This window comes from Oricola nitratireducens (assembly GCF_014904745.1).
Taxonomy (GTDB): domain Bacteria; phylum Pseudomonadota; class Alphaproteobacteria; order Rhizobiales; family Rhizobiaceae; genus Oricola; species Oricola nitratireducens.
Genome location: NZ_JACZCS010000010.1, coordinates 1 through 57,671 on the forward strand (window position 1 = coordinate 1; position 57,671 = coordinate 57,671).

General features: G+C 61.2%; 52 protein-coding genes. 21 read left to right on the forward strand and 31 right to left on the reverse strand.

Annotated features, from left to right (window positions below; genetic code table 11):
- Nucleotides 1-720: 720 nt before the first annotated feature.
- Nucleotides 721-2,196, forward strand: a complete 1,476-nt coding sequence (locus IG169_RS06530) for a site-specific integrase (protein WP_193175376.1) — start codon at nucleotides 721-723, stop codon at nucleotides 2,194-2,196.
- A 335-nt stretch (nucleotides 2,197-2,531) separates the two neighbouring features.
- A complete protein-coding gene (locus IG169_RS06535; protein ID WP_193175377.1) occupies nucleotides 2,532-3,404 on the forward strand; it encodes a D-alanyl-D-alanine carboxypeptidase family protein in 873 nt (290 codons plus the stop codon).
- An 88-nt stretch (nucleotides 3,405-3,492) separates the two neighbouring features.
- On the opposite strand, the gene IG169_RS06540 is transcribed toward IG169_RS06535, so the two are convergent.
- The 6 genes from IG169_RS06540 to IG169_RS06565 all read right to left on the reverse strand — a co-directional run bounded on the left by IG169_RS06540 (nucleotide 3,493) and on the right by IG169_RS06565 (nucleotide 10,503).
- Nucleotides 3,493-3,768, reverse strand: coding sequence for an HU family DNA-binding protein (locus tag IG169_RS06540; RefSeq protein WP_193175378.1), 276 nt, complete (start codon nucleotides 3,766-3,768; stop codon nucleotides 3,493-3,495).
- A 185-nt stretch (nucleotides 3,769-3,953) separates the two neighbouring features.
- Nucleotides 3,954-6,383, reverse strand: coding sequence for an endopeptidase La (lon, locus tag IG169_RS06545; RefSeq protein ID WP_193175379.1), 2,430 nt, complete (start codon nucleotides 6,381-6,383; stop codon nucleotides 3,954-3,956).
- Between the two features lie 238 nt (nucleotides 6,384-6,621).
- Nucleotides 6,622-7,911: an ATP-dependent Clp protease ATP-binding subunit ClpX gene (gene clpX / locus IG169_RS06550; protein WP_193175380.1), complete on the reverse strand. Its 1,290-nt coding sequence runs from the start codon at nucleotides 7,909-7,911 to the stop codon at nucleotides 6,622-6,624.
- A 298-nt stretch (nucleotides 7,912-8,209) separates the two neighbouring features.
- Nucleotides 8,210-8,839, reverse strand: a complete 630-nt coding sequence (locus tag IG169_RS06555) for an ATP-dependent Clp protease proteolytic subunit (RefSeq protein ID WP_193175381.1) — start codon at nucleotides 8,837-8,839, stop codon at nucleotides 8,210-8,212.
- 150 nt (nucleotides 8,840-8,989) lie between these two features.
- On the reverse strand, nucleotides 8,990-10,090 hold the full coding sequence (locus tag IG169_RS06560; RefSeq protein WP_193175382.1) for an NAD(P)/FAD-dependent oxidoreductase: 1,101 nt from the start codon (nucleotides 10,088-10,090) through the stop codon (nucleotides 8,990-8,992).
- Nucleotides 10,091-10,155: 65 nt separating this feature from the next.
- Nucleotides 10,156-10,503 carry a cupin domain-containing protein gene (locus IG169_RS06565; protein ID WP_193175383.1) on the reverse strand — a complete coding sequence of 116 codons (348 nt, stop codon included), beginning with the start codon at nucleotides 10,501-10,503 and terminating at the stop codon, nucleotides 10,156-10,158.
- 41 nt (nucleotides 10,504-10,544) lie between these two features.
- On the opposite strand from IG169_RS06565, the gene IG169_RS06570 reads away from it, so the two are divergent.
- Entirely contained in the window at nucleotides 10,545-11,021 is a 477-nt protein-coding gene (locus IG169_RS06570; protein ID WP_193175384.1) for a DUF6653 family protein, read from the forward strand.
- Here the strand turns inward: IG169_RS06570 and IG169_RS06575 are convergent.
- The 5 genes from IG169_RS06575 to IG169_RS06595 form a co-directional block, all read right to left on the reverse strand.
- Nucleotides 11,018-11,311 (reverse strand): hypothetical protein, encoded by a 294-nt coding sequence (locus IG169_RS06575; protein ID WP_193175385.1) that lies wholly within the window; start codon nucleotides 11,309-11,311, stop codon nucleotides 11,018-11,020. The two genes, IG169_RS06570 and IG169_RS06575, sit on opposite strands and share 4 nt — an antisense overlap.
- Before the next feature lie 101 nt (nucleotides 11,312-11,412).
- Nucleotides 11,413-11,952 carry a hypothetical protein gene (locus IG169_RS06580; RefSeq protein WP_193175386.1) on the reverse strand — a complete coding sequence of 180 codons (540 nt, stop codon included), beginning with the start codon at nucleotides 11,950-11,952 and terminating at the stop codon, nucleotides 11,413-11,415.
- Between the two features lie 133 nt (nucleotides 11,953-12,085).
- Entirely contained in the window at nucleotides 12,086-13,372 is a 1,287-nt protein-coding gene (locus IG169_RS06585) for an O-acetylhomoserine aminocarboxypropyltransferase (protein WP_193175387.1), read from the reverse strand.
- A 144-nt stretch (nucleotides 13,373-13,516) separates the two neighbouring features.
- A complete protein-coding gene (locus IG169_RS06590; RefSeq protein ID WP_193175388.1) occupies nucleotides 13,517-14,035 on the reverse strand; it encodes a CoA-binding protein in 519 nt (172 codons plus the stop codon).
- A 56-nt stretch (nucleotides 14,036-14,091) separates the two neighbouring features.
- Nucleotides 14,092-14,523 (reverse strand): VOC family protein, encoded by a 432-nt coding sequence (locus tag IG169_RS06595; RefSeq protein WP_193175389.1) that lies wholly within the window; start codon nucleotides 14,521-14,523, stop codon nucleotides 14,092-14,094.
- A 240-nt stretch (nucleotides 14,524-14,763) separates the two neighbouring features.
- Here IG169_RS06595 and IG169_RS06600 point away from each other — a divergent pair, with 240 nt between their 5' ends.
- Nucleotides 14,764-15,339 (forward strand): hypothetical protein, encoded by a 576-nt coding sequence (locus IG169_RS06600; RefSeq protein WP_193175390.1) that lies wholly within the window; start codon nucleotides 14,764-14,766, stop codon nucleotides 15,337-15,339.
- A gap of 134 nt (nucleotides 15,340-15,473) precedes the next feature.
- Here IG169_RS06600 and IG169_RS06605 read toward each other — a convergent pair whose 3' ends face one another.
- On the reverse strand, nucleotides 15,474-16,286 hold the full coding sequence (locus IG169_RS06605; protein WP_193175391.1) for an enoyl-CoA hydratase: 813 nt from the start codon (nucleotides 16,284-16,286) through the stop codon (nucleotides 15,474-15,476).
- A 97-nt stretch (nucleotides 16,287-16,383) separates the two neighbouring features.
- On the opposite strand from IG169_RS06605, the gene IG169_RS06610 reads away from it, so the two are divergent.
- The 6 genes from IG169_RS06610 to argC all read left to right on the forward strand — a co-directional run bounded on the left by IG169_RS06610 (nucleotide 16,384) and on the right by argC (nucleotide 21,868).
- Nucleotides 16,384-16,821, forward strand: coding sequence for a PaaI family thioesterase (locus IG169_RS06610; protein ID WP_246717192.1), 438 nt, complete (start codon nucleotides 16,384-16,386; stop codon nucleotides 16,819-16,821).
- Between the two features lie 229 nt (nucleotides 16,822-17,050).
- Entirely contained in the window at nucleotides 17,051-17,515 is a 465-nt protein-coding gene (gene rplM / locus IG169_RS06615) for a 50S ribosomal protein L13 (protein ID WP_193175392.1), read from the forward strand.
- A gap of 5 nt (nucleotides 17,516-17,520) precedes the next feature.
- Nucleotides 17,521-18,006, forward strand: a complete 486-nt coding sequence (gene rpsI / locus IG169_RS06620) for a 30S ribosomal protein S9 (protein WP_193175393.1) — start codon at nucleotides 17,521-17,523, stop codon at nucleotides 18,004-18,006.
- A 177-nt stretch (nucleotides 18,007-18,183) separates the two neighbouring features.
- Nucleotides 18,184-19,809, forward strand: a complete 1,626-nt coding sequence (locus IG169_RS06625) for an MFS transporter (RefSeq protein WP_193175394.1) — start codon at nucleotides 18,184-18,186, stop codon at nucleotides 19,807-19,809.
- A 127-nt stretch (nucleotides 19,810-19,936) separates the two neighbouring features.
- A complete protein-coding gene (gene speB, locus IG169_RS06630; protein ID WP_193175395.1) occupies nucleotides 19,937-20,893 on the forward strand; it encodes an agmatinase in 957 nt (318 codons plus the stop codon).
- A 48-nt stretch (nucleotides 20,894-20,941) separates the two neighbouring features.
- Nucleotides 20,942-21,868, forward strand: a complete 927-nt coding sequence (argC, locus tag IG169_RS06635; protein ID WP_193175396.1) for an N-acetyl-gamma-glutamyl-phosphate reductase — start codon at nucleotides 20,942-20,944, stop codon at nucleotides 21,866-21,868.
- 8 nt (nucleotides 21,869-21,876) lie between these two features.
- Here the strand turns inward: argC and IG169_RS06640 are convergent, their stop codons facing one another.
- From IG169_RS06640 to IG169_RS06660, 5 genes are all read right to left on the reverse strand, one after another.
- The gene (locus IG169_RS06640; protein WP_193175397.1) at nucleotides 21,877-22,311 is read right to left on the reverse strand and encodes a CBS domain-containing protein; all 435 of its coding nucleotides are present in this window, start codon (nucleotides 22,309-22,311) and stop codon (nucleotides 21,877-21,879) included.
- Between the two features lie 198 nt (nucleotides 22,312-22,509).
- Nucleotides 22,510-24,276: a PHA/PHB synthase family protein gene (locus tag IG169_RS06645; protein WP_343225609.1), complete on the reverse strand. Its 1,767-nt coding sequence runs from the start codon at nucleotides 24,274-24,276 to the stop codon at nucleotides 22,510-22,512.
- Nucleotides 24,277-24,281: 5 nt separating this feature from the next.
- Nucleotides 24,282-24,575: a hypothetical protein gene (locus IG169_RS06650; protein ID WP_193175399.1), complete on the reverse strand. Its 294-nt coding sequence runs from the start codon at nucleotides 24,573-24,575 to the stop codon at nucleotides 24,282-24,284.
- A 232-nt stretch (nucleotides 24,576-24,807) separates the two neighbouring features.
- Entirely contained in the window at nucleotides 24,808-25,761 is a 954-nt protein-coding gene (locus IG169_RS06655; RefSeq protein WP_193175400.1) for a hypothetical protein, read from the reverse strand.
- Nucleotides 25,758-26,417, reverse strand: a complete 660-nt coding sequence (locus IG169_RS06660; protein WP_193175401.1) for a Fe(II)-2OG oxygenase family protein — start codon at nucleotides 26,415-26,417, stop codon at nucleotides 25,758-25,760. The genes IG169_RS06655 and IG169_RS06660 overlap by 4 nt, the downstream gene beginning before the upstream one ends.
- A 439-nt stretch (nucleotides 26,418-26,856) precedes the next feature.
- On the opposite strand from IG169_RS06660, the gene IG169_RS06665 reads away from it, so the two are divergent.
- Complete coding sequence (locus IG169_RS06665; RefSeq protein WP_193175402.1) at nucleotides 26,857-27,672, forward strand: hypothetical protein; 816 nt, start codon at nucleotides 26,857-26,859, stop codon at nucleotides 27,670-27,672.
- A gap of 254 nt (nucleotides 27,673-27,926) precedes the next feature.
- Here IG169_RS06665 and IG169_RS06670 read toward each other — a convergent pair whose 3' ends face one another.
- Nucleotides 27,927-28,994, reverse strand: a complete 1,068-nt coding sequence (locus IG169_RS06670; RefSeq protein WP_193175522.1) for a COX15/CtaA family protein — start codon at nucleotides 28,992-28,994, stop codon at nucleotides 27,927-27,929.
- Nucleotides 28,995-29,191: 197 nt separating this feature from the next.
- Here IG169_RS06670 and IG169_RS06675 point away from each other — a divergent pair, with 197 nt between their 5' ends.
- The gene (locus IG169_RS06675; protein WP_193175403.1) at nucleotides 29,192-29,422 is read left to right on the forward strand and encodes a DUF2842 domain-containing protein; all 231 of its coding nucleotides are present in this window, start codon (nucleotides 29,192-29,194) and stop codon (nucleotides 29,420-29,422) included.
- Nucleotides 29,423-29,429: 7 nt separating this feature from the next.
- Here IG169_RS06675 and IG169_RS06680 read toward each other — a convergent pair whose 3' ends face one another.
- Nucleotides 29,430-30,485 carry a polysaccharide deacetylase family protein gene (locus tag IG169_RS06680; RefSeq protein WP_193175404.1) on the reverse strand — a complete coding sequence of 352 codons (1,056 nt, stop codon included), beginning with the start codon at nucleotides 30,483-30,485 and terminating at the stop codon, nucleotides 29,430-29,432.
- A 92-nt stretch (nucleotides 30,486-30,577) separates the two neighbouring features.
- Between IG169_RS06680 and IG169_RS06685 the strand changes: the two genes are divergently transcribed.
- A complete protein-coding gene (locus IG169_RS06685) occupies nucleotides 30,578-31,750 on the forward strand; it encodes a GNAT family N-acetyltransferase (RefSeq protein WP_193175405.1) in 1,173 nt (390 codons plus the stop codon).
- Nucleotides 31,751-31,761: 11 nt separating this feature from the next.
- Here the strand turns inward: IG169_RS06685 and IG169_RS06690 are convergent, their stop codons facing one another.
- Nucleotides 31,762-33,996, reverse strand: a complete 2,235-nt coding sequence (locus IG169_RS06690; protein WP_193175406.1) for a GumC family protein — start codon at nucleotides 33,994-33,996, stop codon at nucleotides 31,762-31,764.
- Between the two features lie 216 nt (nucleotides 33,997-34,212).
- Here IG169_RS06690 and IG169_RS06695 point away from each other — a divergent pair, with 216 nt between their 5' ends.
- Genes IG169_RS06695 through IG169_RS06710 form a run of 4 tightly spaced genes read left to right on the forward strand, consistent with a single transcriptional unit; the run spans nucleotide 34,213 to nucleotide 38,799 of the window.
- Nucleotides 34,213-34,752: a polysaccharide biosynthesis/export family protein gene (locus tag IG169_RS06695; protein ID WP_428982238.1), complete on the forward strand. Its 540-nt coding sequence runs from the start codon at nucleotides 34,213-34,215 to the stop codon at nucleotides 34,750-34,752.
- 20 nt (nucleotides 34,753-34,772) lie between these two features.
- On the forward strand, nucleotides 34,773-35,954 hold the full coding sequence (locus IG169_RS06700; RefSeq protein WP_210325901.1) for a glycosyltransferase family 4 protein: 1,182 nt from the start codon (nucleotides 34,773-34,775) through the stop codon (nucleotides 35,952-35,954).
- 44 nt (nucleotides 35,955-35,998) lie between these two features.
- Entirely contained in the window at nucleotides 35,999-37,531 is a 1,533-nt protein-coding gene (locus tag IG169_RS06705; RefSeq protein WP_193175408.1) for an undecaprenyl-phosphate glucose phosphotransferase, read from the forward strand.
- The gene (locus IG169_RS06710) at nucleotides 37,528-38,799 is read left to right on the forward strand and encodes a hypothetical protein (RefSeq protein ID WP_210325902.1); all 1,272 of its coding nucleotides are present in this window, start codon (nucleotides 37,528-37,530) and stop codon (nucleotides 38,797-38,799) included. The genes IG169_RS06705 and IG169_RS06710 overlap by 4 nt, the downstream gene beginning before the upstream one ends.
- A 201-nt stretch (nucleotides 38,800-39,000) precedes the next feature.
- Here IG169_RS06710 and IG169_RS06715 read toward each other — a convergent pair whose 3' ends face one another.
- From IG169_RS06715 to IG169_RS06730, 4 genes are all read right to left on the reverse strand, one after another.
- A complete protein-coding gene (locus IG169_RS06715) occupies nucleotides 39,001-39,498 on the reverse strand; it encodes a hypothetical protein (protein WP_193175409.1) in 498 nt (165 codons plus the stop codon).
- Entirely contained in the window at nucleotides 39,495-41,576 is a 2,082-nt protein-coding gene (locus IG169_RS06720) for a hypothetical protein (RefSeq protein WP_193175410.1), read from the reverse strand. Before IG169_RS06720 ends, IG169_RS06715 begins: the two co-directional genes overlap by 4 nt.
- Nucleotides 41,577-41,590: 14 nt before the next feature.
- Entirely contained in the window at nucleotides 41,591-43,372 is a 1,782-nt protein-coding gene (locus IG169_RS06725; RefSeq protein WP_193175411.1) for a DUF3435 domain-containing protein, read from the reverse strand.
- A gap of 94 nt (nucleotides 43,373-43,466) precedes the next feature.
- Nucleotides 43,467-44,735 (reverse strand): tyrosine-type recombinase/integrase, encoded by a 1,269-nt coding sequence (locus IG169_RS06730; RefSeq protein WP_193175412.1) that lies wholly within the window; start codon nucleotides 44,733-44,735, stop codon nucleotides 43,467-43,469.
- Nucleotides 44,736-45,587: 852 nt separating this feature from the next.
- Here IG169_RS06730 and IG169_RS06735 point away from each other — a divergent pair.
- Nucleotides 45,588-46,687 (forward strand): IS3 family transposase gene (locus IG169_RS06735; protein ID WP_193175413.1). Its coding sequence is split into 2 segments (ribosomal slippage): nucleotides 45,588-45,840 and nucleotides 45,840-46,687, totalling 1,101 coding nucleotides; the frame shifts between segments, so codons are not numbered across the junction.
- 321 nt (nucleotides 46,688-47,008) lie between these two features.
- Here IG169_RS06735 and IG169_RS06740 read toward each other — a convergent pair.
- The 7 genes from IG169_RS06740 to IG169_RS06770 all read right to left on the reverse strand — a co-directional run bounded on the left by IG169_RS06740 (nucleotide 47,009) and on the right by IG169_RS06770 (nucleotide 53,260).
- On the reverse strand, nucleotides 47,009-47,911 hold the full coding sequence (locus tag IG169_RS06740) for a hypothetical protein (RefSeq protein ID WP_193175414.1): 903 nt from the start codon (nucleotides 47,909-47,911) through the stop codon (nucleotides 47,009-47,011).
- Nucleotides 47,908-49,089, reverse strand: coding sequence for a toll/interleukin-1 receptor domain-containing protein (locus tag IG169_RS06745; protein WP_193175415.1), 1,182 nt, complete (start codon nucleotides 49,087-49,089; stop codon nucleotides 47,908-47,910). The genes IG169_RS06740 and IG169_RS06745 overlap by 4 nt, the downstream gene beginning before the upstream one ends.
- A complete protein-coding gene (locus IG169_RS06750) occupies nucleotides 49,086-49,613 on the reverse strand; it encodes a TIR domain-containing protein (RefSeq protein WP_193175416.1) in 528 nt (175 codons plus the stop codon). Before IG169_RS06750 ends, IG169_RS06745 begins: the two co-directional genes overlap by 4 nt.
- 71 nt (nucleotides 49,614-49,684) lie before the next feature.
- Entirely contained in the window at nucleotides 49,685-50,239 is a 555-nt protein-coding gene (locus IG169_RS06755) for a toll/interleukin-1 receptor domain-containing protein (RefSeq protein ID WP_193175417.1), read from the reverse strand.
- Nucleotides 50,240-51,253: 1,014 nt separating this feature from the next.
- Nucleotides 51,254-52,558, reverse strand: coding sequence for an amino acid permease (locus IG169_RS06760; RefSeq protein WP_193175418.1), 1,305 nt, complete (start codon nucleotides 52,556-52,558; stop codon nucleotides 51,254-51,256).
- Between the two features lie 37 nt (nucleotides 52,559-52,595).
- Nucleotides 52,596-52,982, reverse strand: a complete 387-nt coding sequence (locus IG169_RS06765) for a DUF302 domain-containing protein (protein ID WP_193175419.1) — start codon at nucleotides 52,980-52,982, stop codon at nucleotides 52,596-52,598.
- Nucleotides 52,983-53,056: 74 nt separating this feature from the next.
- A complete protein-coding gene (locus IG169_RS06770) occupies nucleotides 53,057-53,260 on the reverse strand; it encodes a heavy-metal-associated domain-containing protein (protein WP_193175420.1) in 204 nt (67 codons plus the stop codon).
- A 163-nt stretch (nucleotides 53,261-53,423) separates the two neighbouring features.
- On the opposite strand from IG169_RS06770, the gene IG169_RS06775 reads away from it, so the two are divergent.
- From IG169_RS06775 to IG169_RS06785, 3 genes are all read left to right on the forward strand, one after another.
- A complete protein-coding gene (locus IG169_RS06775) occupies nucleotides 53,424-55,934 on the forward strand; it encodes a heavy metal translocating P-type ATPase (RefSeq protein ID WP_193175421.1) in 2,511 nt (836 codons plus the stop codon).
- A 14-nt stretch (nucleotides 55,935-55,948) separates the two neighbouring features.
- Nucleotides 55,949-56,362 carry a Cu(I)-responsive transcriptional regulator gene (gene cueR, locus IG169_RS06780; RefSeq protein ID WP_193175422.1) on the forward strand — a complete coding sequence of 138 codons (414 nt, stop codon included), beginning with the start codon at nucleotides 55,949-55,951 and terminating at the stop codon, nucleotides 56,360-56,362.
- Between the two features lie 723 nt (nucleotides 56,363-57,085).
- Nucleotides 57,086-57,562, forward strand: a complete 477-nt coding sequence (locus IG169_RS06785; protein WP_193175423.1) for a c-type cytochrome — start codon at nucleotides 57,086-57,088, stop codon at nucleotides 57,560-57,562.
- The last annotated feature ends 109 nt before the right edge of the window (nucleotides 57,563-57,671 follow it).

A 57,671-nucleotide genomic window follows, 5' to 3' on the forward strand; every position in this document is an offset into this window, starting at 1 on the left:
ACGCACGAGGACGTCATCGCCGCCCTGCTCGAGCTTGCCCGGCTTCTCGCGGAGGACGACGGATGACTTGCAACCGCGTCCCGGTCGTGCAAGAGAGCCTCCGTCTTCCCGCGGTGTCGAGCAGATCGGCAGCCGCCGGAGGCAGCAGATGGTGTCGTCGAGCAAGACTCCGGCAGCCGGTCGCATTTTACGGAACGGATTCACCGTGTCTTTATCGGGCGCGCGTAGATGAACGGCCGGAGCAATCGGGAACATGTACGACCACGAAATCAACGAACTGATCGCGCGAATCGGCAAAGAGATCGAACGCTGCGAGGAGACGATTGCACGCGCGTATCGCGATCCGATCCCGGATGAGGAAACGCTCCAAAGGGAAAAAGAAGCATCCGACGAAAGACGCGCCAGACAGGACGAATTAATCGCTCGTGCGCGGAGAGGGACAGCCTTGCTCTTGGATCTCTCGCGCGGGAACGTGGCTGTAGATCCGCACGATGACGCACCTCTCAAGATCGAGGATGCCCTCTGTCTGCCAGAGCTAGGCGGGAGATATACCAAGAATCCGGGACTGAGGTCGAAGTCAAAATCATTCACCGCGAAGACCTTGCGCGGCGCGATCGAGCGCGGGGAACTGGCGACGGTCAGGCCGAACGCGAAGAACCTGTACGTTACCCGCCGCCTGATCAGGGAGTGGCTCGAGACATGCCGAGACCAAGAAACCAATTGCCGAGCCTCAACCTCCGGAAGGCCCGCTACGACAAGCGGGGCCGCCTCACGCACCGCGCGCAGTACTACATCTACGACGGGCGACAGATCCTGCACGTCCCGGAGTGGGGCATCGATCTCCGCGGACTCGGCGAGGGAGACGCTGAAGCGGCTCAGGCAGCGCTCCGCGCCTACATCGCCCGACAGCACCAGGAAGCCCTAGAGCGCCCATCCAGGCGCACGAGAGGCCGTCCAGCGGCCGAGATGCCACTCGAAGACGTGATCTCGCACTATATGACCGAGACCGTCACGCGGTTCAACGTCGATGCCGAGGCCGAGCCAGCAAAGGCGCGCAACGCAGCGCGTCAGCGCAAGGTGCTCCTCGACCGAATGGAGTGGCTGCTCGACTACTGGACGGGCAAGGTCGTCGATGACGTAGACAAGGGGACGTGCTCCGAGTTCACGGCCATGCACTCGGCCAGCACGGCCCGGCGCTGCCTCGAGGACCTAAGGGCCGCCATCAACCTCGCCGAGGCCGACAGGCTGCTGGCGAAGGGCGGAGAGCACGTCTTCCACATCCCTCCCCCCTCACCGCCGCGGTACGGGTTCTTCACGCGGAGCCAGTTCGCCCGCCTCGTCTGGGCGGCCTACCGGGCCAAGGGAACATACACGCACTCGGACAAGCGGTCGTCCGGAGACAAGGTCGGGGTGACGAAGGAAACCGGCCGCAGGCCCAGGAGGCACCTCGCACGCTTCATGCTCATGGCCGTCTACACGGGCACGAGGACGGACCGCATCGAGCAGGCCTCGTTCTACCCGGAACCGGGGCGCCCGTGGATCGATGTCGAAGGAGGCATCTTCTACCGCAGCTGGGATGGCGAACGCGTCCCGGACAACAAGAGAGCGGACCCCGTCCGCATCCCGGTGAGGCTGCTGTCCCATCTCCGGCGCTGGAAGAGGAACGGAGCTCGGTACGTGGTCGAGTATCAGGGCCGCCCGGTTGGCACCGCGTCAGCGTTCTTCCGGCTCCTGCGCGAGACGCTCTCCGAAGAGGAGCGGAAGGCGCAGCGGCTGAACAGGCACGCCTGCAAGCACACGGCCGCCACATGGCTCATGCAGTCCGGGCAGCCTATCGGAGAGATCGCGGGCTTCCTGTCTACCGACGAGAGGACCATCGTCCGGCACTACGGACACCATCACCCCGACTACCAGTCTGGCATCTCAGAAGCATTCTCGAGCGGGGCCGGGCGAATCCAGTCGCGCCGGGATGCCACTGGACGGGCGGCCCAGCGGCAGACGGCGGCCACCAGCGCGGCCGTCGCGGCCGAGGTCCGTCAGGCGGTGCGCGACCTGATGGAGATCGCGGAGGCCCCGGTGGCGGCGTTCAGCGTCCTCGACAGCACGCCGGACGACGGCCTGGCGGCCCTGCGAGAGGCGGTCAAGCGCAGTGCCCGCTCTGGCGAATGGTCGGACGTCCTCGGGAACGTCGCGTGAACGGAGACTGGCACCGCCACGCTTTGCCACGGAAACAACCGGAACAGAGCAGAACGAACGGGCACCAACGCCGAAAAACATCGATATAAATCGGCTACTTAGGCTTCGACACGCTCGTTTACACCGAAGATGTCGGGAGTTCGAGCCTCTCACCGCCCACCATTCCCCTTCCTTCGAATGCCCTGTCCCGGCGGATATTGCCGTCTGTGCGCACCGGCACAGCGCCGTCGGTCGGCCCGCGCAAGAATCCGTTAATTCTCCACAGCCGTTGGCCTGCATTTTCGAAGAGAACATGCTAATTGCGCATTACGAGCCGTAACAAACCGATATCGTCGATGGAGCCCATCCTGAATTTCCAGCTTCGCCCGCGTGCGCGCTTTTTCATCGTCCTGCTCTCGCTCATTTTCACTGCCGAACTGACGGCGTGCTCCACATCCGACACGCTCGATATCGCGGCGCCGCAGGCCGAGCCGTCGAAATACGCAGCGATCGTCGTCGACGCGAAAGACGGCAAGATCCTCTACGAGGTCGCGGCCGACCAGATTCGCTATCCGGCATCGCTCGCCAAGATGATGACGCTCTACCTGACATTCGAGGCGCTGGAGAACGGCCGGCTGAGCAGGACCACGATGATTCCGCTATCGGCGACCGCAGCCAGACAGCCGGCGACGAAGCTCTACATGAAGGCGGGCGACACGATCGACGTCGATACGGCGATCCGCGCGCTCATCGTCAAGTCCGCCAATGACGTCGCGACGGCGCTCGCCGAGAATCTCGCCGGCAGCGAAAAGGCTTTCGCACGCCAGATGACCGCGAAAGGTCGCTCGCTCGGCATGACGAGGACCGTTTTCACCAATGCGTCCGGCCTGCCCGATCCGAAGATGACGACGACGGCGCGCGACATGGCCGTCCTCGGGATGGCGCTGCGGCGCGACTTCCCGCAATATTATTCCTATTTCGCGCTGCGCAGTTTCCAGTTCCGGGGCAAGACGGTACGCGGACACAACAAGCTGCTCGGAATGGTTGCGGGCGCCGACGGCATCAAGACCGGCTATATCAAGGCGTCGGGATACAATCTGGCCGCCTCGGTGAACCGCAACGGCCGCTCGCTCGTTGCCGTCGTCATGGGCGGCAAGACCGGCAAGGCGCGCGACGCGCACATGGCGCAGCTTCTCACCGCGACCTTCAACCGCTCCCGCCGGAAATAACCTCGGTTGCGCGCCTGGCGCGCAGGCAATGAAAAACCGCGGCTGCCGATGGCAACCGCGGTCCAAGAAGAATCGTCTGTCGACGCTATCAGCTGTTGAGCGCGTCCTTGAGGCCCTTGCCGGCCGAGAACTTCGCGACCTTCTTCGCCGGAATGTCGACCGGAGCGCCCGTGAGGGGGTTACGGCCCGTGGTCGCGGCGCGGTCATTCACACTGAAGTTGCCGAAGCCGAGAATGCGGACATCGCCGCCCGATTTCAGCGTGCTGGTGATCGTGTCGAAAACAGCGTCGACTGCCGACGCGGCATCTCCCTTACCCAGACCGGTCTTCTCCGCAACGGCGGCAGAAAGCTCGTTTTTATTCATTGTCATAATCCTTCTCAATCCATGCGGCAGGCTGCCGGTGTCTTCCCGGCGGGCCAACCGTAAACACGGCGGACCATAAATGGATTCGCCGCCAACCCGAAGGGGAATGGCACCGAAAAGCCCGGAAATCCAAGAAAAAACGCCGCATTTCTGCGGCGTTTACAAGTTTTTGGGATCAGCCGGGCCTAGTGGGCGACGTTAGGGAGGCTATCGTCGTCAATCGGGGCGACTTTGCTGGCTACCGATTCGACCTCTTCGGTCCATTCGATGGGCTCCGGCTTGCGCGTCAGGGCGTGTTCCAGAACCTGACCGATGCGGCCAACGGGGATGATTTCCAGCTCGCTTTTCACGTTTTCCGGAATGTCGGCCAGATCCTTGACGTTGTCCTCGGGAATGAGAACCGTCTTGATGCCGCCACGCAACGCCGCGAGCATCTTTTCCTTCAGGCCTCCGATCGGCAGCACCCGGCCGCGCAACGTGATCTCGCCGGTCATCGCGACGTCCTTGCGCACCGGAATGCCGGTCATCACCGACACGATGGCCGTGGCCATCGCGACGCCCGCGGACGGCCCGTCCTTCGGCGTCGCGCCTTCCGGCACGTGCACGTGGATGTCGCGCTTGTCGAACAGTGGCGGCTTGATGCCGAAATCGATGGCGCGCGAGCGGACATAGGATGCCGCCGCCGAAATCGATTCCTTCATCACGTCACGCAAATTGCCGGTGACCGTCATCTTGCCCTTGCCGGGCATCATGACGCCCTCGATCGTCAGCAACTCGCCGCCAACCTCGGTCCAGGCCAGTCCTGTGACGACACCGATCTGGTCCTCGCCGTCGATCTGACCGAAGCGATACCGCGGAACGCCGAGATAGTCGTCGAGGTTTTCCGGCGTCACTTCGACCGTCTTCTTGTCGGTGCGCAGGATGTCCGTGACCGCCTTGCGGGCGAGCGTCATCAGCTCACGCTCGAGGTTACGAACGCCGGCTTCCCGCGTATAGGTGCGGATGACCTCGCGCAGCGCCTCGTCGGTGATCGCGAACTCGCCTTCCTGGAGGGCGTGGTCACGGATCGCCTTGGGCAGCAGGTGCCGGCGCGCGATTTCAACCTTCTCGTCCTCGGTGTAACCGGCGATGCGGATGATCTCCATGCGGTCCATCAGTGCCGGCGGAATGTTGAGCGTGTTCGCCGTGGTGATGAACATCACGTCGGACAGATTGTACTCAACCTCGAGATAGTGATCCATGAAGGTCGAGTTCTGTTCCGGATCGAGCACCTCGAGCAGGGCCGACGACGGATCGCCGCGGAAATCCATGCCCATCTTGTCGATCTCGTCGAGCAGGAAGAGCGGATTGGATTTCTTCGCCTTCTTCATCGACTGGATGACCTTGCCGGGCATCGAGCCGATATAGGTGCGGCGGTGACCGCGGATCTCGGCCTCGTCACGCACGCCGCCGAGCGCCATGCGCACGAATTCGCGGCCCGTCGCCTTGGCGATGGACTTGCCGAGCGAGGTCTTGCCGACGCCGGGCGGGCCGACGAGGCAGAGGATCGGCCCCTTCAGCTTGTTCTGGCGCTTCTGGACGGCGAGATACTCGACGATCCGGTCCTTGACCTTCTCGAGGCCGTAGTGGTCGGTGTCGAGCACCTCCTGGGCGACGTCGAGATCATATTTGACCTTCGACTTCTTGTTCCACGGAATCGACAGCATCCAGTCGAGATAGTTGCGCACGACGGTGGCTTCGGCCGACATCGGGCTCATCTGCTTGAGCTTCTTCAGCTCGGCGTCGACCTTCTCGCGCGCTTCCTTGGAGAACTTCGTCTTGGAGATGCGCTCTTCCAGTTCGGCAAGCTCGTTATGGCCGTCCTCGCCATCGCCGAGTTCCTTCTGGATCGCCTTCATCTGCTCGTTGAGATAGTACTCGCGCTGGGTCTTCTCCATCTGGCGCTTGACGCGGCTGCGAATGCGCTTCTCGACCTGGAGAACCGAAATCTCGGATTCCATGTGGCCGAGCGACTTCTCCAGCCGGTCCTTGACGCTGGCGGTTTCGAGAATGTCCTGCTTTTCGCTGATCTTGATCGACAGGTGCGAAGCGACCGTATCGGCAAGCTTCGACGGCTCCTCGATCTGGGTGACCGCGGAGACGATATCGGGCGAGATCTTCTTGTTCAGCTTGACGTAGTTCTCGAACTCGGAGACGACCGAGCGGCCGAGAGCGGCCAGTTCGATTTCGTCTTCCTCGGGCTCGGCGACCGGAATCGCATGGGCCTCGAGATGGGTATCGCGGTCCGTATAGTCCTGGATTTCCATGCGAGACACGCCCTCGACCAGCACCTTGACGGTGTTGTCGGGCAGTTTCAGCAACTGGAGAACGTTCGCCACGGTGCCGTGGCTGTAGATCGCGTCGGGCGCCGGATCGTCGTCGCCGGCATCCTTCTGCGTCGCGAGCAGGATCTGACGGTCGTTCTCCATCACATCCTCAAGCGCGCGGATCGATTTTTCACGCCCCACGAAAAGCGGCACGATCATGTGCGGGAAAACAACGATGTCGCGCAACGGCAGGACGGCATAGAGCCCGTCAGCGCCGTCCGCTGCTGTTTTCTTTTCGGCTTCAGCCATTCGTTTTTCCTTTCATGCCTTATCGGCTTAGAAATACCCCTCTCCGTGCCTCATGGCCCCGGATGAAAGGCTCCCCCTGTAAGTGGCGCCGCAGAAACCCGATTTCAACGGTTTAAAACAGACGGAATCGATTTTGATACTCGCGCGGTTGGCCGTGCGCCGCAATGGTCCAAAAGGTTGAACCAACGGAAAAAGGCCGGTTGCCCGGCCTTTTCGCGTTCATGGAACGTTTCGCCCGTCAGGCCGAGGCGTTTTCCTTGTCGTCGGCCCTGTCGGCATAGATATAGAGCGGACGGGCGCTTCCGGACACCACCTCTTCGGAGATGACGACCTCGCGCACGCCTTCCAGCGCCGGCAGCTCGAACATCGTGTCGAGCAGGATCGCTTCCATGATCGAACGAAGGCCGCGTGCGCCGGTCTTGCGCTCGATGGCCTTGCGCGTGATCGCGCGCAGCGCATCCTCGTGGAAGATGAGGCTGACATCCTCCATCTCGAACAGGCGCTGATACTGCTTGACGAGCGCGTTTTTCGGCTCGGTCAGGATCTGCACCAGCGCGTCCTCGTCGAGATCCTCGAGCGTCGCCAGAACCGGCAGCCGGCCGACGAATTCCGGGATCAGGCCGAAGCGCAGCAGATCCTCGGGCTCGACCTTGCGGAAGAGTTCTCCGGTCTTGCGGTCTTCCGCCATGTCGACGGTCGCGCCGAAGCCGATCGAGGTCTTGCGGCCGCGGTCGGAAATGATCTTGTCGAGGCCGGCGAAGGCGCCGCCGCAGATGAACAGGATGTTTGCGGTGTCGACCTGCAGAAATTCCTGCTGCGGGTGCTTGCGGCCGCCCTGCGGCGGAACCGAAGCCACCGTGCCTTCCATGATCTTCAGAAGCGCCTGCTGGACGCCCTCGCCCGACACATCGCGGGTGATCGAGGGATTGTCCGACTTGCGCGAAATCTTGTCGATCTCGTCGATATAGACGATGCCGCGCTGCGCGCGCTCGACATTGTAGTCGGAGGACTGCAGCAGCTTGAGGATGATGTTTTCCACGTCCTCGCCGACATAGCCGGCTTCGGTCAGCGTCGTCGCGTCCGCCATGGTGAACGGAACATCGATGATGCGCGCCAGGGTCTGGGCCAGCAGCGTCTTGCCGCAGCCGGTCGGCCCGATCAGCAGGATGTTGGACTTCGCCAGCTCGACGTCGTCGTTCTTCTCGGCATGGGCGAGGCGCTTGTAGTGGTTGTGCACGGCAACCGAAAGGATGCGCTTGGCGTGGCCCTGGCCGATCACGTAGTCATCGAGAACCGCCATGATTTCCTGCGGGGTCGGCACGCCTTCCTGGCTCTTCACCATCGAGGACTTGTTCTCCTCGCGGATGATGTCCATGCACAGCTCGACGCATTCATCGCAGATGAAGACGGTCGGACCTGCAATCAGCTTGCGGACCTCGTGTTGGCTCTTCCCGCAGAAAGAGCAGTAGAGGGTGTTTTTGGCGTCGCCGCCGCCACTACCACCACCACCATTGCCAACCTTGCTCATGCCCATTCCTTTCAGCGGATTGCAGATTTCGCGCGGCTCATGCGCATCGGCAATCCCGACTATATTTCCGTGACGCGCTTACTCGACAACCACATCGCGTCACAAAGGCTTCAAATCACATTCGTACACATATCCACGTTACGTGCAACGATTCGACATATTCCTTTACCGTTCCCTTAATCGGGACGTCACATTGCAATCTAGACGGCTTTTCCAAGCGCGCAAAGCTTACAATGCCTTGGCTTTCGCGAAGCTTCCCATGCGTCACACGGATGCAACAGCACGCTCCGGCCTGCGACTATTTTTCCTCGGGCTCGATCGCATCGCGGGATTCGATCACGCGGTCGATCAGGCCGAATTCCTTGGCCACATCCGCCGTCATGAAATTGTCGCGCTCGAGCGCATTTTCAATATCATCGTAGGAACGGTCGGTGTGTTTGACGTAAATTTCGTTCAGGCGGCGCTTCAGGGCCTCGACTTCCTTGGCGTGGATCAGGATGTCGGTCACCTGACCCTGGTAGCCGCCGGAAGGCTGGTGAACCATGATGCGCGAATTGGGCAGCGAGAACCGCATGTCCTTGGCGCCGGCGGTCAGGAGCATCGACCCCATCGACGCGGCCTGGCCGATGCACAGCGTCGAGACCGGCGGCTTGATGAACTGCATCGTGTCGTAGATCGCGAGCCCCGACGTCACCACCCCGCCCGGCGAGTTGATGTACATCGCGATTTCCTTCTTCGGGTTCTCCGCTTCCAGCCACAGGAGCTGCGCGCAGACGAGCGACGCCATGCCATCCTCGATCGGACCAGTGATGAAGATGATGCGTTCCTTCAGGAGGCGCGAGAAAATATCGTAGGCGCGCTCGCCCCGATTGCTTTGTTCCACGACCATCGGAACGAGGTTCATTGCGGTGTCGATCGGATTGGCCATGTTTTACCTTTCGGGGATTTCTGTCTGAAAACGCGCAAAGGCCTTTGCGCTTGGGGAATCGGCTACATCTTGCCCTTAAATAGGGCGTGCGGGCGGCACTTCGCAAGACACGCCCTGCCGTAAACCTTAATGCGGCAAAACTGTGAACAATCAGGCTTCGGCGCGCATCCATGATTTGAGCGCCGCAAAATCCCGGTTCTCCACGAACCCGGCCACGCGCCGCCCGACGGCGGCGCCGAACTTGTAGCCATGGCCCGAACAGGCGGAGACGACCAGGCAATTGCCTTCCTCGCGCACGAAAAACCGCTCGTCGGCCGTAAATGTGTAGGCGCAGGTGACGACACCGGTGATCGCATATCGATCGATATCGCGCATCGGGGGCGCGAACAGATCGCGGATCGCCTCCCCCTCGCCCGCGACCGGATCGCGGTTCGCGTTGGCATCGGCGCTGGCGATTTTGTGCAGGCCGGACCCGAATTTCAGGCCGCCCTCGCCCGACGGCGGCAGGATGTAACCGTCCGTCTCGCCGCCGACATCGAGGATGACGGGCGCGCGCGCCCAAGCCTCCTTCAGATGCGCCGGCGGGTCGAGATAGACGACCGCCGTGCGGTAGGTCGTCAGATCGGAAACGAGGTCCGGAAAGAGTTTCGTCACCCAGGCGCCTGCGGTGACGATCACATAGTCGGCCTCGATCGTGCGGCCATCCTCGGTCGTGACGGCGGCCCTGGCCGGATCGACGCCGGTCACCTTCATGGTCTGGCGCAGCAGGACGCCGCGCGCCTGCAGCCAGCCGGCCATGGAAAAGGCGATGCGGCGGCAATGCAGCGCGCCGCCCTCGGGCGAGAAAAAGGCATAGCGGATCGTGTCGGGATCGAGGAAGGGATAGCGTTCGGCCGCCTCGCCCGGCTCAAGCACCTCGCAGGGCCAGCCGCCTTCGCGCAGGCCGTTCAAATAATCCTCGGCCTCGTCGCCGGTCTCGCGGCTGACGGCCATGAAGCCGCGCGCATCGAGATGGCTTTCGCCGAGATCCGCCCACAGCTCGTCCCAGGCGTCATAGGCCTCGGTAATCGCGGCGCCGTAGCCCGACCCGGCGCCATAGGCGCGGCGAATGATGCGATGGTGATCGCCGGACGCCGCCAGCGGATTGGGGATAGGCCCCTGCTCGAAGAGCATGACCTGATGACCCTGCTTGGCGAGCGACCAGGCGGTGGACAGGCCGGCTATGCCCGCCCCGACGACGGATATTTTCATGAATCGACCCCGATATCGCGAACGCGTCGAATTGAGCGGATTGCGGATAGAGTTGCAAGCGGCCGTCAAAGCCGGATGACATATTCCTTGCGGGTCGTCTCCAGCACCTCCCAGGTGCCCGCGAAACCCGGGCGCAGGATGAAGCTGTCGCCCGCCCTGACGGTGCGCGCCGCGCCGCCGTCTTCGGTGATCACCGACACGCCTTCGAGGATGTGGCAGAACTCCCACTCGTCATAGGCGATCCGCCATTTGCCCGGCGTCGATTGCCAGATGCCGCAGTAAAGCTCGTCGCGCTCCTCGAGATTCCATGTGGTGAAGACGGGATCGCCGGAGACGTATTTTTCGGGCGCCGGGCGCTCGGTCTCTTCAATTGCGCCATCCGGCGTAACAGGGAGGAAACGAATTGCAGTCATATCAAGATCCTAACAAAAACAACAAACTGATAGCCGGGCGCATGCAAATCGACAAAGCATTTGAAAGCTCCATAGGCATGAACGAGGCCGACTGGGCACGCCATGCCAATCCCTGGAGCGTTTACACCCGCATTCCGCTTCTCGCGCTGATCGCGCTGTCGATCTTCAGCCGCGCATGGATCGACTGGTGGGCGGTGTTTCCGCTCGTCATCCTGCTCGCGTGGGTCTTCTACAATCCGCGCGCCTTTTCCGCGCCCGCCTCGACCGACAACTGGGCGTCGAAGGTGACGCTTGGCGAGCGGCTCTGGCTGAATCGCAAGACCGTGCCGGTTCCGGCCAGTCACGCCCGCTGGGCACTGGGGCTTTCCATTGCCGGCGGCGTCGCGCTCCTACCGATGATCTACGGGCTTTACGTGCTCGATCCCTTCGCAGCCGGACTCGGCGCGGCGCTTGCCTCCGTGCTCAAGCTGTGGTTCTGCGACCGGATGGTCTGGCTCTACGAAGACATGGCGGGCTAGCACACCTGCACGCCGCATTCCTTGATCGTGAACTCGGTTTCCGGCTCGGTCAGCGCGGCATCGAACTGGCGGCCGTCGCGGCATTGCGCGCGCGCCTCGTAGGTCCGGCGGCCGGCGAGTTCGCCTTCCTTGGTGTTCAGATAATACTCGACCGCGCAGGCATGCTCGATCGCAAGCTGGTTGGACAGCACATCCAGCCAGGCCGGGTCCGCGGATTGGGCGCAAGCGGGCGCGACGGCCGCCGCGAACGACAGCGTTGCGGCAAGGGTCAGCGATTTAAAGCGCGGCATAGAGGTCTCCACCTGTTGATTCCGTCAGGAACCTACAGGATTTCGTCGAAACTTTGATTGCGGAAAATCAATTCCGCCGGACACGAGACAGGCGGTCCGCGTCAAAGCGCGTCGAGCACCTCCCTGGCGAGCGCCATGACGGCCGGTTTCGCCTTGTCCTCGTCGATGCCGGACACTGTCACGGATATGCTGGCGTCGTTCTTGCGCGCCTGCAGGCCGTTCCCGACCCAAATCGCCTCGTCGCCCATCGCCACCGGCTCGGGCTTCGGCAGATCGGGATATTGCTCGGCCGCGTCGCGGAACGACTGGATATAGCTTTGCGCGCCCTTGCCTCCGGCGGGCCACGACCAGACCATCAGCGTCACTGTCGGCAGGCGCGGCGTGTCATCGGGCGCCTGCCAGTTGCAGGTCGACAAAACGCCCTCGTTCTCGCCGCCGCCGGCGCTTCTGCCCTCCGCGCCCGGCTGGACCGGCACGCCGATGGCGGCACCGACCCGGTCGGCATCGAGAAGGCCGCAGGCGTCGATCTTTACGGCCGTTGCCGCCGAGGACGAACTCTCGTCGGAACAGGCCGACAGGACAACGGACGCGATCGCCAGGAAGACCGCCGCGAGACGCAATTTCGGGACTTTCGGCATCATCGTTTTTCTCCCCGGCCGACCGGAATCCGGCCCGGCATCGCCACTGAAGGGAAAGACTGCCGAGATTAGCACCGGCCCGCGGTCCCGTCCAACGATCGTGAACAGAGCCGCGGGCGCGACATGCAAATACGACCTAGCCGGCTTTCGCCAGCGCCTGGTCGATATCGGCGATGATGTCGTCGACGCTCTCGATGCCGATCGACAGCCGCACCACGTCGTTGCCGGCGCCGGCGGCGGCACGCTGCTCGTCGGTCAGCTGGCGGTGGGTGGTCGAGGCCGGATGGATGACCAGCGTGCGGGTGTCGCCGATATTGGCGAGATGCGAGACGATCTCGAGCGATTCCACGAACTTGACGCCCGCCTCATAACCGCCCTTGACGCCGAAGGTGAAGACCGCGCCGGCGCCCTTCGGGCTGTAACGCTGTTGCAGCGCGTGGTTGGCGTGGCCCTCGAGGCCGGAATATTCGACCCAGTCGACCTTCGGATGGTCCTTCAGGTGCTTCGCCACGGCGAGCGCGTTGTCGCAATGGCGCTGCATGCGCAGCCCCAGCGTTTCGATACCGGTCAGGATCAGGAACGCGTTCATCGGCGCGATCGCCGGACCAAGGTCGCGCAGGCCGAGCACGCGGCAGGCGATGGCGAAGGCGAAGTTGCCGAAGGTCTCGTGCAGGACGATGCCGCCATATTCGTCGCGCGGCGTCGACAGCATCGGATACTTGTCGGTCGCCGACCAGTCGAAGGTGCCGCCGTCGACGATCACGCCGCCCATCGAATTGCCGTGGCCGCCGAGGAACTTGGTCAACGAATGGACGACGATGTCGGCGCCGTGCTCGATCGGGCGCAGCAGATAGGGCGACGCCATCGTGTTGTCGACGATCAGCGGAATGCCGGCATCGCGCGCGATTTCCGCCAGCGCCTCGATGTCGGTGACGAAACCGGCCGGGTTGGCGAAGCTCTCGACGAAGATCGCCTTGGTCCTGTCGTCGATCTGCGCGGCGAAGCTCGCCGGATCGGCGGCGTCAGCCCAGCGGACTTCCCAGCCGAAATTCTTGAAGGAATGGCCGAACTGGTTGATCGAACCGCCGTAGAGGCGGCGCGCGGCGACGAAATTGTCGCCGGACGTCATCAGCGTGTGCATGACGACCAGCTGGGCCGCGTGGCCGGATGCGACGGCCAGCGCCGCGGTGCCGCCCTCGAGCGCGGCAAGGCGCTCCTCGAGAACCGCCTGGGTCGGGTTCATGATGCGGGTATAGATGTTGCCGAAGGCCTTCAGGCCGAACAGCGAGGCGGCGTGGTCGGCGTCGTTGAAGACGTAGGCCGTGGTCTGGTAGATCGGCGTGATTCGGGCCCCGGTCGCCGGGTCAGGCTGCGCCCCCGAATGAATTGCCAAAGTATCGAAACCGGGTGTCTTCTGGGCCATGGTCGCCTCCTCCTGAACAAAATCGAATGACGTTGTGGCGGGGATCGGCGGGCGAGTCAAAGACGATTATTGTCCGCCGCGGCGCGAAGTCGAAATGAAATTGCTTAAAACCCGGCGCGCATTCGCGCCGGCAGGCGACGACCGTCAGCGCCTGATGCCGAAACTCTGGAAACCGGTGCGCAATTCGGGGCGGCGCGAGGACAGCACCTTCGAATTGACGCCGTTCCAGCCGATCTCGCGCGACAGGCGGCCATATTCGATCTTCGGGCAGCGGTCCATGACGACCTGGATGCCCTTTTCCTCCAGCCGCGCGGCGCTGTCGTCGTCGCGCACGGTCAGCTGCATCCAGACCACCTTCGGCAGCGGGTCCATCGCCAGGATCTGGCCGGTGATCGCGGGCACGGCCGACGCGGCGCGGAAGATGTCGACCATGTCGACGGGTTCCGGCAGATCGGCGAGCGACGCAAAGGCCGTCTGGCCGAGGATTTCCTTGCCCGCATGGCCGGGATTGACGGGCAAGACCCTGAAGCCCTTGTCGATCATGTATTTCATGACGAAATAGCTCGGTCGCACGTCATTGGCCGACGCGCCGACGACCGCGATCGTCTTCACGGAGGTCAGGATGGAGCGGATGTAATCGTCGGGATAGGAATCGTGGTTCATGGCGAAGCCGTAGCACCGGACGCGCAATTTGTCGCCTGCCGGAAACGACGCATGCCCTATTCCGGCAGTTGCATGAAACCGTCTTCGTCGTTCGCCATGAACGGATTGTAGGCGACTTCCCAGAGATGGCCGTCGGGATCGGCGAAATAGCCGGAATAGCCGCCCCAGAAGACCTTTTCGGGTTTCTTGACCGGTGTCGCGCCGCAGGACAGCGCATGCGCGAAGGCGGCGTCGACCTCCGCCTCGCTCGCAAGATTATGCGCCAGCGTCACGCCCGAGAAGCCGGGTTTCGTATCCTCGACAGTGGCGTCGGCGGCAAGCGCCGCGCGCCCGAACAGGCCGAGCAGCGTACCCTTCAGCCGGAAGAAACTCACCGCCTCCTGCGAGGCCGAGGATTTCACGAAACCGAGCTTCTCGTAGAATGCCGTCGACGCGGCGACATCGGCGACGCCGAGCGTCACCATGGAAATGCGGGGATCGAAACGCATGCTAGTCTCCAACGCTAGAACATAGCGAGAACATTAGGGTGGATCGCTCAATGACACAATCCCCTGCTCGCTCTCAAACGGATGCCCGCCAAAGCATCTTATTGGGCAAGCGAGGGAAACTCCCGGCGGCTCAACTGTATTCCACATCGGGGCAAATCGCTATCATTGGGGGATTCGGTAATCCATTTGTGTGAGCATCCGCCCTAGCGCAAAGAAAGAATATGCTTCGGGAGAGCCAGAATGCAGAAGATTCTGGGATTATTAATCGCTCTACAAGCGAGTGCGGCCATTGGGCAGTCGAGTGATCGACCGAAATTTGAAGACACCGGAAAATACGCCGGGAAGTACTTATGCACGCCTTTGGCAGCCGGAGGCGTGCAGTGGAATGATCCAGTGCACGAATGGCGGGGAACCGCGTTCAAAGTGTCGAATGATGAGCAGTTTATCTTTGAGATTCGAGCCTCAAATGAGAGTGAGGAGTGGAAGTCGTTTGGTTGGTCGGTTGCAGGAACAGCCTACTTTGGGACTGTGCGGCCAATTGAAGGTATTGAGTTGCCATTGCTTGAGAGCACTGCCCGCAGTTGCTGGGGTGAGCGCGAAGGTTACCAGCCTGCAAAGCGAGTCGGCTACGGCGACATCTTCATGTCCCCTGAGGGCAAGTTTCGATGCCGGACCTCTGGCGGCCTCTATTTTTATGACTTCAACTTGAGCGCCCGACGGTATCAGCGAACCTATCACGCGGGTTTCGTTGATGGGGACGACTCTGGCGGAAATACGCCGTCTGTCGAGATCGGGGAATGCACGCACATCGAATGAATCCCGGTGAACGCTCCCATATGGCGAATGCGATCTAGAGATAAATGGCGCCTCTCTGCGCGCAGTTCGAGCGAATAGGAAACAGACAGGACACGAACCGTCCTAGGAGACATCGCGCTTATCTCGCTCTTCCCCTATTCGCCCGTCCACTCCGGCTTGCGCTTCTGCAGGAAGGCGCCGATGCCTTCCTCGGCGTCGCGGAACAGCATGTTCTCCACCATCACATTGGCGCAGTAGTCATAGGCGTCGGACAGGCTCATCCCGGCCTGATGATAGAACGCTTCCTTGCCGGTCTTCAGCGTCAAAGGCGATTTGGAAGCAATGACTTCCGCGTATTTCTGGACAATCTGATTCAAGTATTCCTTCGGCACGATCCGGTTGACGAGGCCGAATTCCTTGGCGCTGGAGGCGTCGATCTGCTCGCCGGTCAGCAGCATCTCCATCGCCTGCTTGCGGTGGACATTGCGGGTCAGCGCGACCATCGGCGTCGAGCAGAACAGGCCGATATTGACGCCCGGCGTGGCGAAGGCGGAGGTGTCGGTGCAGATGGCGAGATCGCAGGAGGCAACCAGCTGGCAGCCGGCCGCCGTCGCAAGCCCGTCGATCTCGGCGATCACCGGCTTGGGGTGGGTGACGATCGCCTGCATCATCTGCGCGCAGAGCCGCATGGTCTTTTCGAAGAAGGCCCTGCCCCGGTCTTCGTCGGGGCGGTGCAGCGTCAGTTCCTTCAGGTCGTGGCCGGCGGAAAACACCTTGCCGGCAGCCGCGATGACGATGACGCGCACCGCGTCGTCGGACCGCGCGTCCTCGAGCGCGGCCATCATCGCCTCCATGGTGGCGATCGACAGCGCGTTGGCCGGCGGGTTGGACAGCGTCAGCCGCAGGACCGGACCGTTCCGGTCGCGGGTGACGAGCGGCGTTTCGACAAGGGCGGGCGCGACGGTCATGCTTGGTCCTCCGGAGGCGTGGGCTTGACGGCGAACCTACCAAACGGGCAAACGCGGCGGCAAGATATTCCGTTCACGCAATTGGTATCGTCCCGCCATGACCAGGATGCCTTCCCCGATCGTTTCCGCCGAAGAGCTCGACCGATTCATGGAGACCGAGTTCGCCCAGGTCTTCATCGACGGGCGCATCTACACGATCACCGACCTCGGTCCGGGCACGCTGACGATGCGGCTCGACCCGGGCGAGCGGCACCTGCGGCCGGGCGGCACCGTGTCGGGCCCGACCCTGTTCACGCTTGCCGACTATGCCGCCTATTGCGTCATCCTCGCCCATATCGGCCTGAAGGGCCTGTCGGTGACGACGAGCTTCCATATCAATTTCATGCGCAAGGCCGAGCCCGGGCCGGTCTTCTGCACCGCGCGGCTGCTGAAACTGGGCAAGCGGCTGGTCGTCGTCGAGATCTCGATTGCGGACGAAAAAGACGACCTGATCGCGCACGGATCGTGCACCTACTCGATCCCGCCGCGGGATTGATGCGTGGTAAAATAATACCGTATTTATAACCAATTGATTTTGTTTGATTTTCGGCAGAACGCCTGCAATTCCGCGCTTGACGCGCCGAAAAATTGCCCCTAAAGCACCCTTGATCGCGCTGGGACCGTCCGGCGCGGTTTGTTTTTGCCGGGCAAACCGGCAATCCAAGCAACAAGAAAAGCCCGTTCCGGCCCCGCCGGTCCGGGATGATGAACCAAGGAACACACCAATGGGAACATTCTCCCAGAAGCCCGCCGACGTGGTGAAAAAGTGGGTGCTGATCGACGCCGAGGGTCTCGTCGTCGGCCGTCTCGCATCCCTCGTCGCTATGCGTCTTCGCGGCAAGCACAAGGCCACCTACACCCCGCACGTCGACGACGGCGACAACGTCATCATCATCAATGCGGACAAGGTCGCCCTGACCGGCAAGAAGCGGTCGGACAAGATCTATTACTGGCACACCGGCCATCCGGGCGGCATCAAGGAGCGCACCGCGGAGCAGCTTCTCGACGGCCGTTTCCCCGAGCGCGTCGTGGAAAAGGCGGTTGAACGCATGATCCCGCGCGGTCCGCTCGGCCGCCGCCAGATGAAGAACCTGCGCGTTTACGCCGGCGCCGAACATCCGCACGAGGCACAGCAGCCGGAAGTGCTGGACGTCGCCGCGCTCAACCCCAAGAACAAGAAAGTGGCCTGATCACCATGGCTGAATTGAACTCTCTCGAAGAACTCGGCGAAGCAACCGGCACGGTGACCGAAGAGGTCCAGGAAGCTCCGGTTCACGTCCAGAAACTCGACGCCCAGGGCCGCGCCTATGCCACCGGCAAGCGCAAGGACGCGGTCGCCCGCGTCTGGATCAAGCCCGGCACCGGCCGCATCACGGTCGGCGGCAAGGACTTCACCGAATATTTCGCACGCCCCGTCCTGCAGATGGTGCTGCAGCAGCCGATCGTCGCGACCAACCGCGCCGGCCAGTACGACATCGACGCCACCGTCGCCGGCGGCGGCCTGTCCGGCCAGGCGGGCGCAGTGCGCCACGGCATCTCCAAGGCGCTGACCTATTACGAGCCGTCGCTGCGCGGCGTGCTCAAAAAGGGCGGCTTCCTGACCCGCGACAGCCGCGTGGTGGAACGCAAGAAATACGGCAAGGCGAAAGCCCGCCGTTCGTTCCAGTTCTCCAAGCGCTAATCCGCAATTCCGGATTTTCCGGTGTTCAAGGGGCGTTCTTCGGAACGCCCCTTTTTCGTTTGTCGCGGCGCGCCCGGAACCCGAATTCCGCTCCCGTCGAATGTCGATTATGTTTTGCGCTTTACTCGCGTAGAACGATACCTGCTTGGAATCGGTAGAAAGCGGCGAAAAGACACCATGCCTAAGCCGGGATCCCTCCTCGGGCTCTTCAACAACCAGACATTCCGCATGCTGTGGATCGCGGCGCTGGCGTCCAATTTCGGCGGATTGGTGCAGTCGGTCGGCGCGGCGTGGATGATGACCGAGCTGACGGCATCCGAGAGCATGGTGGCGCTCGTGCAGACCTCGGTCACGCTGCCGATCATGATCTTCTCGCTCGCCGCCGGCGTCTTCGCCGACAATTTCGACCGCCGCAAGGTCATGCTGGTCGCCCAGGGTTTCATGTTCGTTGTTTCGGTCGCCCTGACCGTTCTGGCGCTGGAGGGCATGCTGTCGCCGTGGCTGCTCCTGTCCTTCACCTTCCTGATCGGATGCGGGACGGCGCTGCACAATCCGTCCTGGCAGGCCTCGATGGGCGATATCGTCACCCGCGAGGAATTGCCCGCCGCCGTCTCGCTCAACTCCATGGGCTTCAACATCATGCGCAGCGTCGGCCCGGCGGCCGGCGGCGCGATCGTCGCCATCGCCGGCGCGGCGGCGGCCTTCGCGGTCAATGCGGCCAGCTATGTCGCGATCATCGCGGCGCTGTTGCGCTGGCATCCGTCGCTGCCCGCGAAGAGCCTGCCGCGGGAGCCTTTCGGCATCGCCTTCCAGGCCGGGCTTCGCTACGTGGCGATGTCGCCCAACCTGATGAAGGTGATCCTGCGCGGCTTCCTGTTCGGCGTTTCGGCCGTCGCCCTGCAGGCGCTTCTGCCGGTTGTCGTTCGCGACAATCTGGGCGGCGACGCCTTCATCTTCGGAACGCTTCTCGGCTGCTTCGGGATCGGCGCGGTGATCGGCGCGATGGCCAATGCGAATTTGCGCGCGCGCTTCCACAACGAGAACATCACGCGGATCGGGTTCACCGGCTTCGCCGTCAGCACCTTCGCGATCGCCGTCAGCAATCTCGTCGTCGTCTCCGCAATCGCCCTCCTCGTCGCGGGCGCGTGCTGGGTGGTCTGCCTGTCGCTGTTCAACGTGACGATGCAAATGTCGACGCCGCGCTGGGTCGTCGGCCGCGCCATGGCGCTCTACCAGACCGGCGTTTTCGGCGGGATGGCCGCCGGCAGCTGGGTGTGGGGGTCCCTCTCCGAAAGTATCGGCACGAACAATGCGCTCATCGGCGCGGCCCTGATCCTGCTGCTCGGCGCCGTCACCGGCCTGCGCGCGCCGCTTCCCGATTTCGGCCTGCTCAATCTCGATCCGCTCAATCGCTTCACCGAACCGCCGCTGCGCCTCGATCTGACCCAGCGAAGCGGGCCGATCATGATCATGGTGGACTACGAGATCGCGCAGGAGGACGTTCAGGAGTTTCTCGCCACGATGAGCCTGCGCCGAAGGATCAGGATACGCGACGGCGCGCAGCAATGGGCCCTGCTGCGCGATCTCGAAAATCCCGATATCTGGACGGAGAGTTATCACGTACCGACATGGGTCGAGTATATCCGGCACAACGAACGGCGAACCAACGCCGATGCCGAGGTCTCCGACCGCCTCCTGGCGCTGCACAAGGGCGCAAAACCGCTTCGCGTTCACCGGATGATCGAACGCCAGACCGTCACGCCGCATGACGACATGCCGCGCCTGCGCGAAGAGCCAAGCTGACGGGAGACCGGCGATCCGCGGCAAAACCGGCGCGCCATGTCGAAAAGCGGGGCTTGCGGGCCGCTTTTTTGTTGCGCGCGGGCCATGCGAGGATATGAACGCAGCAAATGCCACGGGACCATCGATCATGACTTCCAAATCCATCGATCACGCCTTCACCGCGCGCACCCTGACGGGCGCGGCCACCGACCCGACCCATGCAGGCGCCTTGTCCTTCATGCGGCGCAAATACACCAAGACCCTGAAGGGCGCGGACGCGGTCGTCTGGGGCATCCCGTTCGACGCCGCCGTCTCCAACCGGCCGGGCGCGCGCTTCGGCCCGCAGGCGATAAGGCGCGCCTCGGCGATCATGGACAACGATCCGCAATATCCGTTTGCGCGCGACCTGTTCGAAAACCTCGCGGTGATCGACTACGGCGACTGCCTGCTCGACTACGGCAACCACCAGAAGACGCCTGCGACGATCGAGCGCGAGGCGGGCAAGATCCTCAAGTCGGGCGCGTTCCTGGTGACGCTCGGCGGCGACCATTACGTCACCTGGCCGCTGTTGAAGGCGCATGCGGCGCTGCACGGCAAGCTGGCGCTGATCCAGTTCGACGCGCACCAGGACACCTGGTACGACGACGGCAGGCGTATCGACCACGGCTCCTTCGTCGGCCGCGCCGTGCGCGACGGCGTCATCGACCCCGACCATTCGATCCAGATCGGCATCCGGACGCATGCGCCGGAGGATTGCGGCATCGCGATGATCTACGGCGAAGCGGTCGAGGAAATGCGGACCGCCGAGATCGTCGCCGCGATCAGGAAACGCGTCGGCGACATGCCCTGCTACATCACCTTCGATATCGACTGCCTCGATCCGGCCTATGCGCCGGGCACCGGCACGCCGGTCGCGGGCGGCCCGTCCTCGGCCAAGATGCTGTCGGTCTTGCGGCAGCTCGGCGATCTCGACATCCGGGGCGCCGATATCGTCGAGGTGGCGCCGGCCTACGACCATGCCGACATCACGGCGATTGCGGGCGCGGCCGTCGCGCAGCATTATCTCGGGCTTCTCGCCGAGTGGCGCGCCAAGGGGAAACGATGACCCCCCTGCCCCACGCCCCGTCCCTCAACTGACCGACAGAACAAGATCATGAAACCGAAAATCTTCATCGACGGCGAACACGGAACCACCGGGCTGCAGATCCGGCAGCGCCTCGCCAAACGCGACGACATCGAGGTTCTGTCGATCCCCGAGGCCGAGCGGCGCAACCAGGTCATCCGCGAACAGCTGCTGCGGGAAGCCGATTTCGCGATCCTGTGCCTGCCGGACGACGCGTCGCGCGAGGCCGTCGCGATGATCGGCGACCACGGCACCCGCGTCATCGACGCCTCGACGGCGTTCCGGGTGACGGAGGGCTGGACCTACGGCATGCCGGAACTCGACAGGGAACAGGCAGAGAAGATCGCTTCCGCGCAATTCGTCGCCAATCCCGGCTGCTGGCCGCAAGGCCCGATCGCGACGCTGCGGCCGCTGGTCAAGGCCGGGCTGATCCCGGCCGATTTCCCGGTTACCTTCACCGGCATCACCGGCTATTCCGGCGGCGGCAAGGCGATGATCGCCGACTACGAGGCCATGGGCGAGACCGCGCCGGAATATCTGCCCTACGGGCTGACGCTGCAGCACAAGCACCTGCCCGAACTGAAGAAGAACGCCCTGCTCGACCGCGACCCGCTGATGGTCCCGGTCGTCGGCGATTTCGCGCAGGGCATGGTGACGATGGTGCCGCTGCAGCTCGGCGCGCTTGCCACGGTGCCGACCGGCAGAGATCTGCACGCGGCGATCGCCGACCATTACGCATCGCTGACCGAATGCGTCATCGAGGTCGCGCCGTTCGAAAAGCTGGAGCGCAATCCCGACATCCAGCCGGAAGCGCTGAACGGCACCGACGGCATGAGGCTCCATGTCTTCGCAAACGACGACCGCGCGCAGGCGGTGCTGATCGCCGTCTACGACAATCTCGGCAAGGGCGCGTCCGGCGCGGCGGTGCAGAACCTGAACCTGATGATCGGAGCGTAAGGCCCGGTCTAGTGCCGCGCGATCGCGTAGTCGCGCATGACATCGGCCTCGGTCTGCATCTCGGCGAGGCGATGCTTGACGATGTCGCCGATGGAGATGACGCCGACCAGCTTGCCGTTTTCGACGACGGGAAGATGGCGGATGCGCCGCTGGGTCATCTGCTTCATCAGGTCCGAAATCGACGAGTCGCGCGTGCAGGTGACGACCGACCGCGTCATCAGGTCCGACACTTTCATCCCCAGCAGATCGGCGCCGTGTTCGGCCAGGCCGAACGCCACGTCGCGTTCGGAGATGATGCCGTCGACCGTGCTGCCGTCGCTCGAGACGATGATCGCGCCGACGCGCAAGGCGCGAAGCCGGTGCGACAACGTGTTGATCGTCTCCTCCGGTCGCACGGTGAAAACGTCGGTTCCTTTGACATCGAGAACATTGGAAACTTTCATGGACACGGCTCCTTCCCGGTACGCTCGTACATCCGGATCCAAGAGCAGATATCCATTGTGGCCGTTCGACGGTCGGATACCGGCTTGGACACGCAATTGATGAATCTAGTCCCCGGTGCGGTCGCAGGCAAGGAATGCGCGAATAGTTGATCGGTTGCCGGCGCAGCGCGGCCGATCGCGCACGGGGAACGCCGGCCCTTATTTCTCGAGGACATAGCTGCCGGGCGCGTCCTCGATCGGCTTCAGCTTGCCGCCGCCGGGCTTGCGGGCCGGAACGCGCGGCTCGGTCTCGTGCGCGTCGAGCCACCGGCCCCATTCGGTCCACCAGGATTCCTGGTGGTGTTCGGCCCCCTTCAGCCATTCCCCGGCCGATTCCGGGAAATCGTCGCGCGTCCAGTAGCCGTATTTGACGTGCGGCTCGGGAGGATTGATGACGCCGCGGACATGGCCGGACTCGCCGAGCACGAATTTGACCTCGCCTTTCAGCAGCCGTGCGGTCGGGTAGACCGAGGCCCAGGGCGCGATGTGGTCCTCCTTCGTGGCGAGCACGAAGAAGGGCGTGTCGATCCGGGTGATGTCGATGGGCGTGCCGTCGAGCGTCAGGTGGCCCGGCTTCCTCAGCCCGTTCTCGATATAGATCTTTTCGAGGTACCAGAGCAGCATCGCCGCCGGCAGCCGCGTGCTGTCGCCGTTCCAGTACAATATGTCGAAGGCCGGCGGCTTGTCGCCCATCAGGTAGTTCATGACATGGAACGACCAGACGAGGTCGTTCTCGCGCATCATCGCGAACATGTCGCGCAGATGATGGTTCTCCAGATAGCCCTTTTCCTTCAGATGGCTGCGCAACATCTCGACCCGGTCGCGGTCGACAAAGACGCCGATCTCGCCGACATCGGTGAAATCGACCAGCGTGGCGATGGTGGTGGCGGTGGCGATGCGCTTGTCGCGCTTCGCCTTGAGATAGGCCAGCGTCGCCATGACGAGGATGCCGCCGATGCAGAAGCCCTGGATGTCGCAGCGTTTTTCGCCGGTCGCCTCGCGGATCGCGTCGAGCGCCGCCAGCGGCCCGAGTTTCATGTAATCCTCGAAGCTCATCCCGGCATGTTCTTTCGTGGGATTGACCCAGGAAATCAAAAACACCGTATGGCCGCGCTCGACCAGCCAGCGCACGACGGAGTTGTCCGGCCGCAGGTCCTGGATATAGAACTTGTTGATCCAGTGCGGCACGAACAGGAAGGGCCGTTTGCGCACCTCTTCGGTCATCGGCTCATACTGGATGAGCTGCATCAGCGCGTTCTGGTAGATGACCTTGCCGGGGGTGGTGGCGAGGTTCACCCCGACCTTGAACGCGCTTCTGTCATCGGTGTTCAAGTCGAGCCGGCCGTCGCCGCGCTCCAGGTCCTCGACGAAGTTGCGGAATCCCGCGAGCAGGCTCCCTCCCCCGGTCTCGATGAATTTCTCGCGCGCCGCCGGGTTGAGCATCAGGAAATTGCTCGGCGCCGCCGCGCTCAGGAACTGCCGCGTGTAGAACTTGACGCGCAGCGTGTCCTTCGACTCCTCCGGCAGGGCGGAGAGGAATGTGTCGGTTGCCTTTTCCAGCGCCAGATAGGAATCGCGCAGGCCGCGCGACACCGGCTCCGTCTCCCAGCGCTCGTCGCGGAACCGCTTGTCCCTCGGGGCGGACTTGCCGTGCGACCCGGTCAACGCGCTGTTCCAGGCCGCCGCCCAACCGGTCCACAGCTGCTGAAAATAGTCGGTCACGGCCTCGGGGTGCGACCAGAGTAGCTGGGCCGAGCGGAGATAGGCCTCCCAGAAGGTCCTGGCGTCGACCAGAGAGAATTCCTTGCCGGAAACCTTCCCGGCCTCCGCCGCCTGGCCGTGCCGGATGGCCCTTCCGGCGCGTTCCAGCAGCTCGAGCCATTCCGCCGCGTTTTCCTGCGGGTTCGATTTCGGGGCGCGCGGCACGCCGATCAACCGGCGCTGCTCCAGGGATGCTGCGCGGGCGCGGCTTCCGGATGACTGCGAATGAAATGATGCAGGACATGCAACAGGGACCGGACATGGTCGCGATCGTCTTTGGCCTGCGCCGCGCGAATGTCGTCGACGATCATCCGGCACACGGCCTCGAGGCCGTGCTCCCGGTTGGCGAAATATTGCGCATAGGCCGTCGCGACGATCTCCGGGACATGTTCATGCTCGGCAATCGCCAGCACCTCCTCTTCGGTGAGGCCGCACATGCCAACGCAGTCTTCGAGCGAAATCATGACAGCATGTCATCACAAGGCTGCGCTTGAGGCAACTAAAGTCGGCAGGTTGGCAAAGACACGGCCGCCCGGAACCCGACGATCCCGGCAAGGGAGCGACGGGGGCTGCGGTGCCAAATCTGGATTTGATGATTGGAGGGATAGGGGTGCCGTCGGCTCTACGCCCGGCTCGGATTGCGGAAGTGATAGTCGGCTTCAATTTTCAGGCTATGTGAATTCTGAAGCGCCGCGTTCAATATTCGTTGTTATCGTCCTCGTATCCTACCCAGTCATCTTTAGGTGCGTAGTATTCAGCGGCGTCATAGAACTGAGTCTTTTTATAGCGATCACTTAGGCCGACCACAGCCAGTCGCGACAGGCCGGCAATCTTTAAGCCACAGGCAATGCACTCGAACTGATTCGGGAGGTATTCCTGCGTCTCGGTGATTTCGCCATCACTAAGACGCTGGTTTGGGGCAGAAACGGGTTCTCCAGAGAGAAGAGCTTGCGACCCACACGCCGGGCAGTCAACGCGATGACCTGATTGTCGTGTCGCCCAGACAGCTGCTTGCGCACCTAAGGTGGTGCGTTCCTGCTCAGGTTTGGCGAGCCAGACTTTCTTGTGAGCCTCTACCTCGCCCTTAACGGCCTTCGCACTGTCGTCGACCGCTGCCGCAATCAATTTCTGGGCGACATTTGCTTCATCCTCGCCGACAAAATCCATAAGCGTCATACCCATAGAATCAAGTAGTATCTCGCAGGCCTGATAGAAGCGGGGCTGCCAAGTCGATCCTTTAATACCGTCGAAGGCCGGCTCGCCGGAGTGCAACTCGGAATTCCGACGCCCCGTGTGCTGAAGGCCGAAGTTCTCATGTTCCTTCGTGAAGTCAGGTAGGATTGCAGAGAGACGCTTGAATACCTCACTGATCGGAATGGATTTAGGAAAAAATTTCTCCTCATTCGGCGTGAAACCTAAAGCATGGTAAAGGCTCGACCAACTCTTATCGCCTTCCGCGACTAGCGCAGGACTGACGTTGGCGAGAGCCGCGCGAGCAAGCAACTCAATAGCTAGACTTGACCAGAGGGCATATTCCCAATCGTCGCTGTCAAGCGCGCTCATTTGCTGAACATATCGCTCGGCTTTCAGGTAAAGCGCGTCAGGATCGCAAGTCGCGGGCGTTTTTCCTGGTTGGATAACCTTCTTCAATTCAGCCCCCTTAAATATACTCTTTCAATCGCTCTATCTCCACGCCCATCAGGGATCGGAGAGCGAGCATGTAATATTCGCCAGTTGTCGATTAAGAGCGTGTCATTAGGATTCGCCAGCGAAATCGATAAAGGCTCGCATTCGGTGAGCCACTCACGAACTTTAAGGTTGGCAACATCGCCTATCTTGCTCGCGGGATTAAGAAACACTTCGTCCCACCGTAGGAGCCAACCGTCGTCATCTATCGGTTCGCAAAGACGAAGAAGCTGGAGGACGCCATCCCGAGGTCTACGCGGTTTGAAAATGGCACGTGCCATAACTTCAAGTGAGACTGCCCTAATCAGGGCTTGGCCATCGACTAATAATGTGGGTACGTCGGAATAGCCAATAACGCAACGAAGGACGAGGTAGCGTGGTGGGACGCGCCAATGCGCCAAGTCGGTGTGGAAAGGAAACTGGCCGAGACCATAGATTCCACTATAAGTGTTTGGCGTTGCCTCGGCACGAGGAATCAGCGTTTGGATCAAGCGGTCGTCCCAAGGGGCAAGAGGAATACCGAGTGTATTTGCGACCTCTGCTGTGTTTTCATCAGGTCGAAAACCACTTAGGAAAATGTAGCCGCGTGCGGCAATCTCATTTTTTATTTTTGACAACACTCTCCACCGCGTTTAGTTTTTACTGGATTATTTCTTGTATATTTTTACTATATTTATATCGTATCGAGTTTTTCAATCCGGGGAGTATATATTGTCCATCTTAAGACTTCATCAACAATAAGCGTAGAACGTTTAGAATCGGTCGGAAGTGCCGTATTGAGCACCCTATAAAATGTATTGGTAGGCCTCTGAATTGCTCTTCACCGAATGACCAATGAATGACGTAGTCGGCCAGTTACTAAGATTGCCCGCCATCTCGCGATAACGCCAATCGTGTTCCCGTCTTACCGATACCCATTTCAGCCGTAGCATAACTTTAGTCCTCATTCCGCCCCACCCCGTTGTTTTTCCTTCACCCTTCCCCTTCTTCTTATCCACCGCCCCGCACCTCCCCTTAACCTGATCCCCGACTCAACAGGCCGAGGAGCAACACCACGCAATGGACTGGGCAGGCGCGATCAGGACAAACCGCGAGGCTCTGCTGACAATCGTCACCTCGCTGTTCGTGCTCGCCGGGATCCGCACCGGGCGCATGGTCGCGGCGCTGCCGCGCCATTTGCGCATCCACATCCTCGCCCTGCTCCGCCCCGCCGAATATGCGGCGCGGCGGCTGATCGTCATGGCGGCGAGAGGGGTGGAGGTGACGCTGCGTCTCTCCGGCGGGCGCGAGGTGAAAGCATCCAACTCCGTCATCCTCGGGCCTGACCCGAGGACCCATTCCGGAGACTCCGCGAAACCCTCGAAGATGAAGAACACAGCCCCTTCTTCGATCATCGGCGGCGGTATCCGCCTTCACGGAATGGGTCCTCGGGTCAAGCCCGAGGATGACGCCCGGTGTGAGACACCGCAGCCAGCCGCCAAACCCGCGCCAGGCGCCGCCCTCCCCGATCCCCTTCCCGCCTTCGCGCTGTTCGACCCGTTCAAGCGCTATGGTCATCCATGGCTGGAATACGGCGATCAGGACGAGGAACGGTTCTCTTGGGATACGGACCTCGCGCCGGACGGCCCGGTCGATGCGACACGCCTCTGCCGGCGGATCAGGGCGCTGGAACGGGCGCTGCAGGATCTCGACGGCCAGGCGGCGCGGCTTGCCCGCTGGCGCGCGCGGCGCGACCGCGAAACTTGCCGGCCGAAACGCTTCAGCCCCTTGCGCCCGGGCCGTCCGCCCGGCTGGCGCAAGCGGCCGAAAACGCCGCTGGAAGAGGTCTTGCGCGAGTGCCATTTCCTCGCCCGCGACGCGTGGAACACGTCATGAGCGGGGGGGGGGCGCCGTTGCAATTTGAAGCTCCAGCCTGTCGGCGCGGGGCCGATCGCGCGCGCCTTGCCGCCGTGGTCTTCTCCCCGCATGCGGGGAGAAGGTGGCCCGAAGGGCCGGATGAGGGGCATGGCTCGGTGTTCTTCCCCCTCACCCAACTTCGGCTATGTCGCTGCGCTCCAAAGCCTGCGTATCCCTCTCCCCGCAAGCGGGGCGAGGAAGCCGAATGCGAGGCTCCTGCCCCGCCCCGCCCGTCAGTCGCGCACGCCGATGAAGCCGAGCCGGTGCGGCGTGCCGTCGGAGAGCGGCATCGGCCCCTTCAGGCCGCGCCAGTGGGCGACGGCGAAGCACAGCACGATCAGCGCGGTGGCCTGATGCGCCAACGCCCAGCCGAGCGGCACATAGGTCAGGAGCGTGATAATGCCGAGCGTCGCCTGCAGCGTCACGAGGCCGAACAGGACCGCGGCGCGGCGCGCATGGGTCGATCCCGGCGCATAGCGCCACGAGACGATCATGTGGACGAGGACCGCCAGCCAGAGAATGTAGCCGAAGCTGCGGTGGGTGAACTGCACGATGGCGCGGTTGTCGACGAAATTGAGCAGGCCCATCGCCGGCTCCCACTGCGTCGACGGGAAGAAACCGCCATCCATGGTCGGCCATTCGTTGAACACCAGGCCGGCGTCGAGGCCTGCGACCAGCGCGCCGAGATAGATCTGGAACAGCACCATCAGAACCAGCACGCCGGCGACGGTGGCGGAGCGCGCGGTCGGCTTCAGGTCGGGCGCGTGCGGCGCGATCGAGCGCGCGACCGCCATGATCGACGCGATGATCAGGCTTGCCATCGTCAGGTGGATCGCAAGCCGGTAATGGCTGACATCGGTGCGCTCGGTCAGGCCGGACGACACCATCCACCAGCCGATGAAGCCCTGCAGGCCGCCAAGCGCCAGGATGCCGGCAAGCGGCGCCTTGAGGCGCCGGTCGAGCCGTTTGGTTGCCCAGAAAAAGGCCAGCGGCAGGGCGAAGAACAGGCCGACGGTGCGCGCCAGCAGGCGATGCGCCCATTCCCACCAGAAGATCCCCTTGAACGCGTCGAGGCTCATGCCCTTGTTGATCTCTTCATATTCGGGAATCTGCCGGTACTTGGCGAATTCCTCCTGCCATTCGGCGAGGTTGAGCGGCGGAATGACGCCGTGGATCGGCTTCCATTCGGTGATCGACAGGCCGGAATTGGTCAGCCGCGTCGCGCCGCCGACGACGACCAGCGCCAGCAGGATCAGAACCATGAAATAGAGCCAGCCGCGCACCTGGGCGCGGTGGCGCATCTCGATGATCTCGGCGGTCGGGGATTTCGAGTGGCCGTGAACGGCGCTGTCGTAAGATGTGCTTGCCATGTGCGATGCCTGTTTGGCGGCTGACATAGCGCCCGTGGATCGGCATTGGAAGCGGTAAGATGCCGCAGAAGCGGGATTGGCTTTGCCGGGGAGGATGTTAAATAGCCCGCAAACGGAAAGACAAGACGATGCCCCCACGGCTCAAACGATTCATCGGCATGCTCATCCTGGTGGCGCTGGTCATCTTCTACGCGCTGACCGCGATGACGGTGGCCGCCTACCGGCTCGCCGAAAGCCCGTGGTACATCCACCTCGCCTTCTTCGCCTTTTCCGGCATCCTCTGGGTGCTGCCGGCGATGTTCGTGATCAGCTGGATGGAACGCCCGCCGAAGGGCCGCGACGGCAAGGCTGCGCGGTAGCGCGAGGCTAAACGGTGACGAAGGTGCGGCCGCGATTGGCCGCCGGCATGGTGATCCCCGTCAGCATCGTCTCGACATAGCCGACGCGCTGGTACTCGCCGTTCACCGATATGCGCGGCAGGGCCTGCATGTTTTCGGCATGGGCCGGCATCAGCGTGCCGTGCCGCGTCGTCACCGCGGTCTCGAACCCCGCCTCGCGCGCGATCTCGACCTCGCGCGCCCCGACGGCCTCGGGGCCGCCATAGGGATAGGCGAAATGGCGCGGGCGATCGCCCAGCCTTTCGCCGAGCACGTCCGCCGAGCGGACGATTTCGCCGGTGGCCCGCTCGCGGTCGAGGCGGCGCAACTGGAAATGGTTCATCGTATGCGCGCCGATCGTCGCCAGCGGGTCGGCGTGCAGGCCGCGCAATTCGTCCCAGTCGAGCAGCGCCTCGCGGCGATGCGCCTCGCGGTCGACGCCATACCGGTCGCACAGCTCCCGCACGAAGGCGCGCTGTTCGTCCTCGTCGACTTCGTTCAATGCATGGTTCATCAGCACCGCGAAGGCCTGATGCTTCTCGCGAACGGTCCGGCAGGACAAGGTCCTCGTCACGCCCGCCGCATCGAACGCGACCTCGCCGCTCGCCTCGACCACCGTCTCCAGAAGCTCCCACCACAAATCGGCGTCGCCGTCGGTCAGCCCCGGACTGACATAGATCGTGAAGGGAACGCCATGGGCGCGGAAGACCGGCGCCGCATGAACGAGATTGTCGCGGTAGCCGTCATCGAGGGTGACGGCCAGGAACCGCTCGTCGAAACGGCCGCTCTTCAGCCGGTCGGCGGCCTCGTCCATGCTGACGAAGCGGGCTCCGTCGGCCTTCAGTTCTCCCAGCAGGCGGTCGAGGAAATCCGGTTCGATGTGCAGCAACCGGTTGAGACCGGTGCCGCCCTCGTCCGGGCGCACATGATGCAGCATCAGGACCGCGCCGACGCCGCTCAGGGCGGAGCTGAACAGCGCGGACAGCCCGCTGTAGCGGACGCCGTTCATGAAGCTCTTGCGCATTAAGGTTTTGATAACCGACATCGTTTTTCCCGACGCGTTTTCACCGCCCGATTGCCGGAACGAAGGAATTTCGAAACCCGGCCATGTCACCCTTGGCAGCAAAGGATTTAGACATGGTTGACATCCAGGCCCGGACATATCCCGTTTCGGCAGAGTCCTCGCAAGGCGCTGCGCGCCTGCGCATCGCGCTGCATGCAAACCGGAACGCCGCGCTCGCCGCCATCGATGCGCTGCCCGCCGACATCCTCTGTTCCGGCTACCAGCACCCCGATTTCCTGCGCGCATGGGTGCGTCATTCGCCGCACGAACCGGTGTTCGTCACGTTCGTGCCGGAGCGAGCGGGCCCGGTGCTGATGCCGCTGGAGCGGGTCGACGGGCATTTGCTCGCCTATGCCGGAGAGCGGCACGCCAACGCGAATTTCCCGGTCGGCCGCCCGGATGATATCGCCGCGCTCGCCGCCACCGGCGAAAAGGCCATCGTCCAGGCGCTGCGCGCCGCCAGGCCCGGCGGACATGCCATCCTGCTGGAACGTCAGCTCGCCGAGTATCGCGGCATCGCCAATCCCTTCGTGTTCGAGCATTCGGTCGTCAGCCCGAATCCGGCGCTTTCGCTGTCGCTGGAGGGCGGCTTCGACAATGTGCTGTCACGCCATTCGGGCAAGCGGCGGCGCAAGCGGTTCCGCGGCCAGGAGCGCCAGTTCGAGGACAAGGGCGGATATTGCTATATCGCCGCCGTGGATACCGGCGCGGTCCCCGCGACGCTGGAACGCTTCTTCGACTGGAAAGCGAAACATTTCGAGGCGGCGGGAATTCACGACGTCTTCGCCGATGATCACATTCGCCGCTTCTATTTCGACCTGTTTGCCGAGGGCGCGCACCGCGAACCGCGCGGTCGAGAGTTGAAGGTGCTGGAGGCCGGCGGCCAGCCTGTCGCCATCATCGGATGCACCGTCCATGACGGGCGTCTGACGGTCGAATTCGGCAGCTACGACGCCGCGCAGGCGGAACTGAGCCCCGGCGACATGCTGTTTTTCCTGGCGATCCGCGAGGCGACGGAGAACGGCCTGGAATTCTTCGATTTCGGAATCGGCGACGAGCCCTACAAGCGCGGCTGGTGCGAAATCGAAACGCTGCAACGCGACACGGTTATTCCGCTCGACACCGTCGGGCGCCTGGTCGGCGCGGCCAAGGCGGCGCGCAGTAGCGCGGTGCGTTCGATCAAGACCAATCCGGTTATCTGGAAGGCGGTCAAGCAGCTGCGCAAGCGCGTGCCGATCCTGCGCTAGGCCAGACCGCCTCAGCGCGCATAGGCGCGCCGGGGCCCCGGTTCCTGCGGGCCGTTGCCGGTCGCATCCGCAGCAATCAGCGTCAGGTCCTCGAAACCCGCATCAAGAAGATTGCCGGCGGTCTCGACGATTTCCGGCGCGTCCGGATCGACCACGGAAATCGCTATCTGGCCGCCGTCCCTGACCAGCCGCCTGAGGCCGTCGGCGTTGGTCGGACCGCATTCGACGATGACGATGTCATAGGCCGAGGCCAGGGCGTCGAGAATGATCGGCAACCGGTCCATCGCCCGCATCGCGCGGGCCGGATCAGCGATGCCGGTCGGAATGATATGCGCATTGGTCGCGAAATCCGGATAGATGACATCGGAGTAGGACGACGAGGCCGCGAGCAGGTCGGTGATACCCGGGCATTCGGGATCTTCCAGCATGCGTTTCGAGGCAGCGCCCCCGCTCGTCAGGTCGATCAGGACGATACGCTGCCCCTCGCCCGCCAGCGCGCGCGCAAGTCCGACAGAGGCGGCCGCGCCGGCATCGCCTTCCGGCGAGACAACGATCGCGCGGTCGGCGCCGGTTTCGATTAGCCGACGCGTCAGCGACGGAATGCCGTAATTGTCGTTGTCCGCCGGCGCCTCGGCGTCCTCTTCCGACTCGGGCTCGGTGTCGGGCTCGGGCTCGGGCTCGACGGAAGCCTCGTCCTGTCGCGCGGCCACAAGCGGTTCTTCGGGCATCTCTACCGGCTGTACAGGCAGCTCGGCTTCCTCTCCCATTTCGATCGCCGGTTCGGCTTCGGCAACGACCGCGGGTTCGGAGCGCTCGACGGCAGACGACGCCATGCCCGCAACCGGCACGAAGGCGCGGCCGGAAAAGAGCTCGCGCATCAGCGTCGCCAGCATCATGACGAGAAGCGATACGAAGAAGGAGGCGCCGAGAAGCGGGATCATTTTCGGGAAGGTCGGTTCGGACGGAACCACCGCCCGCGAAATCAGGCGCGCCTTGGCCGGGGCGTAATTGCCCTCGTCGCGCGACGCCGCCTCGCGGTAACGCACGAGATAGCTTTCGAGCAGCGCGCGCTGGGACTGGGCTTCGCGCTCCAGGGCGCGCAACTGGACTTCGCGCTCATTGGCCGAGGCGGAAGCCGCCTTGAGCTTGTCGAGATCGGCGGACAGTTCCGTCTCGCGCGAACGGGCGACGTCGGCCTCGCTGCGAACGCCGTCCAGCACCTTGCGCGCCTCGTCGCGGATCTGGCGCGACAGGTCCTGCAGTTGCGACCGCAGACCCTTGATGCGCGGATGCCCCGGCAGAAGCGTTGTCGACAGGTCCGCGATTTCGGCCTTGAGCTGGATCTCGCGTTCGCGCAGCCGGCCGATCAGCGGCGACTGGACGACATCCGGCAGGGTTTCGATCGCCGTGCCGCGATCGAGCGCGGTCTTGATACTGTCGGCGCGGGCCTCGGCGCTGGAACGCGCGGCGCGCACCCGCGAAAGTTCGGACGCCATCTCCGCCAGCTGCTGGGTCGCGAGTACGGAATTGTTCTGGCCGACGAGCAGGTCGGATGATGCCCGGAAGTTCGCGACGGCGGCTTCAGCCTTGCGAACACTTTCCTGCAAGTCCTTGATTTCCTTTCCGAGATAGCTTGCCGCCTTTCCCGTCGTCTCGAGTTGCGACTTGCTCTCGAGCGCCAGATAGGCCTTTGCCAGCGCATCCGGGAATTTGGCCGCCAGTTCCTTGTCGCGGGATTTGAAGCCGATGGCAATGACACGCGAATTGTCGATCGCATAGACGTTGAGGCGCTTGCGGATATTGTCCAGAATGCGCTTCTCCGACGAAACGAGGGACGGATCCTCGATCAGGCCGAGCGCGACCAGCCCGGCCTTGAGGCTCGACATCGACAGCGTTTCGTCGAATTCGCTGTTCTGGTCGAGCTTCAGTTCCCTGGCGACCTGCATCAGGAGGTCGCTCGACGTCAGGATCTCCACCTGGCTCGCCACACCTTCCCGGTCGAGCAGTGAGGCATCCGGGGACTGGCCCTGATCGCCCTGCGGCCGGGTGAATACGGATTCGCTCGATTCGATCAGGATGCGGGCGTCGGAGGAATATTCCGGCGTCATGAAGCTGAGGATCACGAAGACGAGCCCGGTGAGGAAAACCGCACCGCCGAGGATACGCAGCCTGTCGCGCCACACGGCACCGAACAACCGGCCGATATCGATATCGGCGTCCTGCGCCCCGTATTCTGTTCGCGACATGAAAATACTCCGGCACTCGAATTGGTTGCGCCAGCTGTAAACGAACATGGTTTCCGCGCGGTAAATGGCTTCGTAACGCTTTGTTAGGCAGCATGGCGAAGCCTTTACCGGGAATTAACCCTAACAGACCGATAACGGGGCGTGGCGGCGGGGCCGTCAGAACGATTTTGGGGTTCCTTGATGATCCGGCACAGACGCAATGCTCCTTTCCTTGCGATGAGCATTCTGATTGTTGCTTTCCTTGCGGGCTGCACGGGTTACCGGCCCGCGCCGGCGGCATTCCATGAAGCGATCAATCAGCCTTATGTGCTCGGCGCCGGCGACAAGGTCCGCGTTACCGTGTTCGGCCAGGCCGATCTCACCAACACCTATGCCATCGACCAGTCCGGCTATATTGCCTTCCCGCTCGTCGGCGCCGTGCCGGCGCGCGGACGCACCGTCCAACAACTGGAAGCGCAGATCGCGGAGAAGCTGCGCAAGGGTTACCTGCGCAATCCCGACGTGTCCGTCGAGGTGGACCAATACCGCTCGGTCTTCATCATGGGCGAAGTCGGCGCTTCCGGACAATATGCCTATTCACCGGGGATGACCGTGCAGAACGCGATTGCCGCGGCCGGCGGTTTCTCGGCGCGCGCCAACCAGTCGAATGTCGACATCACCCGCCAGATCAACGGCAAGGTCATGACCGGACGGGTTCTGATCAGCGACCCGCTGCTGCCGGGCGACACCGTTTTTGTCAGGGAACGTCTTTTCTAGGGACGGATTCAACCAGATCCATGCGAGATCCCGAACCCCTGCGCATCGTTCACGTCCTGCGTGCGCCAATGGGCGGCCTGTTCCGGCACGTACGCGACGTCGCGCTGGCGCATGAGGCGGAGGGGCACCGCGTCGGCGTCATCTGCGACCTGCCCGGCACGCCCGGCTATAACGAGGACATGGCCAGCGGCCTCGCCGGCTCGCTGTCGCTCGGCCTGCATCGCGTGAAGATGCAACGCGAAGTCGGACTCGGCGACCTCCTCGGCGCCGGCCGGATTCTCAAGATCATCAAGGAATTGCAACCGGATGTCCTGCACGGACATGGCGCGAAGGGAGGCGTTTACGCCCGCGCGCTCGGTTCACTGGTACGGGCAGAAAGGTCTCGCGTCGCCCGTCTCTATTCGCCGCATGGCGGCAGCCTGCACTACGCCCCGGCATCGCGGGCCGGACAAGTCTATTTCCGGGTCGAACGCATGCTGGAACGGCTGACCGATCACATCCTGTTCGTCGCCGAATACGAGCGGCGGACCTATGCGCAGAAGATCGGAGAGCCCTCCTGCGCGTGGTCGGTCAACTATAACGGCCTGACGGACGAGGAATTCGAGATCGTCACGCCGGCGGACGGCGCCGCGGATTTCCTTTTCCTGGGCGAAATGCGGATACTGAAAGGGCCGGACCTCTTCCTGAGAGCGTTGGCGGACCTGCGGGCCGGCGGCCACCCGGATGTTCGCGCCGTCATGGTCGGCGACGGCCCCGATGCCGGCGCGTTCAAGAAGCTGGCGCATGATCTCGGCCTCGACGATGCGGTCCGCTTCCACGCGCCGATGCCCGCACGGCAAGCCTTTGCGCTGGCCCGGATTTTCGTGATGCCGTCACGGGCCGAAGCCCTTCCCTATGTCGTTCTGGAAGCGCTCGGCGCCGGCATGCCGATGATCGCGACCGCGGTCGGCGGGATCCCGGAAATCTTCGGCACCGGCAATCCGGCGCTGATCGTCCCGGAGGCCGGGGCCCTGGCGCGGCTGATGCAGACCGCGCTTGGGGAGCCGGGAACGCTTGCGGGCTGGATGCCGGGGCGCGAGGCGCTCGAGGCCCGGTTTTCGGCGCGGGTCATGGCCAGAAACGCGCTGAAGGCCTATCGCGGGGCGTTAACCTTACGCCGAGGCAGTGCGGGCAAGAACGGCGCCTTATCAAGCGTTTCTTAGGGCATTTGCCCTATATGGCTTCGCATCAGTTGCGAAGGCATCCCATGAACGAAGTCGATCCACGTCTGCGCTACTCACCGGACACGGTCAAGAATTACGACAATGGCGAGGAGCCAAGCGTGCGCGAAAGCACCCTCGAGCCGCTTGTCGAACGGATAGCCGACGAGCTCCGCACCGATACCACCTCGCCCGTCATGGTGAGCGGCCTTCTGCGTATCGGCGAATTTCTCGGTCTTTCGGCGATCGCGACAACCATCATGCTTTCCTATGTCGGCACGGGTGCGGTCTGGCCTTACGCGCTCACCATTGCCGGAGGCAGTACGCTTTTCGTCCTTCTCAATGAAATCGCGGAAGGTTACAGCATGCGCGCGCTGCGCCGGCCGCTGCGCTGGTTTCCGCGTGTCGCGCTCGCCTGGGCGGCGACATTCGCGCTGCTTGCGTTGGCGGGGTTCCTTCTGAAGACATCGGAGGATTTCAGCCGGTTCTGGAGCGGCTCGTGGTTCCTCGGCGGCCTGGTGTTCCTGTTCTTGACACGGCTGCTGCTCAATGTGCGAATCCGCAAATGGGCGCGCGACGGCACAATGGAGCGCCGCGCGGTGATCGTCGGCGGCGGCAAGCCGGCCGAAAAGCTGATCCGCGCTCTGGAACGTCAGCACGACAACGACATTCGCATCTGCGGCATCTTCGACGACCGCGACGACAGCCGCTCGCCGCCGATCGTCGCCGGATACCCGAAGCTCGGCAATGTCGCGGAACTCGTCTCGTTTACCCGGCGCGCCCACATCGACATGCTGATCGTCTCGCTGCCGCTCGACGCCGAGGACCGCGTCCTGACGATGTTGAAAAAACTCTGGGTACTGCCGGTCGATATCCGCCTGTCGGCGCATTCCAACAAGCTGCGGTTCCGGCCACGCACCTATTCCTTCATCGGCTCGGTGCCGATGCTCGACATTTTCGACAGGCCGATCCGCGACTGGGATTCGGTTGCGAAACGGGCGTTCGACATCGTCTTCTCGCTGATCGGGATCGCCGTTCTCTCGCCGGTCATGCTCGCGACCGCCATCGCGATCAAGCTCGACAGCAAGGGGCCGGTGCTGTTCAAGCAGAAGCGGCACGGCTTCAACAATGAAGAGATCTGGATCTACAAGTTCCGCTCGATGTATGTCGATCAATGCGATCCGACGGCGCGTGCCCAGGTGACGAAGGGCGATCCGCGCGTGACCCGGGTCGGACGCATCATCCGCAAGACGTCGATCGACGAGTTGCCGCAATTCTTCAACGCGTTGCGCGGCCAGCTGTCGCTGGTCGGGCCGCGCCCACACGCCGTCAGCGCGCAATCGTCGGACCGGCTCTACGGCGAAGTGGTCGACGGCTATTTCGCCCGCCACAGGGTCAAGCCGGGCGTCACCGGCTGGGCGCAGATCAATGGATGGCGCGGCGAGATCGACTCTGACGACAAGATCCGGCGGCGCACCGAGTTCGACCTCTACTATATCGAGAACTGGTCGCTCTGGTTCGACCTGAAGATTCTGTTCCTGACGCCGATCCGTTTGCTGAACACGGAACATGCGTATTGACGGACACGACGCTCACGCTGCCGCATGAAGCCGCGAACCGGGCGCTGAACGCGCATCTCGCCGCGATGGCGATCTGGTTCGGCGTGTTTCTGAGCGGCTTCGTGATCGACGAGCCGGCACCGTACGAACTCTACATGGTGGCGCTTATCGGCGTCTGGGTGATCGTCGGAATGACGATCCCGCGCAGCGTCATGCTGCCGCTCACCCTGCTGGTCGTCTTCAATATTGGCGGCGTCATCGCGATGACGCAGATGGACGACTGGAACACGGCGCCGCTTTATATCGCCGTTTCGCTTTTCCTGGCGTTCACGGCGGTTTTTTACGCCTCGATCATCGCAACGCACCCGAACCTCTTGCGGCTGATCTTCAACGGCTGGACCGTTGCCGCCGTGCTGACTGGGCTTGTCGCCATTATCGGCTATTTCCACCTGGTGCCCGGAGCCGAAATCTTCACGCGCTATGGCCGCGCCCAGGGCGCGTTTCAGGATCCGAACGTGTTCGCGCCCTACCTGGCGCTCCCGACGATCTATTGCCTGCACGGCATTCTGACCGGCCGCGCCCGCAATCTCGCGGTGTCCATCGGTATCCTGATGATCCTGCTGCTTGCCACGTTGCTGTCGTTTTCACGCGCCGGCTGGGGACTGCTCGTCATTTGCGCCGCCTGTCTCGCCGCTGGCCTTTTTCTCGGCAGTTCCTCGGGACGTTTCCGGCTCAGGATCATGCTCCTGTCGATCTTCGCCTTCGCTGGGGCGGCGGCGGTCGTCGTGGTGGCGCTGCAGTTCGACGCGGTGCGCAACATCTTCTTCGAGCGCGCCCACCTGCTGCAGGACTACGACGCCTCCCGGCTCGGCCGCTTCGAACGGCACTGGCTCGGCTACATAAAGGCGACCCATACGCCGCTCGGGATCGGGCCGCTGGAGTTCGGGCGCATCTATGGCGAAGACCCGCACAATATCTGGCTGAAGGCGCTGTTCGCCTATTCCTGGCTGGGGTTTGCCGCCTATGTGACGCTGATCATGGTCACGCTCGGCGCCGGCTTCCGCCTCCTGTTCCGCGACCGGCCGTGGCAGCCCTACCTGCTGTGCGCCTATATCGTCTTCGCAGGCCACACCGCGATGGGCAACGTGATCGACACCGACCACTGGCGGCATTTCTACCTGCTGCTCGGCATCATCTGGGGATGCGTGGCGCTGGAAGCGCGCCAGGCGAAACCGGCGGGAAAGGAAAAAATGGTCGGAGCGGCGGGATTCGAACCTTATACGAACTGATGCTGTTCACTGTCCAGCATGACCAATCCGGAAGCGGGCACCTGAATCAGATTTTGACGAGATAACGCGAAGGAGCGGCCACCGGGGGGCCACGAGATCGAAGCGGATGGGAGAGGATGCCTCGCACTGCTCCCGACTGACGCCATAATCGTCGTCCGCCAACATTCACGCTCGCGACTGAGAGCAGTCTACGGAAGCACTTTAGCGAGTGTGCGGGAACCCTACGACATTAGTCTCCTGCGGCACTTTCTCCGTGCGGTCCGGCCCGCGCCGACCGCCCAGTCGCGCGATCTGAGACTTCTGTTTTGCTATAATTTCCTCGAGCTTTCTGACCACGGCGTCCGCTTCCACCGCTTTCGTCGCGAGGATTGCCTTCTCGTCTCGCAACAAACGAACCTCTTCCCTAAGGCCCATGATTAAGTCGTAGGTCGTCGCGGACGAGGCGTGCCCTCCTTCTTCGGACAGATTTTGATTTGCTCGCCCTGATGCATCAAGAACCGCATCGCGGATGTCCGGAAACTGGCAGCCCTTACCGCTTATCAGTGTACGGCTGTGGCCAGCTTCCACAGCGACCGTCGTCAGACTGATCCGTAGTGTCCCGCGTGATGCAAAACTTTGAAGATCCAGATTCTCCGGTGTCCCAGCACGAAGCCGCTCTAAGGCATGTTCGAAATCCGCTCTTGTGTTAGTGGATCTCACGACAGTTCCTCCGGCCTCGCCCCTATTCCCAGTCGGCTCTCTTCAGAGCTCTCGAGGCTTTCAACGACGATACCGAGTTTCCGCAGCACCATTGCTGAAGTCCTGACGCGATCCGCTGCGACCGCAGCTGAAATCCGGTCGCCAAAAGCGCTGTTTTCGCGGAATGAAGCCCGATTCGCCTCGTACCGAGCAAACCAGAAGTCTTTGTGGGCGGGAGAGATCATCAAATTGGCGCATAAACAGCAGACTGATGCGCACCGCTGTGATCGTTCAGGACGATGGGCGGTAAGATCAAACCTTCCCTTCAATTGGAAGTGGCAACGAGCAGTTTCTTCCCGAAAGAGACAGTCCCCCCATTCCGCAGGCCAGGAACGCACGCCCTCTTCCTTGAGAAGGGCCGTCATCCTGTCGATCTTATCGTCATCACTTCCTTCCGACCCAAACAGCAGGCTTATGCTCTGTTTCCGCTCCTCAACTATGTCCGCCATTTTTCCAGCGACTAAAGTTCGCCCGTTCACTGCCTCGAACAGCAGCCGGGAAGCCTCGCGAGAAGCTGCATCGTCGACGACGCCGGCGAGGATCGGATCGTTTCCAAGGTAGCCCTGCTCGGTCACTGCAACCGACATGTGCTTGAAATGATCGGAAACTGCATCAATCAAGGAGCCTTCAGACCTTACCATATACTCAGCGAAGGCCTTCCTCCACTGATGCGTCGTGAGGTTCCAATCCTCCCATTGATGGGGGAGCTTTACGTGATCTCGGACGAATAGCTTTTGACCTCGGTTCAGCGTATCGCAGAGAATGCCGTTCGGTGTGGCGTGCTCTCTAGGTAGGCCGCCCGTTGCTCCCAATGACAAAATGAGATCGGATAGGTCGAAACGCTCTCGCCATGGTCGGAACAGAGTATCGAGGATCACGATTGCCTTAATGGGCGGTGGCAAGTAGGCGCTGCCTGAGGGCCTCGAGCCAGCGAGCCATTCCGTATCCACCCATTTCTCGGTGGTCTTGAAGAGCCGGCCTTTAATGTAGAAGAGCTCATTCATACCCGTGAACGACTTGCGCACTTCGACACAACCTGGCCACTCGCCTTCGAAGGACGGCTCGGCTTGGAGTCCCGCGATTTCGCTAACTCGCATGCCCGTGCCACTTTGAAGCGTGATCACGCATGCGCTACGGAGATCTTGGATCAAAGCCCTTAACTGTCGTGTTGCGCCATTCGCTTGTCCTGCGTCATCAGTTGCCGCGGCATTTCGATCGTTCGACGATACGATGAGAGGTTGCCGCCAAGGCTCCGCCATCGGGCTAAGGTCATTGAATTCGAACCTTCCCAAGAGCCTATTCATATGCCACGTGTAGCTGCTCGAAGGCGCGGCAAGGTACTGAATGCGAACTTCTTCATGCAGGGTCGAGAGCCTGATGATATCCCGCGCAGGAGCCTCTAGCCATTCATATGCTTTCATAACCACCGGAACGAAAACCTCGTCCGGCACTGCCGGAATAGCCATCGACTCCTTGGAGCAGAATTGTCTAGCGATGACGTATGCGGAGCGCCCCTGAAACGGGTGACGCGCCATTAAGGCTCCCGGAACGTCACAGAATTCGTTGGACTGCTCGTAGATTTTTGGAAGGATCCCGATGAGCCGTGCAAGCGAATCGACGCTTATTCCGTCGCTGTCGGTATTCACCTTCTCGTGGACAACGTTGCGCACGAACTCGGATGCAGCATGTTCGTCAATTTCGGAGAAGTCGTTGAAATCATTCCAAGCCATCCATTGCAGAAGATATCGAATACTGGAGGCGAACTCATTGATTCCTAAAGGTTTCGTGCCGCGGCCATCGTTATTTTGATAAATTGACCATAGAAGTCGCTTGCCGAGGTCGATAAGTGGCTGCCAACAATCATCCGTCGAGGATCCTCCAGGCAATTCGAAGTCCCAGTTCGCCGTTGCGTGCCGATGACCCGCTGTGTCTACTGGAAACCGCCATATCTGGTCCGACCAACGGCTTAAGGACGAGACGGTTTTCGATTTAAGGACTTCTTGGTCCAGACGGTGAAGCGGCTCTCGTTCCGGGTACATGGTGTCGCGCGTCCCTATTCCACCGGGGGTATACTAGGTAGAGAAAGCAAGGCGGAGCGTTCGATTGCTGTCTGCCCGAATAACGGAAGCCACACCCCTTCGATCGCGATCAGGTGTCGCTTCCATTCTGCAAACCATCTCGCCGGCTCGACCCGAGTCCGCGCCAGATTTATGGCGTCCCTCAGTTGCGTCAGCCTTTTGTAAGCAAAGGGATCGCGCGGGTTCACCATCGCGAGGGGGCAGTCCGGGCACTTGCCGTAGGCGCTGCACATTCGTCCCTCACGTTGACCAAGCTGCGGCGAACTATGAGGTTGAATACATACGAATCCCGGAGTGGCCGCGGTATTGCGGCCTTCGAAAAGACGGTGATCCCGCGTGTCGGCTTTACCGTCACTCGTTACATACCGCTCGTGCCACTGCATACCCGTCGCCAAGCGCTCAGTTCTCCGGCGCTTCGCGAAAGGTGACCGATAATGCCGGTCCGTAGTGGTCGCACTTGCATGACCGAGAACTCGTTGCTGCGCCTTAATGTCTCCCGCAGTGAAGGCATCGACTAGCTCTGCACTACCCTTACGAAGTGAGGCCAGCGAAAAATCGCGCAACTCGTGGTCGGTGATGAAAGTTTTAAGCTGCCTGCACCATCCGCTATCTTCTGATGGGTCGTGGGCCGCGCCAAAGACGCGAAACTGCTGGCCGCGCGCCTGCCAGAAGCAGAATACGCGGTTGCGGTGGATGATGGGCAAGTTACTGCGGATCCGCGCCGTGTGCTTTTCGAGCGCCCTAAGCAGGTTCACGGTCGTCATTGGATCTGACGAACTTGCCGCAAATGATCGGAACTGACGTTCATTCGCGCGTCCTTTCCGGCCGCTTAGCCGCCATCTCGCGTCGCCGAAGATCGGATGTCCCTTCTGAATATCTTCCCAAGACAGAGACAGAACCGTAGCCGGATTGTACATCGCGTCGATTGTCAACAATAGAACAAAAGGCACGATCGTACGTGAGGTGAAATATAAATGCCTGGCAATATTCTCCGCGGAGTTGTATTCCTTGACTAGCGTACGGGATAGGCCAGGATGGAGCGTCCGTAACTCACTCCGTTTTGGCACCCCCTCAGAAAAGTAGACATCAAACGATTTAATGCAGACCTTTAGATCTCTATAAGGGATTTGTGAGCTTTCACCGGGCGATGGGAGCGACACTGATGGATCAGCGACGACACTTTCCCCAAATTCTAAGTCCGCAAGCACCTTGGCAACTTCCTTCCGGCACGCGTCACGCACGGCCAGAAGCTCTTGCTCCGACAGAAAGCGGTACGAAGTCGTATTTTTGCCGTCGCGGGACCAAAGGCATCTTCTTGGCCCGATTTCTGGCAGCGTCGACGGGGGGCTGCGCCCTCCTGCTAGCCATTCGCAAAACCGATAGGCGCAATTGTATCGCAGCGCCTTTGTCGCATTAGACCAACCCACTCCACCTTTCGGCTGCTGCTTTTCGAGCCATACCGCATACCCATCCAGCACCGCAGCGCTGATCTGAGGGATATGCTTAATCTGCTCATGACCGTCCTCTTCGCGAGAACGCAGGTATTGACGGAAGATCTCAATGGTTTTGACCAGCGACCGCCGTGTGCCTGGCGCTTTTGCTGCCCCCCAAGCCCAAACGTATTTGGCGAGTGCATCTGCCACTTCACCATGGTGAGACCATTCATTCAGCGAGATCTCTTGAAATCCAGACGGGCTCGACGGATCTCGAAAGCGTATTTGCAACCGCTCCCCATCTCGGACCACCCCGAACTCCATCAGATCCCTGACGTTGGAGCAATCCAACCTGTTCTCTGTGTGCCCGCCGCTTCCGACGATCGTTGGTCGGAATGCGTTCTTTCGTTGTTGTCTCTTATGAGGCATGGATATGGCGCTCCTCATCCAGATACTTCGCGAAAGCGTCAGAAATGGCCGGCTCCTTGTCTTCAACCCATGCGAGGTAAATTTCCGTCGTAGTCGTGAGCCATTCATGACCCAGACGTGCCTGCACCTTCTTCCATGGCGACGCGTTACCCGCTGCGCATTCGGCTTCATAGAGGTTCACCGCGAAGGTGTGACGGAGGTCGTGGAAAGTATGAGCAGCGACCTCAATTGCGATGTGGGACCAGGCGCCAGTTTCCCCATCAATTATCGCTTGGCCCGTAGCCGGATCGATCTGGAAACCTACCTCGGTGCGAATTAGGCCGCATCCCTTCACGGCCTTGGTGAAGGCCCTACTGATTGTAGAAGCTTTCACAGGCATAGCGAGATTCTTATTCGTGGACCCGGTGCCGTTCAGAAACAAGGCAAGCGGAAGTCGCGCGTGCTCGGCAGAGAACTTGCCCCGCATTCGGGCTGCAGCGATGATCGCGGACCGCTCCGTTCCAATGTACCGGATTATTGCGACCACCAGAAATGACGGCAGATAAACGTTACGGGCCTTTCCGGACTTCGTACGCGTGATGCGTAGCATGAGTTGCTTCCAAGGATCGGCGCTGTCTATCTTCGGCTCCAACGACAGAATCTGGTAGATTGTCACTGCGGTGATCTCGGAGACTCGCATTCCTGAATGAAGGGCAATTTCTGCCGCCAGTCTGTTCCGGCCCGGCCCCAGTCCCTCCGTTGCCGGAAATGCTGGCGGTCCAAGAGCACGGAACACCTTCTGAAGGTCGGATGGATTCAACGGGCTTATCCGGCGTCCCGCGTCATCTTCATCGGGAAGTAGCCTTAACTTCCGCGATTTCCCCTGGCTCGCGTCGTTCTGAGAAGCCCAGAGGAGACGGTCGCGGGGTGCGGGACCCTTTATGACCGCCTCTGGAACAAGCCCTTCAGCAAATGCCCAATCATAAAAGTCGCAGACCGTTCCCAGGCGACGCCGGCGCGTGGATGGCGCTAACTGCCGTGCGGTCTGCGCAGAGATATGGTTCGCCAAGGATGCCGCGTATTCTTCAAGGTCGCGGTAGGTCACCTCGTCCCATGCGAGACCTACGCAGCACAGGAATGTCCACCACTGTGCCAAATCATCTGCATAACTCCGCTGGGTGTTTTCCCAGTCGCCTGTCCGGCGTTTTGCTGGCGGGATCTTGTCCAAAAGATACCGGTTCGCCGCGGTCAGAGGCTCCAACTCGCTGTCGAACAACATTACGAATCCCGCAGGGACTACCTGACCCGATACGGCCGCAGACAAGGATGTCCCTAGTGACGCCGCCCTAATGCGATTGCAGAGAACATCGGCCATGAAAAGTCCTCATCGACGCCATACTCGGCGTATCTTTCTGCGCTGATAAGCTTGGGTCTGTCGGACAGACAGTCGATGTAGGCGCGTGGATTTCTTGAGACTCGCCTGCGGAGATTGCTTTGTCTGCGCCGTAGTTACGTCGCTTGAGGGTCGTTTCAACAATGACTTGTCCTCCGTTCCGTTAGGAGGAGAGACAGATTCTCCTGGGGTTGCAAGTCATGTCGATTCTTACTTGACTCTGCGAAATTCAATCAATCGTTGCCATCCCTTTATCGCTGTTTTATATCGCGCGGAACGGGTTAATGCTTATGGCTTCACACAAGATCTATATTGAATTCTTGAGTATCTCTATCGTCCTGAAACGTAAGGTCGATCTGGAGCGGAGCCGTTTCGTGGATCCTTCAGCGCTAATCATCTGCCATAGGATTCGACTTCGCATCCGTGAAGGCGCCGGCAGCAGCCAAAATCGATCGCCGCAAGAATTCAAGCTCCCTCTGACACGGCTGATGCGCTGCAGTACGCCGCAACTTCCGGTTTAGCGCCATCCACAGGTACGTTGGCTTTTCCACCGGGTCGCGGATTAATCCGGGCCGGATCGCGGCGAGACTTATAGGGTTGTAGAAATGTTTCGGGCCTATCTACCAAACAAAGGGGTTACTCAGCTGACATAGGCCAGCCTTGTTCCAGCGGCTGTGACCTGAGCCCCTGAATCTCCTCCAGATTTTGGTAGAGTCCGTCGATCACGGAGACGGACGAATGAAGCGTTCACGGTTCACGGAAGAGCAGATTATAGCGATCCTGAAGGAGCAGGAATCGGGGGTGAAGACCGCCGATGTCTGCCGCAAGCACGGCATCTCGGAAGCGACCTTCTACAAATACAAGGCCAAGTTCGGCGGCATGGAGGTGTCGGATGCCCGGCGCCTGAAGGCTCTGGAAGACGAGAACGCCAAGCTCAAGCGGTTGCTGGCCGAAGCGACGCTCGACAACGCCATGCTGAAGGATGTCGCCACAAAAAAATGGTGACGCCCGATGCCAGGCGGGATGCGGTGGCTCACCTGTGCGCAGTGCACGGTGTGAGCCAGCGTCGGGCGTGTGATGTGCTCGCAGTCGACCGGTCGAGTGTGCGTTATCGCAGCGTGCGTCCGGACGATGCGGCGGTGAGAGCTGCAATGAAGCAGGTCGCCGCGGAGCGCCGGCGCTTCGGCTATCGGCGCATTCACGTGATGCTGCAACGACAGGGGATCGCGATGAACCTGAAGAAGCTCAGACGCCTTTACCAAGAAGAGAAGCTGCAGGTCCGCAAGCGCGGCGGTCGCAAGCGGGCCCTGGGAACGCGCCGACCCATGCTTGTGCCGGAACAGGCGAACGAACGCTGGAGCCTGGACTTTCTCAGCGACGCCTTCACCGATGGCCGCCGGTTCAGGATCCTGGCCGTTGTCGACGACCACACGCGCGAATGCCTGACGCTGATTGCAGACACCTCGCTTTCAGGCCGGCGCGTGGTTCGCGAACTCGATGCGATCATCGCCCGTTGCGGCCGGCCGAACACGATCGTCAGCGACAACGGCACCGAGCTGACCAGCATGGCCGTACTCAGGTGGTGCCAGGAAACCGGCATCGAATGGCACTACATCGCCCCGGGCAAGCCCACGCAAAATGCCTTTGTCGAGAGCTTCAATGGCCGCTTTCGCGATGAACTGCTGAACGAGACGCTGTTCTCGTCACTTGCCGAAGCCCGGACCGCCATCGCCAACTGGAAGGAGGATTACAACAACCACAGACCACACTCAGCCCTCGGCAACATCCCGCCGGCCGAGTTTGCTACGAAAATCAGGCTGGAAATGCAGGCCGCATAAGGCCAGAAATGAGACCCAGGACTCTCCAAACAGCTGGAGGGAAGTCGGGGCTCAGGTCAGACATTGTCGGCCGGAGACGCCAAAAAAGGGTTTATGGCGCGTAACGGAAAACGCGGCGGCGGGAAGCGTGCGTAAGCAAATGCAACGTATTCAGTTCGCTCGGCAGACGGCAGGCACGGCGTTGGCGAAGTCATGGCGCTCCAGACTCACCGCGGGCGCCGGTCGGGCACTGACGGAAAGACTACAGAGGGGCCGGAACCTGACGTTCGGCTAAAAGGAATGAGGTGTCAGAAAGCGGACATTCAGCATCTAACCCCTCCCCTAGCTGCGGGCACTCGTCTTTTGACTCAGCCACCGCTCCAGGGCATCCGCAATGTCATAGGCCATTGGCTCGCCACGATCATCATCTGCGAGCGCCTCCAATGCTGGTCGCAGCGCATCGGGGATTCTCGCGCGTAAGAAAGCAACCTGTTCGAGGGAAGGACCATAGGTCGGCAACTGCTCTCCGCGCGGAACTCGCTTCGAGATGTCCAAAAGGTCGAGCGCAATGGCCACGTCTCGGGCCGCACCACCAAAGGCACCCAGCGGAACACATGGCATGCCAGCTTCCAGAGCAAAAATCGCCTCTTCGATGATACCTGGCATTGCTCCCTGGTAGGCATCGCCAGGATTATTTAGCAGGCCCATTTTGCCGCCCAGTATGACGCGCGCATCTGAAATTTCGGTCATCGCTTTCCGGGCCGCCGAGTATGCGGAAACGCTGTCGAGGATTTGTCTCGCATTTAGCCAGCTCTTGAACTCGGCATCATTTCTGAGCCTGATCGTCGGCCCACCTTTCCCAATGCGCAAACCATCCTCTACGGCACGTATAGGAAGCAGAGCGTCCTCGATATGGATCTGCGTCTCAACGACTGCCGCTCCCTCTCGCAAGGCAAAGACAAGCCCATCAAAAGACACGCCGCGCAGAATTGGCTCGGGCACGATGTGGATGAACGGCGACTCCTGGGCTGAAGCATAGGCGCCTGTCAGATGCCTGAATATGCTGAAGGTCAGGCCGTTGGGATCGAGATTGCCTCCATAGACAATCTTCGCGCCGGCGCGGACCAATACGGTGCATATCGAGAACAGTGCACGATCGACCTCACGCGCCGGCAAGCCAAGCCGCGCCCGGTCAGGAGCATCGCTAACTGATAGCGCGACCGACCGGCCCTTGAGTGCTGTCATGAGAGCTCCCCCAGCGTAGCCAAGCGTGTCGAGGGTGACAGCGCCTTGAGAGCCTTGACCAACAGACTCTCCTCGATCTCACCCAGAGGTGGATCGGGATAGACGATAACCTGCGGCAGCTTCTTTGCATCAACCACGTCGAAGAGCTCTGGTGGGCGGGGTAGCATCAGGGCTTCATTGGGGGTGCCTACGACTCGTGCGGCCTGCCTTTCGAACAGGTCGCAGCGCAACCCTTCTGAGAGGACCTCCACCAATAGTGGCTCGATCCACTCTGAACCTCCGTGCGTTGGGGAGATCCGCACCTTGGGGAGGTTTGCACCGTAGGGATAGGTGCGACTGGTTCGCCTTTGACCAACATCGGCGAGCACGATCGGGCGCCGCTTTCGCTTTGCTGTGGTGAGCTCGAACACGCACCATGGTCTCGAGTCATAGGCGTCAGAAACGATCGCCAGAAGCGTGCCCGCACCAATCTCCTCTACGAAGCGGTCGCTGAAATCCTCTCCGGGGTTCAGCTCCTTCGCGTCGTAAAAGGTATGGAGCGAGACGTCCTGGCTCTTGTCGTTCACGAAAGCGACTATCGCTGAGGCGGTAGCGTCGCCATCCGCTTTCGCATGGCTGACGAAGATCTTCTCCTGCCCGTCTCCACCTCCCAAGAGAGCCAACTGACGCCGGATTTGATAAAGCGTGTGCAGGAGCAGCCGACTATCTCGGGCAGCGGATGACATCCTCCCGCGTACCCAAGCCTTCCGGTACGCGTACTGAATCTTGGCCGCGGCGTCAGACGGCAGCGCCGGATCGCCAGAAGGGCTGCCGAAGGGAATGATAAAGTCGACGTTGCCGCGCGCAGCGATCGCCTTCCTTGTCCCTTGGATGAAATGGTCCCATTCGCCGACGTTGTCCTGCATAACGTCATCGTGGAGTAACACGATCGCGTTGTGCACGGCACGGCTCAGGTCCAATTCAGCAGGAAGGGTCGAAGACGCATCCCACGGTGTGCTTGCGAAGCGTACCGGCACCCGGTACGCAACGCCGTCCCGCTCCATGCCGATCCCATCGAAATGCTTCGACACAAGTTCGGCAATCCGAGCGCCCTCATCGGATCTGTCTGCCCACACGACGTGGATACGAAGCAGGTCGAGTATGCGATGGATAGCCGGCGACCCCGCACCCGCACTCATCGGTTGCGTTCCATTCGAATCCGGGAGTTAATAATCAACCTCTTAGATGCAGCATTCGCCCTTTCGATGGCATCAGTAAGCGCTCTCTGATTGCTCGCGATGTCGCTCCACGAGATCCAAACGGCGTATCCGCTATCGATATTGTCCTGAAGCCGCGCTGGCTTGTCTGTGCTGTTGTTAGGCAGCAATGGCAAGGTAGGAAGCCAAACACCGACCAAACCCATCTGCTGGGTCAATGATGCCTGAATCTCCCAGTCCACGTACTTGCGTCGCCACGTATTCGCGCCGCAGAGCACGATGGTGCAGGAGCTGCCATGAAGGTGGTGTTCACGGATACGCCGCATGATGTAGTCATGGTTGCTGCTGTCGATGCGCCTCTCTAGCGAATTGTCGGTTAGCAGCTGCAAACGATCATGCATCGTCTCGGAGAGGCTTTCATAGTAGGCTTGGTCACTACCGTGATGATAGCTGACGAATACTTCTCGCCGCACGGGTCGCACTTGATTAAACGGGCTGCCGATCATTGTCTCACCACGCCAATTTATCCTTCATACCGGAAGTTACACGGATGGTTGCGTACCTCCGAGGGTGTAACTTATGTCCTCGCCAGCCATGTTGAAAGCTTAACCGCAGTATTATCCTTCCCGTCCATGACCATCCATACCTTGTCTCTTTCGCCCTCCAAGTCACCCCAGATCACGCGGTCATAAAGACCAAGATACTCCCAGCTGGTCCAGGCGGTCTCGTTCTTTGAGTCAACAGCAGGCAGAATAGCGACGCGTCCCAGCCCCTTGTGCTCATCCGCAATTCCTAGCTCCCACGGGACCCAACGACTGTCCTTACTGTTGCTAGATGCGAGTAGCACGAACTTGCGAGACTGGTGAATCCGGTTCTTCAGGCCCGCCGCAGTGTCCTTGTTCGTGTAAGGTGGAAGCTTCGGATCCTTCTTGTCGACATACACCGTTGCCCCGTGCCCTTCTAGCAAGCGGATGGCGCCGACCAGCCACTCCCCGTCCTGACTTGAATGTGACAGGAACGTCGTCCCAGCAGGACTTCTGTCCTCAGCGCTTTTCCGTACCTTGGCTTGCTCAGTAAGCGGAATCTCGCGAGCAAAGCGTTCTAAAAGGGCCTTTGTTGCGTATTCGAGCAACTCGCTCTCCAGCTTCGTTCCTACGAGCAATGAGGATTAGCCGAGGCGATGTGGCGTGGCCAGAGGCGGTGCCTCATACGGGGACTGTCACGTCAGCCGTTTTCCACCAAATAGTAGACGCTCAATGCTCGGTTGAGTATATGACCGCATTCGGGATTACGGGTCGCAGTCGGGAACGACGAACATGAGGGCGCATTGCGGACTGGCGACTTCGGGGCCGGAAGCGGACTGTCCGGAATTGGAACAACACCATGAGAAATCGGTCATTCTCCTGACGAGGCAAAGTGTTTGTTAATGGAAAAGCGAACCTGTTAAGATAGCGGCGTTCATCAACCCACAGAGTTGACTGGGCGCCCGTCCTCGCACCAGCCTGATAGGCTGCTGAGCGTTCAATCAATGTTCACGAACCACTATAACGGCTTGGTGGCTTAGAAGCAGTACGGTCCACGGCAATGAGCAAGGTGCCGAACTCACTGAGGCCCTGCGAATACAACCACGGTCCGGAAACGGATCCGACTCTCTGGGCATCCGGCGACCGCGCCGACAGTGTCTTGATACCGAACGGCGAGATCGTTCCGCTCTCCGGAGCGAGAGCCAGGAGCGCGCGTCAAATCCTTCGAAGCACCGAGCTTGACAATGACGGTCGGTTCGCTGGAACAGGACTCTTCCCGGCGTCCAGTTGCCGAGCTTTTCTTCGCCCTTGATGAGAGGTCACGGTTGGCTATCACGCCTTCTATCGCTGTGGAGACAGCTAGGCTTGAGCGTCCGATGAAGCCTTAAGATTCGATTTTGCTAAAGATACTGGCAAGCAAAGACCTTTCCGCCGGATTGCACAGCAATCCGGCGAAGACCGGACTGGCGTCAGCTTCTTAGGTATTTCACCAGTGCCGCAATGGCCAGAACAAGCAAGACGAGGACGAGCAGCATCACCAATCCGCCGCCGAAAAAGCCCCATTGTCCACCGTACATCATGGTTAGTCTCCTTTACTTTCGATCAGGTCTACGGGTGATTGTTCATCGATTTCGGTCCGCATGCGCCCTGCCGGACAGAAACCAGTACTCGAACGCGAACACCAAGATAATCGCCAAGGCGGCCGTCCCAACGATGACTGGATCCGTGCGGATCTTCATCACCGCGAAGACAGCGAGTACGATCGCGTCCAGGGAAATTGCCGAAATCAGGATGCTTCCGTGCGCTCCAATGTCATGGCGCAGATTCCGGAACACACCCCAATGTATGACGATGTCCATCACCAGATAGAAAAACACACCGAGAGACGCGATCCGGCTTAGGTCGAAGAAGGTCGTGAGCAGCGCCGCCACGACGACCGTATAGACAAGGGTGTGTTTTTGAATTCTCCCGGGCATGCCGAAATGGCTGTGTGGGATCAGTTTCATGTCCGTCAGCATAGCGAGCATGCGTGATACGGCGAACACGCTGGCGAGCAGTCCCGAGGCCGTAGCAATGATGGCAAGCAGGATCGTGAGATAGAAACCAGTTTGGCCGAGTGCAGGTTTTGCTGCCTGGGCGAGCGAGTAATCTTTCGCCTTGATGATTTCCGGGATCGTCAGGTTCGATCCTACAGCGAACGCCACAAGCAGGTAGACGACGACACAGACCGATATGGAGACCATGATTGCCCGGCCGACATTGCGGTGCGGATTGACGATCTCGGCGCCGCTGTTGGTGATCGTCGTGAATCCTTTGAAGGCGAGAATAGAGAGCGCGACGGACGCAACGAATCCTGCCAGAGGATAATCGACTTCGGAGGTTGCCGGTTCAAAACTTAAGCCGCTAGCCCAGAGCGCGGCAATCCCGAATAAGGCGATGCCGCCGATTTTCATAAGCGCCATGACAAAGGAAAACAGGCCGATCGAACGGTTGCCGGAAATGTTGACCAGAAACGCGAAAACGATCAGCCCGACGCCCAAGGCCGGGACAAGTACCCGGTTTTCCCCGGCACCGAACAATTGAAGCGTGTATGTGCCGAACGTGCGGGCGACGAGACTCTCATTGATCACCATCGAGAACGCCATCAACAGCGCCGCTCCGGCGGCGATGATTCCCGGTCCGTAGGCTTTTTCCAGAATCATCGCGATACCGCCGGCAGACGGATACGCATTCGACATCTTGATGTAGCTGTAAGCGCTGAAAAAAGTGACGACAGCGCCGACGAAGAATGACAACGGAAACCAGGCGCCCGCAAGTTCGGCGATCTGGCCAGTTAACGCGAAGATACCGGCACCGATCATCACGCCGGTACCCATCGATATGGCGCCAGTCAGCGAGATGCTGTTCTTCTGGTAGTCGGACGTCACGAGTCGATCTTCGCTCCTGTCCTGATGGCGTACTAGGTTAGGCCAGATCGATCGCTTTCTTCAGCATGTCACGCACATCTGCCGCGACAGCGTGAAGGTCAGCGTTGTCGATCGCCGCCATAGAGGCAACGGGGTCGATGGCGCTTAGTTCCGTCCCACCGTCGACGGCGCGCAGGATAACGTTACATGGAAGCATCGCACCGATCCGTGGCTCCAGGCCGATGGCCTTGTGGGCCATGTTCGGGTTGCATGCACCGAGAATGCGATAACCGTCCATCTCGGCACCAATCTTCTTCTTCATCGTTTCCTTGACGTCGATTTCGGTAAGTACGCCGAATCCTTGTTCCTTGAGCGCGTCACGCGTACGAGCATCCGCCTCGTCGATGGGCACGTTGGAAAGAAGGCGGTTGTAGGTGTAGTTCATCTCATTTCCTCACTTCGACAGTGACCGGGATCGGCGCGAGCGAGGCTCGCGCACGTTCAGGGCGAATGAAATTCTCAAGCCGCCTCGAGAAGATCAGAATCGTAGCCGGCCTCCTTGATCGCGACCTTGATATCCGAGGCCGGCAAGTCGCTGTTGATCTCCACGGTCTTGCTCGCCAGGTCGCAGGCGATTTCGACATCGGGATCGGCGTTTTTCACGGTCTTTTCGATCGCCGCGACGCAATGACCGCAGCTCATCTCGGGAACGCTGAATTTCATTCTTTTAGTCTCCATAGGTATTGGACGGCTGGAAGATAGAGGTTCCACCAACTGGAGGGTCAAGCGAACTTGGCTGGTCAGAAAAAAATCGCATCCCCGCCCTTGACCTTCCAGTGACTGGAACAATTATTTCCCTTGAAACAATTCTGAATTGGAGACGTCGATGAACGGCAATCAGTCTGTTTCACTTTCCATCGAAGGCATGTCGTGCGCGTCCTGTGTGGGACGGGTCGACCGCGCGCTTTCTGGAATCGAGGGTGTCCGCGATGTTTCGGTCAATCTGGCAAACGAAACGGCCAGGTTGACGATAGAAGACCCGGATCGGCTTGCTGAGGCCGCCAACAAGCTGGATGAGCTCGGTTATCCGGCACGGCGTGCAAGTGTCACGCTGAACATCGAATCGATGTCATGTGCATCCTGTGTCGGGCGGGTGGATCACGCGATCGCGGCCGTGCCGGGTGTTCTTGATGTCAACGTGAATTTGGCGTCTGAAACCGCTACTGTCACATATCTTGAAGGGGCGACCGGCCCCGCCGAATTCATCGCGGCGGCGGCCGAAATCGGTTATCCGGCCGAAATCGCCGAAGCGTCCAGTTCAAGCGACCGTGTGGCCCGCAAGGAGGAAGAAGCGAAAGAGATCAAGCGCCGCACTATATTGGCAGCTGTCCTTGCCTTGCCCGTGTTCGTGATGGAGATGGGCAGCCACGTGGTGCCTGGAATGCACGAATTCATCGGAAGCACGATCGGGCATCAGGCTAGCTGGATTATCCAGTTCCTGCTGACCACAGCCGCGCTGCTCGGGCCAGGGAGGGTGTTCTATCTCAAAGGCATCCCCGCTCTCGTCAAGGGGGCTCCGGACATGAACAGCCTCGTCGCGGTCGGGACTGGCGCGGCGTACATTTACTCCGTCATTGCAACATTCCTGCCCTGGCTACTTCCGGAAGCCGTCCGAGCGGTCTATTTCGAAGCCGCAGCGGTGATCGTCGTGCTGATCCTGTTGGGACGGTTCCTTGAGGCGCGGGCAAAGGGCCGTACCGGCGCGGCCATCCAGAAACTTCTTGGGCTTCAGGTGAGAACCGCGCGCGTTTTGCGCGATGGCGAGCCGGTCGAAGTGCCGATCGAGGAAATCCGGCTTGGCGATGTTCTCCTTGTGCGTCCAGGCGAGCGGATTGCCGTAGACGGCGAACTGGTGGAGGGCGAGAGCCACGTTGATGAGAGCATGATCACCGGGGAGCCGGTACCAGTCGCAAAAGCATCCGGAAACCCGGTAACCGGCGGCACGGTCAACGGTGCTGGAAGCTTCGGTTTTAGGGCAACGCGCGTGGGCGCCGATACGACCCTTTCCCAGATCATTCGAATGGTCGAAGAAGCGCAGGGTGCGAAGCTGCCGATCCAGGGACTCGTCGACAAAATTACGCTCTGGTTCGTTCCGGCGGTCATGACGATCGCCGCGCTGACGGTCGTGATCTGGTTGGTATTCGGCCCGGATCCGGCGCTGACCCTGGCGCTGGTGGCCGGCGTGTCGGTCCTCATCATCGCATGCCCTTGCGCGATGGGGCTTGCCACGCCGACCTCCATCATGGTCGGCACCGGGCGTGCTGCCGAGATGGGTGTTCTGTTCCGCAAGGGCGATGCACTGCAGGTCCTCAGCTCGGTCGACGTGGTCGCATTCGACAAGACCGGCACTCTCACCGAAGGTCGCCCCGAACTCGTCGACGTGATCGTGGCCGAAGGATTCGACCGCACCGACGTATTGGCCCATGTTGCCATGGTCGAGGAGCAGTCGGAGCACCCCATTGCCGAAGCTATCGTTCGCGGCGCGCGTCGCGAAGGAACAGCGCGTCATAAGGTGTCGGAATTCAACACCATGACGGGGTACGGAGTCCGCGCTCGCGTCGGCACGGCCGAGGTTTTGGTTGGCGCTGACCGGCTGATGCAACGCGAAGGCCTGGACCTGGGGGCGCTGGCTGCCGACGAAGCACGGCTTGCTCAGCGCGGTCATACCGCCCTGTACGCCGCGATTGACGGAAAGGTGGCTGCATTGTTCGGCGTGGCGGATCCGGTGAAATCAACAAGTGCGGCTGCCATTCAGGAACTGCACAAGCTCGGATTGAAGGTGGCCATGATCACGGGCGACAAGCCGGAGACCGCTGAAACCATCGCAAATGAAACCGGAATCGATCATGTGATCGCCAGAGTCCTTCCCGACGGCAAGGTCGCCGCGCTCGACGAATTGCGGAAGAAGGGTCAAAGGATCGCTTTCGTGGGCGATGGCATCAACGACGCTCCGGCGCTCGCTCATGCCGATGTCGGCATTGCAATCGGAACCGGGACCGACGTCGCCATCGAATCCGCTGATGTCGTGCTGATGTCGGGCGACCTTCGCGGCGTGGTCAACGCGTTCGAGGTCTCCCGCCGGACCATGCGCAACATCCGCGAGAACCTTTTCTGGGCGTTCGGATACAATACGGCCCTGATCCCGGTCGCCGCCGGCGTTCTCTATCCCGCGTTCGGTGTGCTTCTGTCACCTATATTGGCCGCCGGCGCCATGGGGTTGTCGTCCGTCTTCGTGCTGACGAATGCGCTGCGGTTGCGCCGAATCGCCCCGGCAATGGATGAAAGGGATACGACCCTGTCACGCCCCGCACGGCTGGTGCCGGCGCCGGCCGAATGAGAAGGAAGCAGATCATGAATATTGGTGATGTCTCGCGCATATCCGGCCTGCCTGCGAAGACGATACGGTACTATGAGGATATCGGCCTCATCCAACCGCGCAGGGGCGAAAACGGCTATCGCAGTTTCCAGGACAAGGATCTGCACAAACTGGCATTTCTCGGTCGCGCTCGTGCTCTGGGATTCACGATCGAGGATTGCCGAAATCTTCTGGCTCTCTATGAGGATGATGGCCGGGAAAGCGCTGCCGTGAAGCATATCGCCGAAGACCATTTGGCGAGGATCGACGAAAAGATTGCGCAGCTCCATTCCATGCGGTCGACACTCGCTGAACTCGTCAATGCGTGTGCGGGTGATCACCGCCCAGACTGCCCGATACTCGACGATCTTGGTCATGGTCAATGCATTGGTGCAGATCAGGCGTTATGAAGCCGGCTGGAATATGATAGGATGAATTCGGTTTAAGGACGATGTTCGCAGCCCGGGTAAGAACCAGTTCTAATGCGCTGCCGCGCCGCAGATCGTTGTTGTGGACGGTAGTTGCGGTATTTTACGTTCTTGCTCCGCTTTTCCACCAGTTCGGCGAGATCGCCGATGTTGATTTACATGCGATTACCGTCATGAGCCATTCGCATGATGGGTCTAGTAGCGGTGGCATCGCTCCTGCCCATTCCAAGGAATGCAGCACAGGCAATCACTGCCTATCACCTGCAATACTTGTCGCAGGTGCGCTCCGCATCGACGCAACTCGTCAGATACAGTTCTTTTCGACGAAGCTGCCTCCGGACCGGCTGTTCCTGCCGTTTCCTTCACCCCCTCCCAAGATAACCTGAGACCTCGGCCAAACCTGGCCGGCAGAATGTCGCGCGGAGACGTGCGCGAGTGGGACACCGAGTTCGGCCACGGATTCGATGTTCTGTGAGCTCGTCATACCGCGATCCAATCGGCAACAACGCCTGATCCTGTCCGGGACGCAATGAGTGCCGGCGTCCGCTTAGGTTCGGACGAAGTCGAAATACCCACTGCCCGACCGAGGGCCCGGATCGCCAAGTCGAATAATCTTGGGACAGCGGCCGAACTGTTTCCAGTGCGCATCCCCAAAAGGTGGTGATCTCCTGGAAGTGGGTCGGAGAGACGAATGGAGAGACCGTCATGTACAGATACGCAACTTCAAATGCCATGACTTCAGCGCTTCTAGGAGGAGCGATCGTCTTCGGCCTGGTGACCGCTGCGGCGGGCCAGGACGACATGATGAACAATGGCATGATGAGTCCGGGTTTGATGATTCCGCAGATGAACCCTGTCAGGGGCAAGCAGCTGTTCGCGAGCAAGGGATGCGTCGTGTGCCACTCGATAAACGGAGTCGGCGGCGAGGACGCACCGGCCTTGGATGCGTCGACGATGACTCTACCGATGAATCCATTCGAGTTTACCGCCCGCATGTGGCGGGGTGCGGAAGCGATGGTGGCAATGCAGCGCGATGAGCTCGGTGCGCCTATCGAACTCGATGGTAGCGAACTGGCCGACATCATAGCGTTCGTCCATGACGCCGACGTTCAGGCCGGCTTCACCGAAAAGGACATCCCAGCGCGTATCAAGGAACTGATGGACAAATCCGATGACGAGTAGACGACATCGCGGCAATAGCGGTGCGTAGTCAGTCACGCCGACCTTGAAACAGGGGCGAGAGGGAACGCCGGATAATCCGGCGTGACCTCCGTCCGATAGCAAGGAGAAG

Coding starts and splice junctions, on each gene's coding strand:
- IG169_RS06675 (WP_193175403.1), top strand. CDS start 29,192: ATGCCCCCACGGCTCAAACGATTCATCGGCATGCTCATCCTGGTGGCG.
- IG169_RS06580 (WP_193175386.1), bottom strand. CDS start 11,952: ATGATGCCGAAAGTCCCGAAATTGCGTCTCGCGGCGGTCTTCCTGGCG.
- cueR (WP_193175422.1), top strand. CDS start 55,949: ATGAATATTGGTGATGTCTCGCGCATATCCGGCCTGCCTGCGAAGACG.
- IG169_RS06540 (WP_193175378.1), bottom strand. CDS start 3,768: ATGAATAAAAACGAGCTTTCTGCCGCCGTTGCGGAGAAGACCGGTCTG.
- IG169_RS06775 (WP_193175421.1), top strand. CDS start 53,424: ATGAACGGCAATCAGTCTGTTTCACTTTCCATCGAAGGCATGTCGTGC.
- IG169_RS06565 (WP_193175383.1), bottom strand. CDS start 10,503: ATGACTGCAATTCGTTTCCTCCCTGTTACGCCGGATGGCGCAATTGAA.
- IG169_RS06685 (WP_193175405.1), top strand. CDS start 30,578: ATGGTTGACATCCAGGCCCGGACATATCCCGTTTCGGCAGAGTCCTCG.
- IG169_RS06555 (WP_193175381.1), bottom strand. CDS start 8,839: ATGGCCAATCCGATCGACACCGCAATGAACCTCGTTCCGATGGTCGTG.
- argC (WP_193175396.1), top strand. CDS start 20,942: ATGAAACCGAAAATCTTCATCGACGGCGAACACGGAACCACCGGGCTG.
- lon (WP_193175379.1), bottom strand. CDS start 6,383: ATGGCTGAAGCCGAAAAGAAAACAGCAGCGGACGGCGCTGACGGGCTC.
- IG169_RS06575 (WP_193175385.1), bottom strand. CDS start 11,311: ATGCCGCGCTTTAAATCGCTGACCCTTGCCGCAACGCTGTCGTTCGCG.
- IG169_RS06705 (WP_193175408.1), top strand. CDS start 35,999: ATGAACGAAGTCGATCCACGTCTGCGCTACTCACCGGACACGGTCAAG.
- IG169_RS06750 (WP_193175416.1), bottom strand. CDS start 49,613: ATGATCGGCAGCCCGTTTAATCAAGTGCGACCCGTGCGGCGAGAAGTA.
- IG169_RS06690 (WP_193175406.1), bottom strand. CDS start 33,996: ATGTCGCGAACAGAATACGGGGCGCAGGACGCCGATATCGATATCGGC.
- IG169_RS06585 (WP_193175387.1), bottom strand. CDS start 13,372: ATGGCCCAGAAGACACCCGGTTTCGATACTTTGGCAATTCATTCGGGG.
- speB (WP_193175395.1), top strand. CDS start 19,937: ATGACTTCCAAATCCATCGATCACGCCTTCACCGCGCGCACCCTGACG.
- IG169_RS06695 (WP_428982238.1), top strand. CDS start 34,213: ATGAGCATTCTGATTGTTGCTTTCCTTGCGGGCTGCACGGGTTACCGG.
- IG169_RS06740 (WP_193175414.1), bottom strand. CDS start 47,911: ATGACAGCACTCAAGGGCCGGTCGGTCGCGCTATCAGTTAGCGATGCT.
- IG169_RS06650 (WP_193175399.1), bottom strand. CDS start 24,575: ATGATTTCGCTCGAAGACTGCGTTGGCATGTGCGGCCTCACCGAAGAG.
- clpX (WP_193175380.1), bottom strand. CDS start 7,911: ATGAGCAAGGTTGGCAATGGTGGTGGTGGTAGTGGCGGCGGCGACGCC.
- IG169_RS06680 (WP_193175404.1), bottom strand. CDS start 30,485: ATGTCGGTTATCAAAACCTTAATGCGCAAGAGCTTCATGAACGGCGTC.
- IG169_RS06665 (WP_193175402.1), top strand. CDS start 26,857: ATGGACTGGGCAGGCGCGATCAGGACAAACCGCGAGGCTCTGCTGACA.
- IG169_RS06605 (WP_193175391.1), bottom strand. CDS start 16,286: ATGACCGTCGCGCCCGCCCTTGTCGAAACGCCGCTCGTCACCCGCGAC.
- IG169_RS06700 (WP_210325901.1), top strand. CDS start 34,773: ATGCGAGATCCCGAACCCCTGCGCATCGTTCACGTCCTGCGTGCGCCA.
- IG169_RS06765 (WP_193175419.1), bottom strand. CDS start 52,982: ATGAACTACACCTACAACCGCCTTCTTTCCAACGTGCCCATCGACGAG.
- rplM (WP_193175392.1), top strand. CDS start 17,051: ATGGGAACATTCTCCCAGAAGCCCGCCGACGTGGTGAAAAAGTGGGTG.
- IG169_RS06670 (WP_193175522.1), bottom strand. CDS start 28,994: ATGCGCCACCGCGCCCAGGTGCGCGGCTGGCTCTATTTCATGGTTCTG.
- rpsI (WP_193175393.1), top strand. CDS start 17,521: ATGGCTGAATTGAACTCTCTCGAAGAACTCGGCGAAGCAACCGGCACG.
- IG169_RS06770 (WP_193175420.1), bottom strand. CDS start 53,260: ATGAAATTCAGCGTTCCCGAGATGAGCTGCGGTCATTGCGTCGCGGCG.
- IG169_RS06720 (WP_193175410.1), bottom strand. CDS start 41,576: ATGTACCCGGAACGAGAGCCGCTTCACCGTCTGGACCAAGAAGTCCTT.
- IG169_RS06745 (WP_193175415.1), bottom strand. CDS start 49,089: ATGAGTGCGGGTGCGGGGTCGCCGGCTATCCATCGCATACTCGACCTG.
- IG169_RS06600 (WP_193175390.1), top strand. CDS start 14,764: ATGCAGAAGATTCTGGGATTATTAATCGCTCTACAAGCGAGTGCGGCC.
- IG169_RS06730 (WP_193175412.1), bottom strand. CDS start 44,735: ATGTTGTTCGACAGCGAGTTGGAGCCTCTGACCGCGGCGAACCGGTAT.
- IG169_RS06590 (WP_193175388.1), bottom strand. CDS start 14,035: ATGAACCACGATTCCTATCCCGACGATTACATCCGCTCCATCCTGACC.
- IG169_RS06640 (WP_193175397.1), bottom strand. CDS start 22,311: ATGAAAGTTTCCAATGTTCTCGATGTCAAAGGAACCGACGTTTTCACC.
- IG169_RS06725 (WP_193175411.1), bottom strand. CDS start 43,372: ATGGAGTTCGGGGTGGTCCGAGATGGGGAGCGGTTGCAAATACGCTTT.
- IG169_RS06625 (WP_193175394.1), top strand. CDS start 18,184: ATGCCTAAGCCGGGATCCCTCCTCGGGCTCTTCAACAACCAGACATTC.
- IG169_RS06595 (WP_193175389.1), bottom strand. CDS start 14,523: ATGCGTTTCGATCCCCGCATTTCCATGGTGACGCTCGGCGTCGCCGAT.
- IG169_RS06560 (WP_193175382.1), bottom strand. CDS start 10,090: ATGAAAATATCCGTCGTCGGGGCGGGCATAGCCGGCCTGTCCACCGCC.
- IG169_RS06535 (WP_193175377.1), top strand. CDS start 2,532: ATGGAGCCCATCCTGAATTTCCAGCTTCGCCCGCGTGCGCGCTTTTTC.
- IG169_RS06570 (WP_193175384.1), top strand. CDS start 10,545: ATGCAAATCGACAAAGCATTTGAAAGCTCCATAGGCATGAACGAGGCC.
- IG169_RS06610 (WP_246717192.1), top strand. CDS start 16,384: ATGACCAGGATGCCTTCCCCGATCGTTTCCGCCGAAGAGCTCGACCGA.
- IG169_RS06785 (WP_193175423.1), top strand. CDS start 57,086: ATGTACAGATACGCAACTTCAAATGCCATGACTTCAGCGCTTCTAGGA.